At 73.1% G+C, this 55,785-nt stretch carries 50 protein-coding genes, 1 tRNA gene and 1 riboswitch (2 of these 52 running past the window's edge); of the genes, 34 read left to right on the top strand and 17 right to left on the bottom strand.

The window, feature by feature from the left end; genetic code table 11:
• From ACH4TG_RS20060 to ACH4TG_RS20100, 9 genes are all read left to right on the top strand, one after another.
• Positions 1–610 carry the 3' portion of a transglycosylase family protein gene (locus ACH4TG_RS20060; RefSeq protein WP_398243700.1) on the top strand. Its footprint begins 488 nt before the window's first position, so 610 of the gene's 1,098 nt are visible here — the last part of the coding sequence; the start codon falls outside the window, past its left edge; the stop codon is at positions 608–610.
• Positions 611–963: 353 nt separating this feature from the next.
• Positions 964–1,117, top strand: a riboswitch (cyclic di-AMP (ydaO/yuaA leader).
• Positions 1,118–1,119: 2 nt separating this feature from the next.
• Entirely contained in the window at positions 1,120–1,824 is a 705-nt protein-coding gene (locus ACH4TG_RS20065; RefSeq protein WP_398243701.1) for a transglycosylase family protein, read from the top strand.
• Between the two features lie 213 nt (positions 1,825–2,037).
• Positions 2,038–3,318, top strand: a complete 1,281-nt coding sequence (gene eno, locus ACH4TG_RS20070; protein WP_398243702.1) for a phosphopyruvate hydratase — start codon at positions 2,038–2,040, stop codon at positions 3,316–3,318.
• Between the two features lie 135 nt (positions 3,319–3,453).
• Positions 3,454–3,951 carry a septum formation initiator family protein gene (locus ACH4TG_RS20075; RefSeq protein ID WP_398243703.1) on the top strand — a complete coding sequence of 166 codons (498 nt, stop codon included), beginning with the start codon at positions 3,454–3,456 and terminating at the stop codon, positions 3,949–3,951.
• Between the two features lie 100 nt (positions 3,952–4,051).
• Entirely contained in the window at positions 4,052–4,654 is a 603-nt protein-coding gene (locus ACH4TG_RS20080; protein WP_398243704.1) for a DUF501 domain-containing protein, read from the top strand.
• Positions 4,651–5,604: an exopolyphosphatase gene (locus ACH4TG_RS20085; protein WP_398243705.1), complete on the top strand. Its 954-nt coding sequence runs from the start codon at positions 4,651–4,653 to the stop codon at positions 5,602–5,604. The genes ACH4TG_RS20080 and ACH4TG_RS20085 overlap by 4 nt, the downstream gene beginning before the upstream one ends.
• 361 nt (positions 5,605–5,965) lie before the next feature.
• Positions 5,966–7,360, top strand: coding sequence for an NAD(P)/FAD-dependent oxidoreductase (locus ACH4TG_RS20090; RefSeq protein ID WP_398243706.1), 1,395 nt, complete (start codon positions 5,966–5,968; stop codon positions 7,358–7,360).
• Between the two features lie 281 nt (positions 7,361–7,641).
• Positions 7,642–9,039 carry a class I SAM-dependent methyltransferase gene (locus ACH4TG_RS20095; protein ID WP_398243707.1) on the top strand — a complete coding sequence of 466 codons (1,398 nt, stop codon included), beginning with the start codon at positions 7,642–7,644 and terminating at the stop codon, positions 9,037–9,039.
• 254 nt (positions 9,040–9,293) lie between these two features.
• Positions 9,294–9,377, top strand: a tRNA-Leu gene (locus tag ACH4TG_RS20100).
• 14 nt (positions 9,378–9,391) lie between these two features.
• On the opposite strand, the gene ACH4TG_RS20105 is transcribed toward ACH4TG_RS20100, so the two are convergent.
• On the bottom strand, positions 9,392–10,261 hold the full coding sequence (locus tag ACH4TG_RS20105) for a bifunctional DNA primase/polymerase (protein WP_398243708.1): 870 nt from the start codon (positions 10,259–10,261) through the stop codon (positions 9,392–9,394).
• 216 nt (positions 10,262–10,477) lie between these two features.
• On the opposite strand from ACH4TG_RS20105, the gene ACH4TG_RS20110 reads away from it, so the two are divergent.
• On the top strand, positions 10,478–11,377 hold the full coding sequence (locus tag ACH4TG_RS20110; protein WP_398243709.1) for a Bax inhibitor-1/YccA family protein: 900 nt from the start codon (positions 10,478–10,480) through the stop codon (positions 11,375–11,377).
• A 129-nt stretch (positions 11,378–11,506) separates the two neighbouring features.
• Here ACH4TG_RS20110 and ACH4TG_RS20115 read toward each other — a convergent pair whose 3' ends face one another.
• On the bottom strand, positions 11,507–11,740 hold the full coding sequence (locus ACH4TG_RS20115) for a DUF4287 domain-containing protein (protein WP_398243710.1): 234 nt from the start codon (positions 11,738–11,740) through the stop codon (positions 11,507–11,509).
• Positions 11,741–11,861: 121 nt separating this feature from the next.
• Here ACH4TG_RS20115 and ACH4TG_RS20120 point away from each other — a divergent pair, with 121 nt between their 5' ends.
• Positions 11,862–12,251 carry a hypothetical protein gene (locus ACH4TG_RS20120; RefSeq protein WP_398243711.1) on the top strand — a complete coding sequence of 130 codons (390 nt, stop codon included), beginning with the start codon at positions 11,862–11,864 and terminating at the stop codon, positions 12,249–12,251.
• A gap of 94 nt (positions 12,252–12,345) precedes the next feature.
• Here the strand turns inward: ACH4TG_RS20120 and ACH4TG_RS20125 are convergent, their stop codons facing one another.
• The 3 genes from ACH4TG_RS20125 to ACH4TG_RS20135 all read right to left on the bottom strand — a co-directional run bounded on the left by ACH4TG_RS20125 (position 12,346) and on the right by ACH4TG_RS20135 (position 16,072).
• Positions 12,346–13,170 (bottom strand): hypothetical protein, encoded by an 825-nt coding sequence (locus ACH4TG_RS20125; protein ID WP_398243712.1) that lies wholly within the window; start codon positions 13,168–13,170, stop codon positions 12,346–12,348.
• Between the two features lie 438 nt (positions 13,171–13,608).
• Entirely contained in the window at positions 13,609–14,829 is a 1,221-nt protein-coding gene (locus tag ACH4TG_RS20130; protein ID WP_398243713.1) for an acetyl-CoA C-acetyltransferase, read from the bottom strand.
• A 133-nt stretch (positions 14,830–14,962) separates the two neighbouring features.
• Positions 14,963–16,072, bottom strand: a complete 1,110-nt coding sequence (locus ACH4TG_RS20135; RefSeq protein WP_398243715.1) for an SGNH/GDSL hydrolase family protein — start codon at positions 16,070–16,072, stop codon at positions 14,963–14,965.
• A gap of 180 nt (positions 16,073–16,252) precedes the next feature.
• On the opposite strand from ACH4TG_RS20135, the gene ACH4TG_RS20140 reads away from it, so the two are divergent.
• Complete coding sequence (locus tag ACH4TG_RS20140) at positions 16,253–17,641, top strand: cystathionine beta-synthase (protein ID WP_398243716.1); 1,389 nt, start codon at positions 16,253–16,255, stop codon at positions 17,639–17,641.
• Positions 17,642–18,042: 401 nt separating this feature from the next.
• Here ACH4TG_RS20140 and ACH4TG_RS20145 read toward each other — a convergent pair whose 3' ends face one another.
• Entirely contained in the window at positions 18,043–18,462 is a 420-nt protein-coding gene (locus ACH4TG_RS20145) for a hypothetical protein (RefSeq protein ID WP_398243717.1), read from the bottom strand.
• 90 nt (positions 18,463–18,552) lie between these two features.
• Here ACH4TG_RS20145 and ACH4TG_RS20150 point away from each other — a divergent pair, with 90 nt between their 5' ends.
• The 5 genes from ACH4TG_RS20150 (at position 18,553) to ACH4TG_RS20170 (ending at position 24,911) form a co-directional block, all read left to right on the top strand.
• Positions 18,553–19,893, top strand: coding sequence for an AMP-binding protein (locus ACH4TG_RS20150; protein ID WP_398243718.1), 1,341 nt, complete (start codon positions 18,553–18,555; stop codon positions 19,891–19,893).
• Positions 19,894–20,064: 171 nt separating this feature from the next.
• Positions 20,065–22,248, top strand: coding sequence for an MMPL family transporter (locus ACH4TG_RS20155; RefSeq protein WP_398243719.1), 2,184 nt, complete (start codon positions 20,065–20,067; stop codon positions 22,246–22,248).
• A 242-nt stretch (positions 22,249–22,490) separates the two neighbouring features.
• Complete coding sequence (locus tag ACH4TG_RS20160) at positions 22,491–23,054, top strand: hypothetical protein (protein WP_398243720.1); 564 nt, start codon at positions 22,491–22,493, stop codon at positions 23,052–23,054.
• Positions 23,055–23,299: 245 nt separating this feature from the next.
• Positions 23,300–24,229: a MurR/RpiR family transcriptional regulator gene (locus ACH4TG_RS20165; protein WP_398243721.1), complete on the top strand. Its 930-nt coding sequence runs from the start codon at positions 23,300–23,302 to the stop codon at positions 24,227–24,229.
• 139 nt (positions 24,230–24,368) lie between these two features.
• Positions 24,369–24,911 carry a hypothetical protein gene (locus ACH4TG_RS20170; protein ID WP_398243722.1) on the top strand — a complete coding sequence of 181 codons (543 nt, stop codon included), beginning with the start codon at positions 24,369–24,371 and terminating at the stop codon, positions 24,909–24,911.
• A gap of 28 nt (positions 24,912–24,939) precedes the next feature.
• Here the strand turns inward: ACH4TG_RS20170 and ACH4TG_RS20175 are convergent, their stop codons facing one another.
• Positions 24,940–26,265: a diaminopimelate decarboxylase gene (locus ACH4TG_RS20175; protein ID WP_398243724.1), complete on the bottom strand. Its 1,326-nt coding sequence runs from the start codon at positions 26,263–26,265 to the stop codon at positions 24,940–24,942.
• Positions 26,266–26,390: 125 nt separating this feature from the next.
• Here ACH4TG_RS20175 and hutU point away from each other — a divergent pair, with 125 nt between their 5' ends.
• From hutU to hutI, 4 genes are all read left to right on the top strand, one after another.
• Positions 26,391–28,055: a urocanate hydratase gene (gene hutU / locus ACH4TG_RS20180; protein ID WP_398243725.1), complete on the top strand. Its 1,665-nt coding sequence runs from the start codon at positions 26,391–26,393 to the stop codon at positions 28,053–28,055.
• Positions 28,056–28,117: 62 nt separating this feature from the next.
• The gene (locus ACH4TG_RS20185; protein WP_398243793.1) at positions 28,118–29,314 is read left to right on the top strand and encodes an allantoate amidohydrolase; all 1,197 of its coding nucleotides are present in this window, start codon (positions 28,118–28,120) and stop codon (positions 29,312–29,314) included.
• Entirely contained in the window at positions 29,305–30,663 is a 1,359-nt protein-coding gene (locus tag ACH4TG_RS20190; protein WP_398243726.1) for a formimidoylglutamate deiminase, read from the top strand. The genes ACH4TG_RS20185 and ACH4TG_RS20190 overlap by 10 nt, the downstream gene beginning before the upstream one ends.
• A 25-nt stretch (positions 30,664–30,688) precedes the next feature.
• On the top strand, positions 30,689–31,888 hold the full coding sequence (hutI, locus tag ACH4TG_RS20195; protein WP_398243727.1) for an imidazolonepropionase: 1,200 nt from the start codon (positions 30,689–30,691) through the stop codon (positions 31,886–31,888).
• A gap of 161 nt (positions 31,889–32,049) precedes the next feature.
• On the opposite strand, the gene ACH4TG_RS20200 is transcribed toward hutI, so the two are convergent.
• Positions 32,050–33,027, bottom strand: a complete 978-nt coding sequence (locus ACH4TG_RS20200; protein WP_398243728.1) for an RNA polymerase sigma factor SigF — start codon at positions 33,025–33,027, stop codon at positions 32,050–32,052.
• 186 nt (positions 33,028–33,213) lie between these two features.
• On the opposite strand from ACH4TG_RS20200, the gene ACH4TG_RS20205 reads away from it, so the two are divergent.
• Entirely contained in the window at positions 33,214–33,582 is a 369-nt protein-coding gene (locus ACH4TG_RS20205; RefSeq protein ID WP_398243729.1) for an STAS domain-containing protein, read from the top strand.
• A gap of 143 nt (positions 33,583–33,725) precedes the next feature.
• Positions 33,726–34,235, top strand: a complete 510-nt coding sequence (locus ACH4TG_RS20210; RefSeq protein ID WP_398243731.1) for an ATP-binding protein — start codon at positions 33,726–33,728, stop codon at positions 34,233–34,235.
• Between the two features lie 109 nt (positions 34,236–34,344).
• Here ACH4TG_RS20210 and ACH4TG_RS20215 read toward each other — a convergent pair whose 3' ends face one another.
• Complete coding sequence (locus tag ACH4TG_RS20215; protein ID WP_398243732.1) at positions 34,345–35,904, bottom strand: PLP-dependent aminotransferase family protein; 1,560 nt, start codon at positions 35,902–35,904, stop codon at positions 34,345–34,347.
• 47 nt (positions 35,905–35,951) lie between these two features.
• Here ACH4TG_RS20215 and ACH4TG_RS20220 point away from each other — a divergent pair, with 47 nt between their 5' ends.
• A complete protein-coding gene (locus ACH4TG_RS20220; protein ID WP_398243733.1) occupies positions 35,952–36,446 on the top strand; it encodes a carboxymuconolactone decarboxylase family protein in 495 nt (164 codons plus the stop codon).
• Between the two features lie 125 nt (positions 36,447–36,571).
• Here the strand turns inward: ACH4TG_RS20220 and ACH4TG_RS20225 are convergent, their stop codons facing one another.
• Positions 36,572–38,104, bottom strand: coding sequence for a peptide MFS transporter (locus ACH4TG_RS20225; protein WP_398243734.1), 1,533 nt, complete (start codon positions 38,102–38,104; stop codon positions 36,572–36,574).
• A 300-nt stretch (positions 38,105–38,404) separates the two neighbouring features.
• Between ACH4TG_RS20225 and ACH4TG_RS20230 the strand changes: the two genes are divergently transcribed.
• Together ACH4TG_RS20230 and ACH4TG_RS20235 are read left to right on the top strand one after the other, a co-directional pair.
• Positions 38,405–39,079 carry a response regulator transcription factor gene (locus tag ACH4TG_RS20230; protein WP_398243735.1) on the top strand — a complete coding sequence of 225 codons (675 nt, stop codon included), beginning with the start codon at positions 38,405–38,407 and terminating at the stop codon, positions 39,077–39,079.
• 12 nt (positions 39,080–39,091) lie between these two features.
• Complete coding sequence (locus tag ACH4TG_RS20235; protein ID WP_398243736.1) at positions 39,092–40,357, top strand: ATP-binding protein; 1,266 nt, start codon at positions 39,092–39,094, stop codon at positions 40,355–40,357.
• 80 nt (positions 40,358–40,437) lie between these two features.
• Here the strand turns inward: ACH4TG_RS20235 and ACH4TG_RS20240 are convergent, their stop codons facing one another.
• Positions 40,438–40,965 (bottom strand): GtrA family protein, encoded by a 528-nt coding sequence (locus ACH4TG_RS20240; RefSeq protein WP_398243737.1) that lies wholly within the window; start codon positions 40,963–40,965, stop codon positions 40,438–40,440.
• Between the two features lie 256 nt (positions 40,966–41,221).
• Between ACH4TG_RS20240 and ACH4TG_RS20245 the strand changes: the two genes are divergently transcribed.
• From ACH4TG_RS20245 to ACH4TG_RS20255, 3 genes are read left to right on the top strand one after another with little or no spacing between them, the layout of a single operon-like run.
• On the top strand, positions 41,222–42,352 hold the full coding sequence (locus ACH4TG_RS20245) for a 5-(carboxyamino)imidazole ribonucleotide synthase (RefSeq protein ID WP_398243794.1): 1,131 nt from the start codon (positions 41,222–41,224) through the stop codon (positions 42,350–42,352).
• Positions 42,345–42,899: a 5-(carboxyamino)imidazole ribonucleotide mutase gene (gene purE, locus ACH4TG_RS20250; protein ID WP_398243738.1), complete on the top strand. Its 555-nt coding sequence runs from the start codon at positions 42,345–42,347 to the stop codon at positions 42,897–42,899. Before ACH4TG_RS20245 ends, purE begins: the two co-directional genes overlap by 8 nt.
• 10 nt (positions 42,900–42,909) lie before the next feature.
• The gene (locus tag ACH4TG_RS20255) at positions 42,910–44,106 is read left to right on the top strand and encodes a dipeptidase (protein WP_398243739.1); all 1,197 of its coding nucleotides are present in this window, start codon (positions 42,910–42,912) and stop codon (positions 44,104–44,106) included.
• A 42-nt stretch (positions 44,107–44,148) separates the two neighbouring features.
• On the opposite strand, the gene ACH4TG_RS20260 is transcribed toward ACH4TG_RS20255, so the two are convergent.
• On the bottom strand, positions 44,149–45,075 hold the full coding sequence (locus ACH4TG_RS20260; protein WP_398243740.1) for a YbhN family protein: 927 nt from the start codon (positions 45,073–45,075) through the stop codon (positions 44,149–44,151).
• 221 nt (positions 45,076–45,296) lie between these two features.
• Positions 45,297–45,668 carry a VOC family protein gene (locus ACH4TG_RS20265; protein ID WP_398243741.1) on the bottom strand — a complete coding sequence of 124 codons (372 nt, stop codon included), beginning with the start codon at positions 45,666–45,668 and terminating at the stop codon, positions 45,297–45,299.
• 93 nt (positions 45,669–45,761) lie between these two features.
• Here ACH4TG_RS20265 and ACH4TG_RS20270 point away from each other — a divergent pair, with 93 nt between their 5' ends.
• Positions 45,762–46,322 (top strand): CGNR zinc finger domain-containing protein, encoded by a 561-nt coding sequence (locus tag ACH4TG_RS20270; RefSeq protein WP_398243742.1) that lies wholly within the window; start codon positions 45,762–45,764, stop codon positions 46,320–46,322.
• Between the two features lie 155 nt (positions 46,323–46,477).
• Here ACH4TG_RS20270 and ACH4TG_RS20275 read toward each other — a convergent pair whose 3' ends face one another.
• Positions 46,478–47,332 (bottom strand): hypothetical protein, encoded by an 855-nt coding sequence (locus ACH4TG_RS20275; protein ID WP_398243744.1) that lies wholly within the window; start codon positions 47,330–47,332, stop codon positions 46,478–46,480.
• A gap of 156 nt (positions 47,333–47,488) precedes the next feature.
• Positions 47,489–48,829, bottom strand: a complete 1,341-nt coding sequence (locus tag ACH4TG_RS20280; protein ID WP_398243745.1) for a UDP-glucose dehydrogenase family protein — start codon at positions 48,827–48,829, stop codon at positions 47,489–47,491.
• 121 nt (positions 48,830–48,950) lie between these two features.
• On the opposite strand from ACH4TG_RS20280, the gene ACH4TG_RS20285 reads away from it, so the two are divergent.
• Positions 48,951–50,258 carry an LCP family protein gene (locus tag ACH4TG_RS20285; RefSeq protein WP_398243746.1) on the top strand — a complete coding sequence of 436 codons (1,308 nt, stop codon included), beginning with the start codon at positions 48,951–48,953 and terminating at the stop codon, positions 50,256–50,258.
• Positions 50,259–50,528: 270 nt separating this feature from the next.
• A complete protein-coding gene (locus ACH4TG_RS20290; protein WP_398243747.1) occupies positions 50,529–51,206 on the top strand; it encodes an LAETG motif-containing sortase-dependent surface protein in 678 nt (225 codons plus the stop codon).
• A 71-nt stretch (positions 51,207–51,277) separates the two neighbouring features.
• On the opposite strand, the gene ACH4TG_RS20295 is transcribed toward ACH4TG_RS20290, so the two are convergent.
• Positions 51,278–52,462, bottom strand: a complete 1,185-nt coding sequence (locus tag ACH4TG_RS20295) for an LCP family protein (RefSeq protein ID WP_398243748.1) — start codon at positions 52,460–52,462, stop codon at positions 51,278–51,280.
• Between the two features lie 147 nt (positions 52,463–52,609).
• Between ACH4TG_RS20295 and ACH4TG_RS20300 the strand changes: the two genes are divergently transcribed.
• Positions 52,610–53,161, top strand: a complete 552-nt coding sequence (locus ACH4TG_RS20300) for an acyl-CoA thioesterase (RefSeq protein WP_398243795.1) — start codon at positions 52,610–52,612, stop codon at positions 53,159–53,161.
• Between the two features lie 26 nt (positions 53,162–53,187).
• Here ACH4TG_RS20300 and ACH4TG_RS20305 read toward each other — a convergent pair whose 3' ends face one another.
• The gene (locus ACH4TG_RS20305; protein WP_398243749.1) at positions 53,188–54,714 is read right to left on the bottom strand and encodes an LCP family protein; all 1,527 of its coding nucleotides are present in this window, start codon (positions 54,712–54,714) and stop codon (positions 53,188–53,190) included.
• A 354-nt stretch (positions 54,715–55,068) separates the two neighbouring features.
• Here ACH4TG_RS20305 and ACH4TG_RS20310 point away from each other — a divergent pair, with 354 nt between their 5' ends.
• On the top strand, positions 55,069–55,785 hold the 5' portion of the coding sequence (locus ACH4TG_RS20310) for a glycosyltransferase family 2 protein (RefSeq protein ID WP_398243750.1). Its footprint extends 354 nt past the window's final position; only the first 717 of its 1,071 coding nucleotides appear in the window; its start codon is at positions 55,069–55,071; its stop codon lies beyond the right edge, outside the window.

A 55,785-nucleotide genomic window follows, 5' to 3' on the forward strand; every position in this document is an offset into this window, starting at 1 on the left:
CCTGCCCGGCATCTCCGGCACGCCGTCCGCGAGCGCGACCACGCCGTCGACCGGCTCGGACGAGTCGGGCAATTCGGATGATCAGGGCGGATCGGACGGATCATCAGATTCCCACGGCTGGGTGACCGGCGGCTCGAACACCGACCCCGGGGGGCCGCTGGCGACCTCGCCCGGTGAGGACCCGTCGACCGGCGCCCCGGGCGACTCGGGTGCCCCGAGCGGCTCCGGTACGCCGTCCGACGGCGCCACCACGCCCTCGGCTCCGAGCACCGGCGGCGGGCGCCACGCCAAGCCGTACAGCCCGACCGACGAGCAGCTGGCGGCCGCGGACCAGGCGAGCCGGACCGAGCTGTACTCGATCACCGGCAAGGACGATTCGGGCACTTCCGGCAGGACGGACTCGACTACCCCGGGTAACGCCAACAAGGGCGACAAGTCGGGCACTTCAGATGTGAGCAGGTACACGGTCGATCTCGGGGACACGCTCTCCTCGATCGCCCGGGACCATCAGGTCGACGGCGGCTGGCACGCGCTCTACGACACCAACCACCAGGTGATCGGCGTCGACCCGAACCTCATCAAACCCGGACAGATCCTCAACATCGGCTGAAATCAAGGGTCATGGCGGCCGGTCGACAAAACGGACGAACCGCTTTCCGGCGGGCGTCTCGGATGTGACAAGGGTCTCGCCGGTCGCTGTGACCGCCCGCTCGCAGAGCGCTGAGATCCACCCTCGTGACCTGCGGTTTACCCCACTCGCCGGGTATGCGCCCGCAGTTGGTGTCCGAAATCGGAATGTTTGAACTCCTCACGGGGGTGTGCTTACCGTCTTCTCGCTCGCCACAGCGAGCCCCGCCGGAACGGAACGCCGAGTCCTGCCGCCGGCCGACGGGAACAGTCGACGCGAGAGCGCCGTAGGCAGGAGCGGGGGACCCAAAGTCTTCCGCCGGACCGGCAGACGTACGCCGCGCAGCACCGGACAGCAACCCGCTGCGAGGGCGTACGACACCGCGTCCGGCTCGGGGTGAAGCCGATCTCCACGCCGCCGACGCGGCCCGGCCGGGCAACTCACGTCCGAACCCGACAGCTGACCTCGCAGGCGTCGGTGAGGAATTCTCCATGGGTAAGCACCGTCGTCCCTCCGCCAAGACGCTCGTGCGTCTCGCCTCCGTCGCCGGCGTCGCCGGCACCGCGATCGCCGTTCCGCTGATCGGCGCCACCTCCTCCTCGGCCGCTTCGGTCGCCACCTGGGACGCGGTCGCCCAGTGCGAGTCCGGCGGCAACTGGGCCATCAACACCGGCAACGGCTACTACGGCGGCCTGCAGTTCTCGCAGTCCAGCTGGGCGGCGGCCGGCGGTCTGCAGTACGCGCAGCGCGCCGACCTGGCCACCAAGGACCAGCAGATAGCCGTGGCCGAGAAGCTCCTCGCCCTGCAGGGCCCGTCCGCGTGGTCCTGCGCCTCCGCGGGCGGCCTGACCGCGGGCGGCCCGTCCCCCGACATCAACCCCGGCGGCTCGTCCAGCTCCTCGAGCTCGACCTCCACTCCGGCCAGCTCCAGCAGCAGCTCGTCGAGCAGCTCCAGCAGCTCCTCCAGCTCCTACAGCTCTTCGAGCAGCCACACCGCCTCGTCCCACTCGGCCACGTCGTGGAAGCACTACGCCAAGGGCCACGGCAGCTACGTGGTCCGCCACGGCGACACCCTGTCGAAGATCGCCGAGGCGCACCACGTGGCCGGCGGCTGGCACAAGCTGTTCGAGCTGAACAAGGACACCGTCAAGGACGCGAACCTGATCTACCCGGGTCAGCACCTGACGCTGCGCTGACGCGACGACGGCGCCGCAACCCATCCGCGACCCCGCCCCGGCACGCACTCCCCCCAGACGTGCCCGGGCGGGGTCCGCCGCGTCGCGGCGTGTCGCCCGGGCGGCCGACACCCGTCTCAGGGGACGGGCCGACCGCCGGTCCACGGCCCCCGGGCGGTTAGGCTCGTCCCGAAAAAAGGCGAGAAGACATCTCAGCTCTCTGAAGGAGACAACGTGCCGTCCATCGACGTCGTCGTAGCCCGGGAAATCCTCGACTCGCGAGGCAACCCCACCGTCGAGGTCGAGGTCGGCCTCGACGACGGCAGCACCGGGCGTGCGGCCGTCCCGTCCGGCGCCTCCACCGGCGCCTTCGAGGCCCTCGAACTCCGTGACGGCGACAAGAACCGGTACCAGGGCAAGGGCGTCGAGAAGGCCGTCCTCGCCGTGATCGAGCAGATCGGCCCGGAGCTGGTCGGCTACGACGCCACCGAGCAGCGGCTGATCGACCAGGCGATGTTCGACCTGGACGCCACCCCGGACAAGTCGTCGCTGGGCGCCAACGCCATCCTGGGCGTCTCGCTGGCCGTCGCGCACGCCGCCTCCGAGGCGTCCGACCTGCCGCTCTTCCGCTACCTGGGCGGCCCGAACGCGCACGTCCTGCCGGTCCCGATGATGAACATCCTCAACGGCGGCTCGCACGCGGACTCCAACGTCGACATCCAGGAGTTCATGATCGCGCCGATCGGCGCGGAGTCCTTCTCCGAGGCCGTGCGCTGGGGCGCCGAGGTCTACCACACCCTCAAGGGCGTGCTGAAGTCCCGCGGCCTGTCCACCGGCCTGGGCGACGAGGGCGGCTTCGCGCCGAACCTCGGCTCCAACCGCGAGGCCCTGGACCTCATCCTGGAGGCCATCAAGCTCGCCGGCTACACCCCGGGCCAGGACGTCGCGCTCGCGCTGGACGTGGCCGCCTCCGAGTTCTACAAGGACGGCGCCTACGCGTTCGAGGGCAAGCAGCGCACCGCCGCCGAGATGACCGAGTACTACGCGGAGCTGGTGGACGCGTACCCGCTGGTCTCCATCGAGGACCCGCTGTTCGAGGACGACTGGGACGGCTGGAAGACCATCACCGACAAGCTCGGCGCGAAGGTGCAGCTCGTCGGCGACGACCTGTTCGTCACCAACCCCGAGCGCCTGCAGAAGGGCATCGACAACAACACCGCCAACGCGCTGCTGGTGAAGGTCAACCAGATCGGCTCGCTCACCGAGACGCTGGACGCCGTCGAGCTGGCCCAGCGCAACGGCTACAAGTGCATGATGTCGCACCGCTCCGGCGAGACCGAGGACGTCACCATCGCCGACCTGGCCGTCGCCGTGAACTGCGGCCAGATCAAGACCGGCGCCCCGGCCCGCTCCGAGCGCGTCGCCAAGTACAACCAGCTGCTGCGCATCGAGGAGATCCTGGACGACGCCGCGGTCTACGCCGGCCGCAGCGCGTTCCCGCGCTTCAAGGGCTGACCCACCGCGGGAGCCGGGCCGGTCCCGCCCGGGGAGGCGCGGTCCGTGCCGTCCCCCGCCGCTCCGTACGTCCCCGCACCCGGTCCCGTACCGTGGGCGGGGACGTACGCGTGACGGTGACGAGGGGAGTGACTCGTGGGGGCGGACCGGTTCTCCACCGCGGCCCGGCTGAAGGCCATCGGCCAGGAGGCGCAGGCCCGGGTGTACCGGGCCGCGGCCAGGCGCCCGGTGCGGCGCAGCAGGCTCACCGGCCGGGCCGCTCTGCTCGCCCTGGTGCTGTGCGCCCTGGTGGTGGCCCTGGCCTACCCCATGCGGCAGTACGTCTCCCAGCGCTCCGACATCGCCGACCAGCGCCGCCAGGCGCAGGAGGCGCAGAAGAAGGTCGAGCAGCTGCGCCAGGAGAAGGCCCGCTGGCAGGACCCGGACTACGTCCGCGCCCAGGCCCGCGAGCACCTCCACTACGTGATGCCCGGTGAGACCGGCTACCAGGTCGCGGGCGGGCCGCCGGCCGCCGGCGACCCGGCCGCCGAGCACCGCGCCACGAGCGAGGCCGCCGCGCACCGCCCGTGGTACGACAACCTGTGGAACGGTGTGGACCGGGCCGACGCGTCCGCCGCCTCCCGCCCCCACTGACCTGCACCCGCCCGGGGCGCGGAGCCGCCGGCACGCCGGCGCCGACGCGTCCGCGCATCCGACATGCCTCGCGCCGAGGCAGAAGGCTCCAGAACCTCTCATGAACAGCTCCGAGGACCACACCCCGACCCCGCCCCCGGCCACGCAACCGCCCCTGCCGCCGGCCGAGACGCCGCCCACCGAGGCCGACGTCGCGGCCGTCCACGCGCAGTTGGGGCGCCCGCCGCGCGGGCTGCGGGCGATCGCGCACCGCTGCCCGTGCGGCAACCCCGACGTGGTGGAGACCCAGCCGCGGCTGGAGGACGGCACGCCCTTCCCGACGCTGTACTACCTGACGTGCCCGCGCGCGGCCTCCGCGATCGGCACGCTGGAGGCGGACGGCGTGATGAAGCGGATGACCGCCCGGCTCGCCGAGGACGAGGACCTGGCCGCCGCCTACCGGGCCGCGCACGAGGACTACATCGCGCGCCGGGACGCCATCGAGGTGCTGCAGGGCTTCCCCAGCGCCGGCGGCATGCCCGACCGGGTCAAGTGCCTGCACGTGCTGGCCGGCCACGCGCTGGCCGTGGGCCGCGGCGTCAACCCGCTCGGTGACGAGACCCTCGACCTGCTGCCCGACTGGTGGGCCAAGGGCCCCTGCGTGACCCCGCCGGCCGCCCCCGGAACGGCCGCCACCGACACGACCTCCGAGGAGCCCGAGTGACCACGCGTGTGGCCGCCGTCGACTGCGGCACCAACTCCATCCGCCTGCTCGTCGCCGACCTCGACCCCGCGACCGGCGAGCTGAAGGACCTCGACCGCAGGATGCGGATCGTCCGGCTGGGACAGGGCGTGGACCGCACCGGGCGCCTCGCGCCGGAGGCGCTGGAGCGGACGTTCGCGGCGTGCCGGGAGTACGCCGAGGTGATCCGCGAGCACGGCGTGCCGGCCGACCGCATCCGCTTCGTGGCCACGTCCGCGTCCCGCGACGCGGAGAACCGCGACGCGTTCGTGCGCGGTGTCGTCGGCATCCTCGGGGTCGAGCCCGAGGTGATCTCCGGCGCCCAGGAGGCGGAGTTCTCCTTCACCGGCGCCACCCGCGAACTGACCGGCGAGCACGGCCTCCAGACGCCGTATCTGGTGGTCGACATCGGCGGCGGCTCGACCGAGTTCGTGCTCGGCGACGGCGAGGTGCGCGCGGCCCGCTCGGTGGACGTCGGCTGCGTGCGGATGACCGAGCGGCACCTGGTGCACGACGGGGCGATCACCGACCCGCCGGCGCCCGCGCAGATCGCCGCGATGACCGCCGACGTCGACGCGGCGCTGGACGAGGCGGGCGCCGCGGTGCCGCTGGAGCAGGCGCGCACCCTCGTCGGGCTGGCCGGCTCGGTGACCACCGTCGCCGCCCTCGCGCTCGGCCTCGACGTCTACGACTCCGCGGTGATCCACCACGCCCGGGTGTCGCTGGAGCAGGTCCGGCGGATCAGCGCGGACCTGCTGACGGCCACCCACGCCGAGCGCGCCGCCCACCGCGTCATCCACGAGGGCCGGGTCGACGTGATCGCCGCCGGCGCCCTGGTGCTGCTGCGGATCATGGAGCGCACGGGGGCGAAGGAGGTCGTGGTCAGCGAGCACGACATCCTGGACGGAATCGCCTGGAGTGTGCTCAGCTGAGGGTGCGCCGCACCTGGTGAGCGGGCCGCGGGGTGTCCGGATCGTGGGCGCCGGAAAACCTTTGTGAAACTCTTCACATGAAGTTCCCGTGCGGTGGCCCAAGTTTCCAAGGCTCACAGTGCCAACCCCCCTGGAATCCCTGGCGCGTCGGTGTTTCCGGGGGGTTACGCGCCACACGGTCCCGGCCACCGGGGGCCCGATCCACGCTGCTCAGCGCCATGTATAAACGGCGGGGGACCGGTGCGACCCGGCCGGCGCCTCCCGGCCCAGGTCATGAAGTCGCGCAGTGTAGCAGAGGGTGTCCAGCACCTTGTGAAGGGGCTCACGAGGACCCCCCTCTCCCGTGCTGGATACTCGAGGCATGAGCACCACGGAGCGTCCACGGATCCTCGTAGTAGGCGGCGGTTACGTCGGCCTGTACGCGGCGCGCCGCATCCTGAAGAAGATGCGGTACGGCGAGGCGACCGTCACGGTCGTCGACCCCCGCTCGTACATGACGTACCAGCCCTTCCTTCCCGAAACCGCAGCCGGCAGCATCTCCCCGCGGCATGTCGTCGTCCCGCTGCGACGCGTGCTTCCCGGGGCGGAGGTGCTCACCGGGCGGGTCACCACCATCGACCAGGACCGCAAGGTCGCCACGGTCGAGCCGCTCGTCGGCGAGTCCTACGAGCTGCCCTTCGACTACCTGGTGATCGCGCTCGGCGCGGTCTCCCGCACCTTCCCGATCCCCGGCCTGGCCGAGAACGGCATCGGTATGAAGGGCGTCGAGGAGGCCATCGGCCTGCGCAACCACGTGCTGGAGCAGCTGGACAAGGCCGACTCCACCACCGACGAGGAGATCCGCCGCAAGGCGCTCACCTTCGTCTTCGTGGGAGGCGGGTTCGCCGGTGCGGAGACCATCGGCGAGGTCGAGGACATGGCCCGCGACGCCGCCAAGTACTACCCGAACGTCAAGCGCGAGGACATGCGCTTCATCCTCGTCGACGCCGCGGACAAGATCCTCCCCGAGGTCGGCCCGCAGCTCGGCAAGTGGGGGCTGGAGCACCTGCAGGAGCGCGGCATCGAGGTCTACCTCAGCACGTCGATGAAGTCGTGCGTCGACAAGCACGTGGTGCTCGCCAACGGGCTCGAGGTCGACGCCTCCACCATCGTGTGGACCGCCGGCGTGAAGCCCAACCCGGCGCTGGCCCGCTTCGGCCTGCCGCTCGGCCCGCGCGGCCACGTGGACACCGCGGCCACCCTCCAGGTGCAGGGCTCGGACTACATCTGGGCCGCCGGCGACAACGCCCAGATCCCCGACCTCGCCGCCGGCGAGGGCGCCTGGTGCCCGCCGAACGCCCAGCACGCGCTGCGCCAGGCCAAGGTCCTCGGCGACAACGTGGTGTCCGGCATGCGCGGCTTCCCGCAGGCCGACTACAAGCACGCCAACAAGGGTGCGGTCGCCGGCCTGGGGCTCCACAAGGGCGTCGCGATGATCGTCCTCGGCAAGACGAAGATCAAGCTCAAGGGCCGGCTGGCCTGGTACATGCACCGTGGCTACCACGGCATGGCCGTGCCGACCTGGAACCGCAAGATCCGGGTCTTCGCCGACTGGACGCTCGGCATGTTCCTCAAGCGCGAGGTCGTCTCCCTCGGCGCGATCGAGAACCCCCGCGAGGAGTTCTACGAGGCCGCGCGGCCGATCCCGGCCCAGGCGACCGGGGCCCCGGCCCCGGCGGCCAAGCCGGCTCCGGCCGAGAAGGCCGCCGCGTCCTGACGAAGGACCCCGGCACGCACGTATGAGCCGAAGGGCGCCCGCCAATCCGTGGTGCGGGCGCCCTTCGGCGTGCCGGGGGCCGGCCGCGGGACGGCGCGGCGCCGCGCCGCCGGACCGCCGACCGGAAGCCCCCCGCGCGACCGCCTTCACCCTCCGCACGAACCGCCGGAAACCGCCCGCCGGCCCCCGGAGACTCCTGGTGGCAGCCTTCCGGGTCAACTACGTGTATCTACAAGGTAGATATCCGGGTCACCGGCGATTTCCGGTCGTACGCTCAAGTCATGGCTGACGCGGCTCCTCGCATCCTTGAACTCGCCGAACACGCTCTCTCGACTCCGTTCCCCCTGCGCGTGCGCGCCTGGGACGGCAGCGAGGCCGGGCCGTCCGGCGCACCCGTCCTCGTCTTCGCGCGGCGCAAAGCCCTGCGCCGCCTGCTCTGGCGGCCGGGAGAACTCGGCCTCGCCCGCGCCTGGGTGGCCGGCGACCTCGACATCGAGGGCGACCTCTACCAGGCCCTCGACCTGCTCGCCGAACTCCTGTGGGAGCGGCCGGAACCCGGCCCCGCCCACGGCACAGCCGAATCCGTCCGCAAGGCCGCGGCCGCCCTGCGCGACCCGGTGACCTACCGGCTGGCCCGCAGCGCGCTGGCCCTGTCCGGCCCCGGACTGCCGCCCGCCCCGCCGCCGGAGGAGGTCCGCAGGAGGGCCGGCTCCGCGCACACCAGGCGCCGCGACAAGGTGGCCGTCTCCCACCACTACGACGTGGGCAACGACTTCTACGAGATGGTCCTCGGGCCGTCCATGGTCTACTCCTGCGCGGTCTGGCCGGACTTCACCGGCGACCCGCTCGACGGCACGGGCGCCGCGGCGGTCCCCGGCGGCGGTGCGGACGCCGGCCCCGGCGCCGTCCCCACCTCCCTGGGCGACGCGCAGTACGCCAAGCTCGACCTGGTGTGCCGCAAGCTGCAGCTCCAGCCGGGCCACCGGCTGCTGGACGTCGGCTGCGGCTGGGGATCGATGGTGCTGCACGCCGCGGAGCACTACGGGGTGCGGGCCACCGGCATCACGCTCTCCGGCGAGCAGGCCTCCTACGCCCGCAAGCGGATCGCCGACGCGGGGTTCACCGGGCAGATCGAGATCCGGGTGCAGGACTACCGCGACGTCAGGGACGGCCCGTACGACGCGATCTCCTCGATCGGCATGGCCGAGCACGTCGGCAGCGAGCGCTATCTGGAGTACGCCCGCACGCTGCACGCCCTGGTACGGCCCGGCGGCCGGCTGCTGAACCACCAGATCGCCCGGCGGCCGATGGCCGACGAGGAGGGCTACCGCGTCGACGAGTTCATCGACCGGTACGTCTTCCCCGACGGGGAGCTGTCGCCGGTCGGCACCACCGTGGCGCGGCTGGAAGAGGCCGGTTTCGAGGTGCGCGACGTGGAGGCGCTGCGCGAGCACTACGCCCGCACGCTGCGCGCCTGGGTGGCCAACCTGGACGACGCCTGGCCCGCGGCGGTCGCCGCGACCTCCGAGGGCCGGGCCCGGGTGTGGCGGCTGTACATGGCGGCGTGCGCGGTGTCGTTCCAGCGCAACCGGATCGGCGTGAACCAGGTCCTCGCCGTGCGCACCCCGGACGACGGCGCCTCGGGCATGCCCGCCACCCGCACCGCGTGGCTCTCGTAGCCCGTGTCCGCCCTCGCAGGCCGCGCGCCCTGGGGAAACGTTGCCCCCACGGTGGGTCGGCGCCCGGTCGCGGAGAGCGAAATCACGTCACTTGTGTGTAAGGGCTGTTACTGCTGTGAACTGCCCTGTGGTGCGGCGGGACCGGCCTCTTGCACCTGATGGGCCATCAGTAACGCCTAAAATAAGACAACATGGCAAGTTGGGCGTCCTGTTCGCGACGCCCGACACGGATACGCTTTCACTGCGCCCCGCCGGCCCGGATGGTGGAACGCAGACACGGCGAGCTTAAACCTCGCTGCCCCTGAGTGGGCGTGCCGGTTCAAGTCCGGCTCCGGGCACTCGCAGAGCCCTTTCAGGGCTCTGCGGACGCCCGGAGGCGGCCCGCGGACGCGACCGTCGCGGCCGCCTCCTGCTCGCTCAGCCCGGTGTGGACCGCCGCCGTCACCAGGGCGGGCGCCAGCGCCTCGCCGAATCCCGCGTCGTACGCCCGGCAGGCCGCCCAGAACAGCCGTCCGTTGCGCTCTCCTTCGCGTGAATCCAGCACGAACCGCACCAGCGCGGCGGCACGTTTCTCCGCCGGATGGCGCGGGTGGTCGGGCTCCGGCGCGCGGGGCGGCGGCGGGGGCGGATCGGCCAGCCGCAGCAGGGCCGGCGGGGCCTCGGCCAGTGGATGGCCCGCGGTGCCCGGGGCCACCAGGTAGTGGCCGGCCACGGTGCGCGAGCCGGGGCCGACGACGTACCCGCCGGCGCCGCGTATGTCGATCCCGGGAGCCAGCCGGCCCACCGAGTTGGGCACCGGCCGCGGCGCGCTGAACCACAGATGGCGGCCCCCGCTGGGGGTCAGCACGGTAACCGTTTGCGGGACGGCGAAACCGCGGGATTCGGCCAAAGCCCGCAGCGCTGTGATCCCGTTCGCGCCGTGCTTGACGTCGAGGTCGACGCCGACGAGGTGGACGGGTGCCAGACCGCACGCGATGCCGTAGCCGGTGGCCCAGGGGGCGACCGCGAACAGCGCGCGGATTGCGGCCGGATCGGTCGTCGCGTCGTGCACGCCGTGGCCGGGGCGGCCGCACTCGCCGCGGCAGGCACTGGCCCGCGCCTCGTCGCGGTGCGGGGAGCGAACGGCGGGGAGCTTGCTGCGGGACAGGGGGATGACCGGCAGGCCGCGCTCCGCGGCGATCAGCGCCGCGTGCAGCGCGCGGGTGTGGTCGGGGCGTGGCATGGCCTGCTCCCTGATGTTCGAACGCGTGTTCGTCTCCACTCCTCAGTGATACCGCGCGCGAGGCGCGGCGTCCACCGGATAGGCCCGCGATCCACGGAAAGGGGTGACTGAGGGGCGAGTCGGGGGGAAGATCCTCCTCCAGGCGTACGCATGGCATTTTGCCAAGCCATTACTCTTGAGGCGCAGAGTCGCAACACGCGGCCATGGAGGAGTGAGATGAGGAGCAGCAACCCGGTCTTCTCCCGGCGGGGCTTCACCCGCGGGAACGAGTACGCCGGATTCGGCACGGGTGCCCAGCAGAGCGGCAACCCCTACGCGCAGTACGGCGCGAACCCCTACGGCCAGCAGGGCGGCCCCGCGCAGCAGGGCGCACCGCACCACCCGTACGAGCAGCCGCAGCCCCTGACTCCCCAGCAGATGGAGGAGATGTACTCCGCCCCGGCCGCGGGACCCGCGCAGACCGGCCGGATGACGATCGACGACGTCGTCATGCGGACCGCGATGACGCTGGGCACCGTCGTGGTGGGCGTCGTCATCGGCTGGTTCGCGCTCGGCGACCAGATGGGCATCGCCTTCGGCGCGGCCATGGTGGCGTTCGTGCTGGCCATCGTCCAGTCGTTCAAGCGCACCCCGTCGCCGGCCCTGATCCTCGGCTACGCCATCTTCGAGGGCCTGTTCCTGGGCGTGCTCAGCCGCGCGTACAACGACGCCTGGCAGGGCGCCCCGGTGCAGGCGGTGCTCGGCACCATGGCGGTCTTCGCCGGCATGCTCATCGCCTACCGGGCCCGGATCATCCGGGTCACCGCGCGCTACCAGCGCATCGGCATGGCGATCGCCATCGGCTTCGTGCTCGCGATGGTGGTCAACCTGCTGTTCGCGGCGTTCGGCAGCGGTGACGGCCTGGGCCTGGCCACCGGCGGCCTGGGCATCGTCTTCTGCCTGCTCGGCATCGGCCTCGGCGCGTTCTTCCTGTCGCTGGACTTCAAGCAGGTCGAGGACGGCATCCGCTACGGCGCCCCGCGCAACGAGTCGTGGCTGGCCGCGTTCGGCCTGACGCTGTCGCTGGTGTGGATCTACCTGGAGCTGCTGCGGCTGATCGCGATCCTGCGCGACTGACCGCGGCCGCCAGGGCCGCATGAGGGGCGAACGGGCCGCAGGGAAGCGCGAGCTTCCCTGCGGCCCGTTGCGGCGTCGGGTGAGGGTAGGACGGGGATGAGGGGGAACGGGGGCCGAACAGGCCCGGCATTACAGGAGGTTGCGGGCAGCCCGGCGCAGGTCGTACTCATGGACCAGGGCCTTGGCGTGACCGTAGGAGAGGTCGTGCTCGCTGCGCAGCCAGCTGACCTTGTCGTCGAAGCGGAGGAATGACGGGCCGTCGTCGAGGGCGCGCAGCCACTCGTTGATCTCGCGGCCGGTGCAATGGGGGATGCGGTCGAGCAGGTTCCGGTGGGTTTCCTCGGAGAAGTGCGTTTGGGACATCGGCGCCTCCGGTATGTGGTCCGGTCACCCCACGGTGCCCGAATGGTCGGTTGTTGGCAACCATCCCGCGCCACCGGAAAGGAGTGGGAGGCACTTCGCGCGCCCCGGTAGGGTCCCCGGTATGCCCGAAACCGCCGCCCTGCACACCGCCGTGGAACGCCTCGCCGGACGGCTGCGCTCGCTTCCGCAACGCCGGTTGCAGGCGGGTGCCGCGGCCGAGGGCCTCGAACTCGCCCGCTGGCTGGCCCGGCAGGCGCAGCTGCTGGAGTTCCCCGGGCGTGAGCCGCGCGAGGTCCCGGACGACGGCATCTTCGTGGTCGGTGACCAACTGGCGGTCGCGGGAAACGAGTTGGTCAGGGCGCTGGGGACGGGCCAGGGCGCCGGAGCCGGTGCCGGAGCCGAGGGCGATGACGCCGTGCCGGCAGGCGAAGTGTCCGGCTCCGGGCAGGCAGCGGCGGTGCTGGCCGAGGCGCTGGAGCGGGTGGCGCGCGCCGCCAAGGCGGTCGGCTGACCGGGGTTGGGCGAGGTGCCGCCCGAACACGGCGGACAGGGGCCGCGCAGGCCCGTGTCGGGGCCGTGGCGGCCCGTGCGGGCCGCGGCGGCGGTCAGAGCGAGGCCACGACCCGGTCGGCCAGGACGTACACGCTCTCGTCGCCGTAGGCGAAGGTGAGCGCGTACGCGCCGGCTATCGCGGATCCGCCGCGCAGCACCGGCACTTCGCCGCGGTCCAGTGCCTTGGACAGCTGCAGCGCGGTCTCCCGGTGGCCTGGGGTCATGCACAGCGTGGTGCCGTCGGCGAAGACGTACACGTCCAGGGTGCCGAGCGGTCCCGGGCGCACGTCGGCGAGCGGGATGCGCGCGTCGGCGAGGTCGGAGAGCCGCTCCGAGGTCTGGTCGCGGGAGGCGACGACCGGGGACGGCACGAAGTCCGGACCGGAGGGGTGCGGGATCATGCCCGGCGCCGGCAGGGTGACCTCGGTCGCCTCCGGCTCGGTCCCCGCGTCGGCCGCGGCCTCAGCGGCCGGCTCCAGGCCGGCGAAGTCCGCCTGGCGCGGCAGGTAGGGGAGGACCGGCGGGACCTCGTAGTCCGGGGTCTCGGAGGCGCCGGACGCGCTGCCCGCGTCCCCGGACACCCCGTACAGGCCGCCGCGGAAGAACCCGGTGTCGCCGGCCGCCTCGCGGGCCTCCTGCTCGGCCCAGAAGGCCCGTGCCTCGGCGAGTTCCCGCTCGCGCTCGTCGGCCAGGGCGCCGGCGACCGCGGCGCGGATGTCGACGTCGGCCTCGCGCGGGGCGGGCACGTGAAGAGCGGCGAGGTCACGGCGCAGGGCGGACAGCTCGCGGCGGACGCCACGGGCGGAGAGCAGGGCGGCGGAACCCGCGGCCACGGCGAGACCCGCGGCCACCAGCAGGACGGTGAAGTTGGCACTCACTGACGTACTCCCGACTGATGCGACCCGAGCAATGCCCACCACAGTGGCGGGCGAAACTTCCCCCACACATCACTTTGCCGGTAAACCCCTGGCCTTCGCAGTGCGGAACGTCATGAAAGCGGCATGAAAAGGACAGCTCCACCCCTGTGTGGTGCCACCTTGCCCGCCATCTGACCTGCGCAAACGGGGCGCCCCCGGGGAAAAATCAGATCCCGGGGGCGATTTCGTTGCGACTTATGTCACACCGCGTGCTCCTTGCATTCGTGCAATTACCCTGAGTGGAACTCCGCCCGAATTCCGTTCTCGTGCCTCGGGCGGCCCCTACCGTCCGCCGCGGCTCAGCTCAGCCGTGCGTGCTGGTGGTCGCGCTGAGTTTCGCCTTCGCTGCCGGCAGGTGCCGCCCTCGTGCCTCGGGCGGCCCCTACCGTCCGCTGCGGCTCAGCTCAGCCGCTCCAGGACCATTGCCATGCCCTGACCGCCGCCGACGCACATCGTCTCCAGGCCGAACTGCTTGTCGTGGAACTGGAGGCTGTTGATGAGGGTGCCGGTGATGCGGGCGCCGGTCATGCCGAAGGGGTGGCCGACCGCGATGGCGCCGCCGTTGACGTTCAGGCGGTCCAGGTCGATGCCGAGGTCGCGGTAGGACGGGATCACCTGGGCCGCGAAGGCCTCGTTGATCTCGACCAGGTCGATGTCGCCGATGGACATACCGGCCCGCCGCAGGGCCTGCTTCGACGCCTCGACCGGGCCGTAGCCCATGATCTCCGGGGAGAGCCCGGAGACGCCGGTGGACACCACGCGGGCCAGCGGCGTGATGCCCAGCTCGCGGGCCTTGGTGTCGGACATGACGACCAGGGCGGCGGCGCCGTCGTTGAGGGGGCAGCAGTTGCCCGCGGTGACCGTCCCGTCGGGGCGGAACACCGGCTTCAGGCCCGCCACGCCGTCCAGGGTGACGCCCGCGCGCGGCCCGTCGTCCTTCGCCACCACCGAGCCGTCCGGGAGCGTCACAGGGGTGATCTCGCGCTCCCAGAAGCCGTTGGCGAGCGCGGCCTCGGCCAGGTTCTGCGAGCGGACGCCGAACTCGTCCTGTTCCTGCCGGGTGATGCCCTTGAGCGCCGCCAGGTTCTCCGCGGTCTGGCCCATCGCGACGTAGGCGTCCGGTACCAGCCCGTCCTCGCGCGGGTCGTGCCACTCCCCGCCGCCCTGCTCGGCGCGCTTGAGGGTGCGCGCCTGGGCGTCGGCGAAGAGCGGGTTCATCGTGTCGGGCAGGCTGTCGGAGTTGCCCTTGGTGAAGCGGGAGACCATCTCGACGCCGGCCGAGATGAAGACGTCACCCTCACCCGCCTTGATCGCGTGCATGGCCATGCGCGTGGTCTGCAGCGACGAGGAGCAGTAGCGGGTGACGGTGCAGCCCGGCAGGTGGTCCATGCCCATCTGCACGGCCACGATCCGGCCCATGTTGAAGCCCTGCTCGCCGCCGGGCAGCCCGCAGCCCAGCATCAGGTCGTCGATGTCCCGCGGGTCCAGCTGCGGCACCTTGGCCAGCGCCGTCCCGATGATGGTGGCGGCCAGGTCGTCCGGGCGCAGCTCCTTGAGCGACCCCTTGAAGGCGCGTCCGATGGGTGAACGGGCGGCAGAGACGATGACGGCTTCGGGCATCGCGGCACTCCTCGGCGGCGCAGGGGGCGGACTCGGTTGCGGGCTCCCAGGGAAGTTACCCGCAGGTATCGCGGCGAGTCATCAGACCGCTGCTGTGATGCGGGCTACTTTCTGAGCGCTTGCTTACCCGATGCTACGCCGAGCGGGAGGACGCGCCGTCCCCCGTGCCGCCCGCCGCGTCGCCTGTCGTGCCGCCCGCCGCGGCGGAGGCGGCGCCGTCAGTGCCGTCTGTGCCCTCCTGCTGCGGCTGCTCCTCATCCTCAAGCGGACGGCGGCGGCGCCGCTTGAGCAGCGCCCAGCGTCCGCGCGGTCCCGTGCCGGCCTGGGCCGCCGTGACCTCGGTGCCGCCCTCGGACGCCGCCTCGACGGCCGCCTCGGCGACCGGCAGGAAGCCCTCGCCGCGCCGGGCGTCCGGCTGCTCGTCGGCCTCCGGCCACAGCCCCAGGCAGGCGCACAGGGTCGGCAGCAGTGCCATCGCGGCGGTGGCGTAGCCCTCGGCCGACGGGTGGTAGTTGTCCGGGCCGAACAGCTCCCGCGGCCGCGCCTCGAACTCCGGGCCCAGCAGGTCGCCGAGCGACACGGTGCGGCCGCCCAGGCCGACCACCGCGATGGTCTGCGCCGCCGCCAGCTGCCGGCTCGCCCGGCGGGCCAGCCAGCGCAGCGGCTGGTAGACCGGCTCGACGGAGCCCAGATCAGGGCAGGTGCCGACCACCACCTCCGTGCCGGCCGCGCGCAGCCGCCGCACCGCGTCCGACAGCAGCCGCACCGAGGTGGCCAGCGGCATCCGCCGGGTCACGTCGTTGGCGCCGATCATGATGACCGCCACGTCCGGCGGCGGCACCGAGGAGTCCAGCAGCAGCGACACCTGCCGGTCCAGGTCGTCGGACTTGGCGCCGGGCAGGGCCACGTTCACCAGCCGCACGGGCCGTTCCGCGACCGCGGCCAGGCCCGAGGCGAGCAGCGCCCCCGGGGTCTCCCGGGCCCGGCGCACGCCCTGCCCGGCGGCCGTGGAGTCGCCGAGGAAGCCCAGCCGCAGCGCGGGCTCGTCGGTGTGGTGCGCGAACGCCGAACCGTAGCGGCCGTCCGCCCGCGGCGGCACGTCCCCCGAGCCGCCGACCAGCCGCTTGGCCAGCCGGACCTCGGTCAGCAGCAGCCCGACGGCCGCGCCGCCGACCAGGCCGATCCCGCCACCGCCGTACGCAGCGGCGGTCGCGATCCGCCGTGCCACCCTCGCCCTCGACATCGAGCAGGCCACCTTCCTGTGCTTGGGCCCGTACACCGACGTGGTGCCCCACGCGGCTCCCGGACCAACGTCGCAGCCGTCACACCCACGTCAACGCCCACCGGGCCGCCGACGTTTCGTGCGGGGCGCGGACGGCACCAATAGGCTGGCCGCACCATCACGGAGAACCCGGAGACAACGGTGCAGTTTCACGACTCGATGATCAGCCTCGTCGGCAACACCCCGCTGGTGAGACTCCACAGCGTGACCGAGGGCATCCAGGCGACCGTCCTGGCCAAGGTCGAGTACTTCAACCCCGGCGGTTCGGTGAAGGACCGCATCGCGCTGCGCATGATCGAGGCCGCGGAACGCAGCGGCGAGCTCAAGCCCGGCGGCACCATCGTCGAGCCGACCTCGGGCAACACCGGCGTGGGCCTGGCGATGGTCGCCCAGACCAAGGGCTACCACTGCATCTTCGTCTGCCCCGACAAGGTGTCCATGGACAAGATCAACGTCCTGCGGGCGTACGGCGCCGAGGTCGTGGTCTGCCCGACCGCCGTCGACCCCGAGCACCCCGACTCGTACTACAACGTGTCCGACCGGCTGGTGCGCGAGACGCCCAACGCCTGGAAGCCCGACCAGTACAGCAACCCCAACAACCCGCTGTCGCACTACCACTCCACCGGCCCGGAGCTGTGGGAGCAGACCGACGGGCGGATCACCCACTTCGTGGCCGGCGTCGGCACCGGCGGCACCATCTCCGGTACCGGCCGCTACCTCAAGGACGTCAGCGAGGGCCGGGTGCAGGTGGTCGGCGCGGACCCCGAGGGCTCGGTGTACAGCGGCGGTTCCGGCCGTCCCTACCTGGTCGAGGGCGTCGGCGAGGACTTCTGGCCGACCGCCTACGACCGCGACGTCGCCGACGAGATCGTGGCGGTCTCCGACAAGGACTCCTTCCAGATGACCCGCCGGCTGGCCCGCGAGGAGGGCCTGCTGGTCGGCGGCTCCTGCGGCATGGCCGTGGTGGCCGCGCTCAAGGTCGCCGAGCGGCTCGGACCGGACGACGTGGTGGTCGTGCTGCTGCCGGACAGCGGCCGCGGGTACCTGTCGAAGATCTTCAGCGACGAGTGGATGAGCTCGCACGGCTTCCTCGACGAGGGCGAGGGCGAGGCGCGGGTCGCCGACGTGCTCGCCAACAAGCAGGGCACCATCCCCAACCTGGTCCACATGCACCCGGACGAGACGGTCGGGCAGGCGATCGAGGTGCTGCGCGAGTACGGCGTGTCGCAGATGCCGGTCGTCAAGCCCGGCGCCGGGCACCCGGACGTGATGGCCGCCGAGGTGGTCGGCTCGGTCGTCGAGCGCGAACTGCTGCACGCGCTGTTCGGCAAGAAGGCGACGCTGGAGGACCCGCTGGAGAAGCACATGTGCCCGCCGCTGCCGCAGGTCGGCTCCGGCGAGCCGGTCGGCGACCTGATGGGCGTCCTGGAGAACGCCGACGCGGCGATCGTGCTGGTCGAGGGCAAGCCCACCGGGGTGGTCAGCCGCCAGGACCTGCTGGCCTTCCTGGCCGGTCACGGCGCCGCCTGAGCCGGACCAGGGTTCGCGGAAGTGGTACACCCGCGACACGTCGACGCAGCACGGGCTTAACACGCCTCCGGCACATTGGGTGATGTCGCACCGGGCGGCCAACGGGAACCCACCGAACACCACGGGGGTCCCGCAGGAGCCGGCCGGCGCGGCACACCGACGGCACCAGGGCTTCCGGAGCGGCTCCCGGATCCATGGTGGCCAGGACGCGCACGGCCAGGCCCTGACCCGGCCCGCGTCCCGCGGGAACCGCCGTCGTCCCGCCCTCCGAGCTCGCCTCGGGGGTGCGGCGGTTCCCGCCTCACTTCTCCTCCCGGCGCCCTTCGCCGGGCGCGGTCGGGCGCCGGGCACGCAGCCTGGCGCCCGGCGCCTTCCACGAGGCCCGCGGGCCCCCGCGGCGGCTACGACCAGTCGTCCTTGTCCTGCTTGGAGCGCGGCCCGAAGATCGAGCCCATGCTCTGGGCGACGTTCACCCCGACGATGCCCGCCCAGCTGATGAACAGTCCGGTCGCGCCGGCGTTGGCCGCGCCGATGGCCGACAGCGGGATGGCCAGCACCAGGGTGATCCCGGCGAACCCGTAGCGTGCGAAGCGCGGGTTCGGCTCCGGCGGCCCGATGGGGCGGCGGTCGGCGCGGGCGAACGAGGTCTGCTGCTGGGCCAGTTCACGGCGCACCCGCTGCTCGACATGGCTGTCGACGCGCTGTGTCACCTTCTCCATGAAGGAGTCGACCAGCTCCGACTCGTACTCCGGTCCGAGATCCTTGCGCGCCTGCAAGGTGGCGGAGAGTTCCTTGGTGAGTTCCGGGTCGCGGGCGTCCATAGCCCTACCGTAGACAGGAGCGGGGGTGGGCGACACTGGGGTTAGCCCCCGATTTCCTCGGGGGTCTGCCGTCCTTGAGGAGGATCCGCGATGCCCCATGCGCCTGTGCTCACCGCGCTCTGCGCCGGCACGGACGGGCGGGACCGGAAGGACGCCGTCACGGTCGACGGGCGGTCCTGCGGGTACGAGGAGCTGCTGGGGGCGGCGGGCGCGGTCGCCCGCCGCGCCGCCGGGACCAAGGCGTTCGCCATCGAGGCGACCGCGTCGCTGGAGACGGTGGCCGCCGCGGTGGGCGCGCTGCTGGCCGGCGTCCCCCTGGTGCCGGTCCCGCCGGACGCGGGACCGCAGGAGCGGGAGCACATCCTGCACGACTCCGGCGCCGAGGTGGTGCCGGTGGACTTCCGCGAGCGCGCCGACTTCACCGGAACGCCGGCCGGGCAGGCCGCGATGGTGCTCTACACCTCCGGCACCACCGGCCCGCCCAAGGGCGTGGTGATCGGGCGGGACGCGATCGCGGCCGACCTCGACGGCCTGGCCGCGGCCTGGGAGTGGACGGCCGAGGACACCCTGGTGCACGGGCTGCCGCTGTTCCACGTGCACGGCCTGGTGCTGGGCGTCCTCGGCGCCCTGCGTGTCGGCAGTCGCGTGGTGCACACCGGACGGCCCACACCCGCGGCCTACGCGGCGGCCGGCGGCAGCCTGTACTTCGGCGTCCCCACGGTGTGGCACCGGGTGGTGCGCGACGAGCCCGCGGCGCGGGCGCTGTCCGCGGCACGGCTGCTGGTGTCGGGCAGCGCGGCGCTGCCCGCGCCGGTCTTCCACGACCTGAAGGCGCTCAGCGGCCACGAGCCGGTGGAGCGCTACGGCATGACGGAGTCGCTGATCACGCTCAGCGCGCGGGCGTCGGGTCCGCGGCAGCCCGGCGCCGTCGGCACCCCGCTGCCCGGGATCACCACCCGGATCGCCGAGTCCGCCGACGGCATCGGCGAACTCCAGCTGCAGGGGCCGACGCTGTTCGACGGCTACCTGGGCCGCCCGGACGCCACCGCGGCCGCCTACACCGCCGACGGCTGGTTCCGCACCGGCGACATCGCCTCGATCGACGAGGACGGCACGCACCGGATCGTCGGCCGGGCCTCCACGGACCTGATCAAGTCCGGCGGCTACCGGATCGGCGCGGGCGAGGTCGAGAACGCCCTGCTGGCCCACCCCGCGGTCCGCGAGGCGGCGGTGGTCGGCGTCCCGCACGACGACCTCGGGCAGGAGATCGTCGCCTATGTGGTGGCCGACGGCGTCGCCGAGCGGGAGCTGACCGACTTCGTGGCGGCCCTGCTGTCGGTGCACAAACGGCCCCGCAGGGTGCGGTTCCTCGCTGAGCTGCCGCGAAACGCGATGGGCAAGCCACAAAAGCGCTTGCTTCCACCCCTGTGAGCGGGATAGGCGTAGATGGCCCCGAAGTTGTCCCTTGCCGGTCGGCAAGTAGGCTCGTGGCGCAACAACCGAACCCCATTACCGGACGGCGACCGCCCGTCCGGGTCGCCGATACCCGGGAACCGCTCCAAAGGGTGGCGGTGATACGTCCTGCCATGGAGGCAGCACCGCATGTTCCACCGCATCGGACGCACCGTCGTCCGCCATCCCGTATGGACGATCGTGGCGTGGGTGATCGCCGCCGTCGCGATCGTCGCCACCGCCCCCAGCCTGCCGTCCAACAGTGACGAGAGCAGCTTCCTGCCCAGCAGCTACGAGTCGATCAAGGCGATGAACGTCCAGGAGAAGGCGTTCCCGCAGGCCTTCACCCCGGCCGCGATCGTGCTCTACCAGCGCACCGACGGCAAGCCGCTGACGACCGCCGACAAGGCGGACATCACGCGGATCACCACAGGGCTGGGCGACAAGAAGATCGACCAGGTCCAGAAGATCGTCGACGGCAGCGAGTCCAAGGACCACAAGTACAAGACCGCGCTGGTCCAGATGGACAAGAAGTCCGCGGGCCAGCCCAAGCAGGCCGACGCCGCCAAGGCGCTGCGCGACGACTCGACCGCACTCGCCAAGGGCACCGCGCTGAAGGTCCAGGTCGGCGGTCAGGCCGCGCAGGGCCTCGACCAGCAGGACGCCGGCAAGACCTCGGACGCCGTGGCGCTGTTCGGTTCGCTGCTGATCATCATCGTGACCCTGTCGATCATCTTCCGATCGCCGCTGGTGGCGATCATGCCCCTTGTGCTGCTGGTCGGCGTGGTCTTCACCGTCGCCAACGCGCTGATCGCCGACGCCACCAAGATCTTCGGACTCCAGGCGAACAGCTCGATCTCGGCACTGCTGATCGTGGTGGTGCTCGGCGTCGGCACCGACTACTTCCTGTTCCTGATGTTCCGTTACCGCGAACGCCTGCGCGCCGGTGACGAACCCAAGCAGGCGATGATCAACGCGGTCGCCCGGGTCGGCGAGGCCATCGCCTCGGCGGCCGGCGCGGTCATCATCGCCTTCTGCGCGCTGGCCCTGTCGACCCTGGGCTTCCTCACCCAGCTCGGCCCGGCCCTGGCGATCCTGGTCGCGGTGACCCTGCTGGCGGGCCTCACGCTGTTCCCGGCGATCTGCTCGCTGATCCCGCCGCGGGCGCTGTTCTGGCCCGGCAAGAAGTGGCGCGAGGAGCCGCGCGGCACCCGGTACGCGGCCGTCGGCCGGCTGATGGCCCGCAAGCCCGCGATGGTCGCGGTCGTCTCCGGCGCGGTCATGCTGGTGCTGGCCATCGGCACCTTCGGCTACAAGGCGTCCTACGACCTGGCCTCCGGCTCCATCCCCAAGACCAAGGAGTCGATGGTCGTCCAGGACACGCTCAGCACGGCGTACTCCGCGGGCGCGGCCGCACCGACCAACGTCTACGTCACCAGCAAGGACGGCAAGGCGCTCAGCGGCGACCTGACCGGGTTCGCAGCCAAGCTGCGCGGAGTGGACGGCGTGGCCGGCGTCACCTTCGACCAGGCCAAGGACGTCAACAAGGCCGGCACCACCGCCAACTACACGGTGACGCTGAAGTACGAGGCCGCCACCGACCAGGCGATCGCCGCGGTCGGCGACGTCCGCACCGTCGCCCACGAGAACGCGCCGCCCGGAACCGAGGCGCTCGTCGGCGGCACGTCCTCGATCTACAAGGACATCAACGCGGCGGTGAACCACGACTACCGCACGGTCTTCCCGGTCGCCGCGGTGCTCATCATGGTGATCCTCGGCCTGCTGCTGCGGAGCGTGGTCGCGCCGTGGTACCTCATCGCGTCCGTGGGCCTCGGCTTCGGCGCGACGCTCGGCACCACGGTGTGGATCTTCGGCCGCGGCGACGGCCTGATCTTCATGCTGCCGATCATCATGTACCTGTTCGTGGTGGCGATCGGCACGGACTACAACATCCTGATGATCGCCCGGCTCAGGGAAGAGGCCCAGGAGGGCCGGGAGCCCCGCGAGGCGGCCAGCGAGGCCCTCAAGCACGCGGGCCCGACGATCGGCGCGGCCGGCTTCATCCTCGCCGCGACCTTCGCGACGCTGATGCTGTCCGGCAACGACTTCCTGATGGAGATGGGCTTCACCGTCGCGTTCGGCATCGTGATCGCCGCGTTCGTGATGGCGATGTTCTTCACGCCGAGCCTCACCGCCCTGATCGGGCACGCGGCCTGGTGGCCGGGCCACGCGGACCGGGCCCAGAGCCTGCCGTCCGGCACGGGCCAGGACGGTCCGGGCGACGGCGGCGGTCCGCGCGACCCGCGTGACCTGGAGGAGTCCCGCCGGGGCTGATCCCCGGGGAGCGGTCCAGGAGTTGTCCACAGGGGCCGGGCAGGTGTCGGACACCTGCCCGGCCCCTTGGGCTACGCTGACCGGAACGTGAGCGGTTGCACAGAGTGACGGGCCGTCGAGTGAGGGTCCGTCACGGGCAGCTGCCGGTACTGCCGCCGCGGACTGCCGTGCGGGCCGGCCGGGGAGGCCGGCGTCCGGCGGGGTCCGGGGCTTTCCGGGGACGGGCACGAGGTACGGGGGCCGTGATGGGGGATGTGGGCGAGCGGGCGGCGAACGGGTCGCCCGGCCGGTCGGAGGACCGGGCCGCGGGGGACGCGGCGGGATCGGTGGATACGGAGCAGCCGGTGGCGGCGGCCGGACCGGCGCGGGGCGCCGGAGACGGCGAGGTGCTGCTGCCGGGGCCGCGCTGGCGGCGGGGGGTGCTGCTGGCGCCCGGGCTCGCGGTGCTGGGGTTCCTGCTGCTGATCGGCACGGCGGTGGAGGACGACCAGCACGGCAAGCACGCCGCGGCGCTGTGCCACCGGCTGGCGGTGCCCTGGACGCTCGTCGCGATGGCCTGGGCGTCGCTGCTGTGCGGGGCGGCGGCGGCCGTGGTGTGCGTGCTGTTCTTCCGTGCGGCGCGGCGCGCGGGGCAGCAGGGTGCGGAGTGCTGGCAGGGCACGCTGGCGGTCTGCATATGCGTGGCCGACGTGCTGGCGCTGATCTTCCAGGTGGTCGCGGTCTACGGCGTGCACGCCGAGTCCGGCGAGGCGTACTGGAACTGCGCGGGGGTGCGGGAGTTGACCGCGGTGCTGGGCGGCTGGTGAGGCCGCGCGGGCGGAGCTGGTGACGTGCCGAAGTGCCGAAGTGCCGGCGGGCTGACCGGCCGACGTGCCGATGTGCTGACGTGCCGACGGGCGCGGATGGGCGGGCGCGCGGGTGCGCCGGGGGTGCGCGGCGGCTCGTCCGGGGCGCCGCCGGGGTTGCCGGACTGCATATCCTCATGCAGAGTCAGGGGCGAGTGAATAACGGCCGGTGGTGACCGGGCGGACGAGGCCAGGGACGGACGACGATGGGCAGCGGGGACGGCGCCGCGCGCGGTGCGGACGGCGTGCACCGGACGGGCGGCGCGCAGGGCGCGGGCACAGCCGGTGCGGGAGACGCGGGCGCGGGGCACGCGTCGGCGCGGCTGCTGCGGCTGTTCGAGGCGCACCGGCTCACCCCGACGCAGCGGCGCATCGCGCACTGCCTGGTCCGCAAGGCCGACGAGGCGCCGTTCCTGTCCAGCGTGGAGGTCGCCGAACTCGCGGGCGTCAGTCAGCCGTCCGTGACCCGGTTCGCGGTCGCCCTCGGCTTCGACGGCTACCCGGCGCTGCGCCGGCATCTGCGGGAGGTCGCCCCGGCGGCCGCCGCACCGGACAGCGCCGCGCTCAACGAGTACCAGCAGGCGGTGCAGGCCGAGATCGAGAACCTCCAGCACCTGGCGACGCTGCTCGCCGACACCGGTCCGGTCGCCAGGGCGGGGGCGGTGCTCGCCGCCTCGCGGCCGCTGCCGGTGCTGGGGCTGCGGGCGGCCGGCGCCCAGGCCCGCGGCTTCGCGTACTTCGCGGCCAAGGTCCACCCGGACGTGCGGCTGCTGGACGAGGGCGGCACGATGCTCGCCGACCGGCTGGACGCCGCGGTGCGCGCCGGCGCGAGCGCGCTGCTGTGCTTCGCCCTGCCGCGGCATCCGCGGGAGACCGTCGACACGCTGGCGTACGCGAAGGAGGCCGGGCTGACCGTGGTCACCGTCGCCGACAGCGCGTTCGCGCCGGTCGCCGCGCACAGCGACCTGCTGCTGCCCGCGGCCGTCGGCACCGGGCTGGCCTTCGACACCGCGTGCGCGCCGATGCTGCTGGGCCGGGTCCTGCTGGAGTCGATGTGCGACGACCTGCCGGACGCGCAGGCGCGGCTGGAGGAGTTCGACGCGCACGCCGCCGCCCGCGGGGTGTTCGTCGACTGAGCGGGGGCAGCGCCACACCCCGCCGGACGCCGCGCGGGGCGGTTTCCTCATGGACCGGGCCGGTTTCCTCACGAGAATCTGAGAAACGCGACGTACTCTCCGCAGCACACATGACGGCTGACGAAGGAGGGAGCGCAGCGTGGTGCGCGGGGCCTACACATTGGCGCGGGTTGCGGTGACGGTGCGCGCGGCGGCGAGCTGGCTGTGGTGGCTGGGCGTGGTCGCGGCGGTGCCGGGCACGGCGGTGACGTTCAGTCCCATGGGCCGGCGGATCGGGGTGATGGCGGGCGCGGCCCTGTTCCTCGTGGCCGCGGTGGCGGCGTTCGCGATCCGCGGCGGGCGGTACGAGGTGCGGGCCCGCGCGGCGTCGCGGGCCGCGAAGTCGGTGTACCTCCAGGACCGCAGGGTGACCGTGCGCACGTGGCTGCGGCGGCGCCGGTGGTGGCTGGCGCTGGCGTTCGTGCTGGCCCTCGCGTCCAACGCGGGCCTGCCCTGCGCGGGCGGCATGCTGCTGGGCGGCATCGGCGCGGGCCTGTGGGCCAGGTCGCTGCGCCTGGGCGGGATGGAGCGCGCCAAGGACGCGCTGCTGTGGGTGCGGCCCGACGGCGACCCGGCCGCCTACCAGCTGACCGGGATCGCCGCGGGCGACGCCGCACCCGGAGGGGGCCGGCGCCGCCGCTGAGCGGCGGCCCGGCGCCCCGGCCGGTCGCTCAGAGCCCGCGGCGCAGCGGCGGCAGGCCGCCGCCGCTCTCCGCGATCAGCTCGGCCTCGGACTGCGCGGTCCGCACCGGCACGAACTCCACGGTGCCGTCCGTGCGGGCGGTGTAGCCGTGCACGGCGGGCCGGGGCAGCGAGTTGTAGGCGAAGTGGTTGGAGAAGTAGTACGCGCCGGTGTCCAGCAGGGCGACGTGGTCGCCGGCCTCCAGCAGCGGCAGCGGGCGCCCCTTGGCGACCAGGTCGCCGGCGAAGCAGCAGGGCCCGGCGACGTCCTGGACGACCGGCTCGCCGGCCTTCTCCCGGCCCTTGGCGTCCAGCGCCTGCACCCGGATCGGCCAGGCGTCCGGCACGAACACCGTGCGGGTGGCGACCTGCGCGCCCGCGTGCGTCACCGCGATCGCCCGCCCGCCCGCGGACTTGGCGTACTCGACCCGGGCCAGCACGGTGCCGTTCTTGGCCAGCAGCGACCGGCCGAACTCGGTGACCAGGCCGTAGCGCCCGTCGAACAGGCCGGGGACCTCGGCCCGCAGCAGGCCGGCGTAGTCGGCGTAGCTTGGGGTCGTCTCGTCGGAGTCGAAGTTGACGGGCAGGCCGCCGCCGATGTCCAGGACGGTCACCTGCTGCCGGCCGGCGGCGGCGTTGATCCGCTCGGCCAGCTCGTAGGCCGCCCTGACGCCCGCGGCCATCAGCTCCAGGGGAACACCCTGCGAGCCGGTGTGGGTGTGCAGCCGGTTGAGCCACGGGCGTTCGGCGTAGGCGCGCAGCACCCATTCCTCGGCGCCCGGGTCGCGCAGCGCCACACCGAACTTGGAGGTGGACGTCGCGGTGCTCATCGCGCCGATGCTGCCCGCGCCGATCTGCGGGTTGACCCGCAGCCCGACGGGCGAGGCGGAGCCGCTCTCCTGGCGCAGGGCGTCGATACGGGCCAGCTCCTGCGGGTTGTCGGCGTTGACGGCGATGCCGAGGGCGAGGGCCTCGCGCAGTTCGGCGACGGTCTTGGCGGGGGAGTCCAGCACCGTGCGCGCGGCCGGGATGCCGGCCGCGCGGGCCAGCGCCAGCTCGCCGGGGCTGGCGACCTCGGCGCCCAGGCCGCACTCGCCGAGCAGCGCGAGCACCGGGACCAGGGACGCGGCCTTGACGGCGAAGGTGTGCGTGATCTCGACGCCGGGCGTGGCGAAAGCGGCGTGCAGGGCCGTCGCCGACTGTTCGATGCCGGTGATGTCCAGCAGGCCCACCACCGGCTCCTGCTCGCCGACCAGCCCGTGCTCCACCGCCGCACGCAGGGCGTGCCCTCGCCGTATCCCCAGCTCATCCGTCATGACAGCCATCCCATCACCTCGTCTCGCGGCGCCGCCACCCGGTCCACTGGGCGGACCTTGTTGACTAGAGCTATTCAGCCAATCAGGATGTGAATGGACGACATCACGACGAGGAGGCCGGACCGATGACGGGACCGAGGCCGGTGCGCGCACCGCGCGGCACGGAGCTGAGCGCTCAGGGATGGCAGCAGGAAGCCGCGCTGCGGATGCTGCAGAACAACCTCGACCCGGAGGTGGCCGAGCACCCCGACAAGCTGGTGGTCTACGGCGGGACCGGCAAGGCCGCCCGGGACTGGAACTCCTTCGACGCGATGGTGCGCACCCTGCGCGGCCTGAAGCAGGACGAGACGATGCTCGTCCAGTCCGGCCGGCCGGTGGGCGTGATGCAGACCCACGAGTGGGCGCCGCGCGTGCTCATCGCCAACTCCAACCTGGTCGGCGACTGGGCGACCTGGGAGGAGTTCCGCCGCCTGGAGGCGCTCGGCCTGACCATGTACGGGCAGATGACCGCCGGCTCGTGGATCTACATCGGCACCCAGGGCATCCTGCAGGGCACCTACGAGACCTTCGCCGCCGTCGCCGAGAAGAAGTTCGGCGGCAGCCTCGCCGGGACGATCACGCTCACCGCCGGCCTCGGCGGCATGGGCGGCGCGCAGCCGCTCGCCGTCACCATGAACGGCGGCGTGGTGCTGTGCATCGACTGCGACCCGCGGGCCATCACCCGCCGCATCGAGCACCGCTACCTCGACGTGCGGGCCGACTCCCTGGAGCACGCCCTGCGGCTGGCCACACAGGCCCGCGACGAGCGCCGGCCGCTGTCGATCGGCGTGCTGGGCAACGCCGCCGAACTCGTCCCGCAACTGCTCGCCATGGGCGCCCCGATCGACATCGTCACCGACCAGACCTCCGCCCACGACCCGCTGGCGTACCTGCCGCTGGGCGTCGACTTCGCCGACATGGCCGCGCTGGCGGCGGACAAGCCCGCCGAGTTCACCCAGCGGGCGCGGGAGTCCATGGCCCGGCACGTGGAGGCCATGGTCGGCTTCCAGGACGCCGGCGCCGAGGTCTTCGACTACGGCAACTCCATCCGCGGAGAGGCCCAACTCGCGGGTTACGAGCGAGCGTTCGCCTTCCCCGGCTTCGTCCCCGCCTACATCAGGCCGCTGTTCTGCGAGGGCAAGGGCCCATTCCGCTGGGCGGCGCTGTCCGGCGACCCCGCCGACATCGCGGCCACCGACCGCGCGATCCTCGACCTGTTCCCGGAGAACGACTCGCTGGCCCGCTGGATCCGGATGGCCGGCGAGCGGGTCCACTTCCAGGGCCTGCCGGCCCGGATCTGCTGGCTGGGCTACGGCGAGCGGGACCGAGCGGGCGAGCGGTTCAACGAGATGGTCGCCGACGGCACCCTCAAGGCCCCGATCGTGATCGGCCGCGACCACCTGGACTGCGGCTCGGTGGCCTCCCCGTACCGGGAGACCGAGGCGATGCTGGACGGCTCGGACGCCATCGCGGACTGGCCGCTGCTCAACGCGATGGTCAACGTGGCCTCCGGCGCCTCGTGGGTGTCGATCCACCACGGCGGCGGCGTCGGCATCGGCCGCTCGATCCACGCCGGGCAGGTCACCGTCGCCGACGGCACCGTGCTGGCCGGCGAGAAGATCCGCCGCGTGCTGACCAACGACCCCGGCATGGGCGTCATCCGCCACGTCGACGCCGGCTACGACCGCGCCGACGAGGTCGCCGCCGACCGCGGGGTGCGCGTCCCCATGCGGGAGGGCGGCGACCGGTGACCGGCGGCGCACCCGGCACGACCGCCCCCGGCACCACCGGCGGCGGCAGCGGCTTCCACGGCATGTGGCGCGACCTGCTCCCGATCGGCCGGCACCCGGGGTCCGGCGGCTACCGCCGCTACGCCTGGACCGCGGCCGACACGGACTGCCGGGCCTGGTTCCGGCAGGAGGCCACCGCCCGCGGCCTGGCCTACGAGGTCGACCGGAACGGCAACCAGTGGGCCTGGCTCGGCGATCCGTCCCAGGGCGGCGCCGTCGTCACCGGCTCCCATCTGGACTCGGTGCCCGACGGCGGCGCGTTCGACGGGCCGCTCGGCGTGGTCGCCGCGTTCGCCGCCCTCGACGAGCTGCGGGCCCGCGGCGCCCGGCCGGCCGCGCCGCTGGCGGTGGTGAACTTCGGCGACGAGGAGGGCGCCCGCTTCGGACTCGCCTGCGTCGGCTCCCGCCTGACCGCGGGCCAGCTCACCCCGCGCCAGGCGCACGAGCTGCGCGACGCCGACGGGGTGAGCCTGCCGCAGGCCATGGAGGCGGCCGGCCACGACCCGGACGCCATCGGCCCCGACCCCGAACGCCTCGCCCGCATCGGCGCGTTCGTCGAGCTGCACATCGAGCAGGGCCGCGCCCTCGACCTCGGCGGCAACCCGGTCGGCGTGGCGTCGGCGATCTGGCCGCACGGCCGCTGGCGGTTCGACTTCCACGGCCAGGCCAACCACGCCGGCACCACCCGGCTCGAGGACCGCCGCGACCCGATGCTCACCTACGCCACCACCGTGCTCACGGCCCGCAAGAAGGCCCGGCTGGCCGGCGCGCTGGCCACCTTCGGCAAGGTGGCCGTCGAACCCAACGGCGTCAACGCCATCCCGTCCCTGGTCAGGGGCTGGCTGGACTCGCGGGCCGCCGACGAGGACACCCTGGCCGCCGTGGTCGCCGCGATCGAGCAGGCGGCGCACGAACGCGGCGCCCGCGACGGGGTGGACGTGCGGGTCACCCGGGAGTCCTTCACCCCGGTGGTGGAGTTCGCCCACCAGCTGCGCGACACGCTCGCCGGCCTGGTCAGCCCGGACGCCCCGGCACCCGTTCTGCCCACCGGCGCGGGACACGACGCCGGAATCCTCTCGGCCGCGGTGCCGACCGCCATGCTGTTCGTACGGAACCCCACGGGCGTCTCGCACTCCCCGGCGGAATCGGCGGCCGAGGACGACTGCACGGCCGGGGTGACGGCACTGGCCGACGTACTGGAGGGTCTCGCGTGCAGGTGACGTATTGGCTGGAACACGCCTGGCTCGGCAGCCGGGTGGAACCGGGCGTCGCGCTGACCGCGACCGACGGCCGGATCACCGAGCTGCGCACCGAGGCGCCCGCGCCGCCGCCGGGGGCCACCGTGCTGCGCGGGCTGACCCTGCCCGGCCTGGCCAACGCCCACAGCCACGCCTTCCACCGCGCCCTGCGCGGCACCGTGCAGGTCGGCACCGGCACCTTCTGGACCTGGCGCGACATCATGTACTCGGTCGCCTTCCACCTCACCCCCGACTCGTACTTCGCGCTGGCCCGCGCGGTGTACGGCGAGATGGCGCTGGCCGGGATCACCTGCGTCGGCGAGTTCCACTACCTGCACCACCAGCCGGGCGGCGTCCCCTACTCCGACCCCAACGCGATGGGGCAGGCGCTGATCGCGGCCGCCGCCGAGGCCGGCATCCGGATCACCCTGCTGGACACCGCCTACCTGCACGGCGGCCTGTCCCGCGGCGGCTACCGCCCGCTGGAGGGGACGCAGGCCCGGTTCGGCGACGGCACGGCCGAGCGCTGGCACGCGCGCTGGTCGCAGCTCGAGGGCGGAGAGCACGCCAGGATCGGCGCGGCCCTGCACTCGGTGCGGGCGTTCTCCGACCGCGACGGCTACAAGGCGTTCGCCGAGTGGACCCGCGACGTGCCCACCCACATCCACCTGTCCGAGCAGCCGGCCGAGAACGAGGCGTGCGTCGCCGCCCACGGCCGCACCCCCGCCCGCCTGCTCGCCGACTCCGGCTTCTGGGGCCCGCTCACCACCGCCGTGCACGCCACCCACCTCACCGGCGAGGACATCTCCCTGCTCGGCCGGGCCGGCAGCACCGTGTGCATGTGCCCCACCACCGAGCGGGACCTGGCGGACGGCATCGGCCCGGCGCCCCAACTGCGGCGCGCAGGAAGCCCGTTGAGCCTGGGTAGCGACAGCCACGCGGTGATCGACCTGCTGGAGGAGGCGCGGGCGCTGGAACTCGACGAGCGGCTGCGCAGCCGCACCCGCGGCCACTGGACCGCCGCCCAGCTGCTGCGCGCCGCCACCGAGGACGGCCACGCCTGCCTCGGCTGGCCGGACGCCGGCCGGCTGGAGGCGGGTGCCCTCGCCGACTTCACCACGGTCGCGCTGGACTCGGTGCGCACCGCGGGACCGCCGCCCCGGCTCGGCGCCGAGACCGCGGTGTTCGCCGCGACCGCGGCCGACGTGCGGCACACCGTAGTCGGTGGCCGGCACGTCGTCCGCGACGGGCAGCACCAGCTGATCGACGACGTGCCGGCGGCGCTGGCCGCCGCGATCACCACCGCCACCCACGGCGCGACCACCGGCTGACCCGAGGAAACGGAGAACGACGGCCATGACGGCCAGCACGCTCATCACCCACATCGGCAGCCTGGTCACCAACGATCCGTCGCTCCCCGGCGCCGACCCCGCCTCCGGCCCGCTGGGACTGCTCCGCGACGCCGCGGTGGTCGTCCAGGGTGACCGCGTCGCCTGGGCCGGCCCGGCCGCCGGCGCACCCGCCACGGACAACGCGGTCGACGTGGGCGGCCGCGCGCTGCTGCCGGGGTTCGTCGACTCCCACTCCCACCTGGTGTTCGCCGGCGACCGCACCGCCGAGTTCGCCGCCCGGATGTCCGGCCGCCCCTACAGCGCCGGCGGGATCCGCACCACCGTCGCCGCGACCCGCGCCGCGTCCGACGACGAGCTGTCGGCGGCTGTCGGCCGTTATGTGGCCGAGGCGCTGCGGCAGGGCACCACCACCGTCGAGACCAAGTCCGGCTACGGCCTCACCACCCACGACGAGGCCCGCGCCCTGCGGATCGCCCGCGAGCACACCCCGGAGACCACGTATCTGGGCGCGCACATCGTCGCCCCGGAGTTCGCCGGCGACCCGGCCGGGTATGTCGCGCTGGTCACCGGAGAGATGCTCGACGCCTGCGCCCCGCACGCCCGCTGGGTCGACGTCTTCTGCGAGCAGGGGGCCTTCGACGGCGACCAGGCCCGTGCGGTCCTCCAGGCCGGCCTGGCCCGCGGCCTGACCCCCCGGGTGCACGCCAACCAGCTCACCCACGGCCCCGGCGTGCAGCTCGCGGTGGAACTCGGCGCCGCCTCGGCCGACCACTGCACCCACCTGACGGACGCCGACGTCGACGCGCTGGCCGGCAGCGGCGGCGCCACCGTGGCGACCCTGCTGCCCGGCGCGGAGTTCTCCACCCGGGCGGTCTACCCGGACGCGCGCCGGCTGCTCGACGCGGGCGTCACCGTCGCGCTGTCCACCGACTGCAACCCCGGCTCGTCCTTCACCAGCTCGATGCCGTTCTGCATCGCCGTCGCGGTCCGCGACATGGGGATGACGCCCGACGAGGCGGTGCACGCCGCGACGTACGGCGGCGCCCGCGCGCTGCGGCGCGACGACGTCGGCACCATCACCGCCGGTGCGCGGGCCGATCTGCAGCTGCTGGACGCGCCCAGCCACGTCCACCTCGCCTACCGCCCGGGGGTGCCGCTGACGAGCGCGGTCTGGCGCGGCGGGAAGCTGGCCTACCGGCGCTGAGCGCGCCCCACCGGGCGCGGTTCCCCGGCGCTCACCGGGCGGGGGCGCACGCACACCAGGGCACACACACCACGGCGCACGCACATCAGGGCGCACACACACCACCGCCCGGCGGTATCACCGCCGGGCGGACAACGTCCCGGATGCCGAGCGGCCGGGTCTCACTCCTCGACCAGCAGCCCGCGGCGCAGCCGCAGCAGCGTGCGGCTCAGCAGCCGGGAGACGTGCATCTGCGAGATGCCCAGCTCCTCGCCGATCTCGGACTGCGTCAGGTTGCCGACGAACCGCAGGCTCAGGATGGTCCGGTCGCGCTGCGGCAGCTGCGCGATCAGGGGCTTGAGGGACTCGACGAACTCCACGCCCTCCAGGTCGTGGTCCTCGTAGCCGATCCGGTCGGCCAGCGCGCCCTCCGGGTCGTCCTCGGCGGGCTGGGCGTCCAGCGAGCTGGCCGTGTAGGCGTTGCTGGCGGACATGCCCTCGATGACCTCGTGCTCGGGCAGGCCGAGGCGGTCGGCCAGCTCCGCGACGGTCGGGGTGCGGTCCAGCTGCTGCGCCAGCTCGTCACCGGCCTTGGCCAGGTCGAGCCGCAGCTCCTGCAGCCGCCGCGGGACCCGCACCGACCAGCTGGTGTCGCGGAAGAAGCGCTTGATCTCGCCGACGATCGTCGGCATCGCGAAGGTCGGGAACTCCACCTCGCGGCTCAGCTCGAACCGGTCGATCGCCTTGATCAACCCGATCGTGCCGACCTGGATGATGTCCTCCATCGGCTCGCTGCGGGTGCGGAACCGCGACGCGGCGAACTTCACCAGCGCCAGGTTCAGCTCGACCAGCGTGTTGCGCACGTAGGAGTACTCGTGCGTGCCCTCGTCGAGCCCCTGCAGCCGGGCGAAGAGCGTCTTGGACAGGGCCCGTGCGTCCACCGGGCCGATCTCGTCGTACGGCGGGATCTCCGGCAGGCCGTCGGGTACCGCCTGCGCGTCCCTCTCCGTCCCGCTCTCCGCGCTCTCGGCGCTTCCTGCGATCGCCGTGACCGCGGTGTTCTCGGTGTTGTCAGCGTTGTCGGTGTTGTCGGTGTTATCGCGGACGGGCGCTGCCCCTTGCTGTTCCTGCTCGTGATCCAGGCCGAGCCGGGGTGTCATGTGCTCATCCCTCTCTTGCGGCGGGCGGATGGCTGTGCCGTGGCCGTGGGCCTCCTTAGCCGTATTCCACCCCTACCGCTTTTCCCTCTGATGGCGCAAGTTCAGGACCCGAAAGAGGCCGACTACCGTCGGGTGCGGCGAACGCGTAGGGTCAAAGCGCTTCACCGGGATCACGAAGGAGCGCACATGGACCGCGAGGCCGTCGGAACGGCCGACCTCGGCAGGCTGCATGTCGAGGTGGGGCATCACGGCAGGTCGGCGGTCCTCACCCCGTCGGGTGAGCTGGACCACCACACCGCTGAACTGCTGTCGGGCCCGCTGGCCGAAGCCATGGACGCCGGGGTCTCCCGGCTCGTGGTGGACTGCGCGAACCTGGTGTTCTGCGACTCCACGGGTCTCAACGTGCTGCTCGGCGCCCGGCTGCGGGCGGAGCAGATGGGCGGCGGAGTGCACCTCGCCGCGATGCAGCCGACGGTGGCCAGGGTGTTCGAGATCACTGGCGCGGAAGCCGTCTTCACCGTGCACGACACGCTTGACCAGGCACTTCAGGAGTAGGCCGGGGTGCGGGTGGGGGCGCTGCGCGCAGCTGAGGTGACCCGCGGGGCACGGGCTTTTGTCTCCCCGCGGACGTGTTCCCGGAGATCGACCGGGCAGGAGACAGACGGACCCACGCCGGACATCCGTGAGGTGAGGCTGAGATGAGCACCACCCGGCCCTACGCCGCGGACGACCGCGGTCCGGACACGGGCGACTCCGGTGCGGGTCCCGGGGTGGACGGGCACGCGGTGGCGCACGACCAGCAGCAGGTGCTGAGTCTGGCGCTCACCGGTGAGAGCGGCATCGTGCCGCGGGCCCGCGACTTCACCCGCCAGGCCCTGCACGAGTGGGGCTGGCTGCCCGCGTCCACCGCCGACCGCAGGGCCGCCGCCGAGGACGTGCTGCTGGTCGTCTCCGAGCTGGTGACCAACGCCTGCCTGCACGCCGGCGGCCCCGAGGAGCTGCGGCTGTGGCGCCACCCGAAGGCGCTGCGCATGGAGGTCGTGGACGGCGGCACCGGCGATCCGGCGCCCCGCACCCCGCACCGCTCCGGCCGTCCCGGCGGCCACGGCATGTTCATCGTCCAGCGGCTGTGCCTGGACTGGGGCGTGGTGCGCAACGGCGACCGCCCCGGCAAGACCGTCTGGGCGGAGCTCGCCGCACCGTCCTGAGCGAGCCCGGCACCTCCCCGTCGGCGGATGCCCCGCCGGCGCTCTCATGCCCGCGCCGGTCCCGCAGCACCAGCCGGTCCTGGACCACCACCTGGTCCGGCAGCGCCGGCTAGTCCCGCAGCACCCGCACCAGCGCGTCCAGCGCGGCCGGATAGCCGCCCTCGCCCGGCGTGCCGTACCCGATGATCAGGCCCTGCGGCCGGTCCGGCGCGGATTCCGCGGTGCCGTCCAGGGCGGCGTCCTGCGGCCCGTCCTGGACGCCGCCCCCGGCCGGTGTGTGCCAGTGGTCACCGAGCGTGCCCAGCGCCAGCCCGGCCCGCGCGGCCCGCCGCCGCACCTCGGCCTCGTCCGGGCCCCGCGGATCGAGCCGTACCAGCGCGTGCAGCCCCGCGGCGATCCCGCTCGGCGCGTACCGGCCGGCCAGCCGGGACACCAGCAGGTCGCGGCGCCTGCGGTAGCGCAGCCGGACGGCGCGCACATGCCGGTCGTAGCCGTGGTCCCCGATCAGCTCGGCCAGGGCCAGCTGCCCGATCGCCCCGGTGTGGAAGTCGCCGTACAGCTTCGCCTCGGCGACCGGTCCGACCAGCCGCGGCGGCAGCACCATCCAGCCGAGCCGCAGCGCGGGACCCAGCGTCTTGGAGGCGGTGCCGAGGTAGACCACGTGGTCGGGCGCCATGCCCTGCAGCGCGCCGACCGGCTGGCGGTCGTAGCGGAACTCCCCGTCGTAGTCGTCCTCGATCACCAGCCCGCCCCCGCTGCGGGCCCAGGCGGCCAGCGCGTGCCGCCGGGACGGGTGCAGGGTCACGCCGGTCGGGTACTGGTGCGCCGGGGTGACCACGACCGCGCCGGCGTCCACCGCGCCGCCCAGCAGGCCGGTGCGGGCGCCGCGGCCGTCGGTGGGCAAAGCCACCACCTGCCCGCCGTTCCTGCGCACCACCTCGCGGTGGAACGGCAGCCCGGGGTCCTCCATCGCCACCACCCGGGCCGCGACGGCCACCAGCAGCGCGAGCCCCTGGACGTAGCCGGAGGTCACCACGATCCGCTCGGGGTCGGCGACCACCCCGCGGGCCCGGCCGAGGTACCCGGCGAGCGCGGTACGCAGCTGGAGGGTGCCGCGCGGGTCGCCGTAGTCGAACGTGGCGGAGGGCGCGGCGGCCAGCGCCCGCCGGGTGGCGCGCAGCCAGGCCGCGGCCGGGAACGAGGTGACGTCGGGGCTGCCGGGCCGCAGGTCGTGGCGCGGCGGCGGCTGAGCGCCGGACGCCGGCGGCCGCGCCGGGGACGGGGCGCCCGGGCGCTCGGCGACGACCGTGCCCGAGCCCTGCCGCGCCGTGAGGTAGCCCTCGGCGATCAGCTGGTCGTAGGCGGCCTTCACCGTGCCGCGGGACAGGCCGAGCTGCTCGGCGAGCCGCCGGGTGGACGGCAGCCGGGCGGCCGGGGCGAGCCGCCCGCCCTGGACGGCGTCCCGCAGCGCCCGCTCCAGCGCGGCCCGGCGGCCGCCGGAGCCCGGCGCCGCCGCCAGGTCCAGATGCAGGTCGACGCCCGGCGACGCGGGCCCGGAAGCCTCGGGCCCGGAATCCGTGGGCCCGGAATCCGCGGACCCGGACGACGCAGCCCCGGACGACGCGGGCAGCGGACCGGACGGGTCGGAAGTGGGCCAGGAATCAGCCATGGAACTGGACCTTATCGTGGGTCCACTCGCGCCGTAGCGTCGAGGCCATGAGCACACAGAGCATCGAGAACGCCGCCGCTTCCCCGTCCACGATCGTCGTCCCGCCCGTCCGCCTCGCCGTCGACACCCTCGCGCCGCACATCAACCGGGCCATGAACGCCCTCGACGCCGCCTCGCGCGAGGTGGGGCTCGAAGGCTCGCTGCTGGAGCTGGTCCGGGCGCGCGCCTCGCAGCTCAACGGCTGCGCGTACTGCGTGGACACCCACTCCAAGGACGCCCGGGAGGCGGGGGAGAGCGAGCGGCGGCTGTACGCGCTGCCGGTGTGGCGCGAGACGCCCTTCTTCACCGCGCGGGAGCGGGCCGCCCTGGAGCTGACCGAGGCGGCCACCCGCCTGACCGACGGGCACGTCGGCGACGAGGTGTTCGCCCGCGCCGCCGCCCAGTTCGACGAGACCGAGCTGGCCGAGCTGATCTGGACGATCACCGTCATCAACGCCTGGAACCGGCTGGGCGCCGTCGCCCGCCCCTGGCCGCTGGGCTGAGCCGTGCCGGGCCGGTGCCGGACGGGGACGGCGAACGCGCGCGGACGGCGAACGGGCGGGCACCGGAATTCCGGTGCCCGCCCGCGGCGGTCTGCGGCAGGTCCGCGGACGGCCCGCGCCGGCGGTCAGCGCACGTTGCCCATCAGGGACGTGACGCGCCCGCGGAACATCCACACGGCGTAGCCGGCGATGCAGGCCAGCGCCGCCTCCAGCGCCACCGTGCCGCTGCCGTTGAGGTTCACGCCCGCCAGGGACAGCAGGCTGGTGGTGCAGTCGCCCGCGGTGACCGCGAGGAACCACACGCCCATCATCTGGCTGCCGTACTTGGCCGGCGCCATCTTGGTCGTCACCGACAGGCCCACCGGCGACAGGCACAGCTCGCCGACGGTCTGGACCAGGTAGACGCCGACCAGCCACATCGGGCTGACCTTGGTGTCGCCGGTGGCGAGCGCCATCGGCACCACGAAGACGAAGAAGGACACGCCGATCAGGACCAGGCCCAGGGCGAACTTCACCGTGGTGCTCGGCTCCTGGTTGCGCCGGGCCAGCCACATCCAGCCCCACGCGATGACCGGGGCCAGCGCCATGATCCACAGCGGGTTCACCGACTGGTACCAGGACGACGGGAAGCCGATGCCGAACAGCTCGCCGGACGCCTTGGTGTCGCCGAAGATCGACATCGTCGATCCGCCCTGGTCGTAGATCATCCAGAACACGGCGGCGGCCACGAAGAACCAGATGTAGCCGGTCATCTTCGACTGGTCGGACTGCGACAGCTCCCGGTCCCGCTTGATCCGCACCAGCACCGCGACCGGGATGACCAGGCCGACGACGGTGATCGGCACCAGCGCCCAGTTCAGCGTGTACGTGCCGGTCAGCACGACCACCGAGTAGAACGCGGTGGCGGCGATCAGCCAGCCCAGGCCCTTGCGCAGCACCGACGTGCGCTCGGCGCGGCTCAGCGGCTTCGGGACGACGCTGCTGCGCGGGTTCAGGTGCCGGGTGCCGATCAGGAACTGCAGCAGGCCCAGAGCCATGCCGGCCGCGGCCAGCGCGAAGCCCAGGTGCCAGCTGTAGTTCTGGCCGACCGTGCCGATCACCAGCGGCGCGGCGAAGGCACCGATGTTGATGCCCATGTAGAAGACGGTGAAGCCGCCGTCGCGGCGCGGGTCGTCGGGGCCGTCGTAGAGGTGGCCGACCATCGTGGAGATGTTGGCCTTCAGCAGGCCCGAGCCGAGCGCGACCAGCGCCAGGCCGGCGAAGAACGGGCCCTCGCCGGGCAGCGCCAGGGTGAGGTGGCCGGCCATGATGATCCCCGCCGAGACGGCCACCGTCTTGCGCGGCCCCCACACGCGGTCGCCGAACCAGCCGCCGGGCATGGCGAGCAGGTAGACCATCGCCATGTAGATGGAGTAGATGGCCGTCGCGGTCGCCGCGTTCATGGCCAGGCCGCCGGCCTGGGAGCCCTTGCCCGCGGCAGGGCCGCCCGCGATGAGGTAGAGCGGCAGCAGCGCGCGCATACCGTAGAAGCTGAAGCGCTCCCACATCTCGGTCATGAAGAGGGTGGCCAGACCGCGGGGGTGGCCGAAGAAGGTGCGGCCGGAGGGCGCGCCGGTGGCGTGCTCGCGGGCGTCCTTCGTCGTCAGGCTGGTCGCCATGTGCTGAGTCCTCGTGGGGAAGGCCCCGCGGAAACGGGACCGGGATGCCGCGGCACCGGGCGGCACGGCGTCGTCGCCAGGCCGGGCTCCGCGGCAGGACTGCTCCGTTTCCGGACGGCTGCATGACTATCCATGAACGGGCGTTTAATACTGTATGACACCCAGATGTGTGGTATGGGCGATTATGCGACGTGCGTCACGTTGTGTGACCAAGCTCACGAGGAGCAGGGTCCGGGCCGAGGTCCACGGCTCTCGGCACCTCCCGGTCGCGGCTGCTCCGTGCGGACTACCATCAAGCCCATGACCCGCGTACTTCTGGCCGAGGACGACGCATCCATCTCGGAGCCGCTCGCACGCGCACTACGCCGTGAGGGCTACGAGGTCGAGGTGCGCGAGGACGGACCCACCGCACTGGAGACCGCGCTGCTGGGCGCCGTCGACCTGGTGGTGCTCGATCTGGGCCTGCCCGGCATGGACGGCCTCGACGTCTGCCGGCGCATCCGCACCGAGGGCCACTCCTTCCCGGTCCTGGTGCTCACCGCCCGCGCCGACGAGGTCGACACGGTCGTCGGGCTGGACGCCGGCGCCGACGACTACGTCACCAAGCCGTTCCGCCTCGCCGAACTGCTCGCCCGGGTCCGGGCCCTGCTGCGGCGCGGCACCACCGAGCCGTCCCAGCCCTCCACCCACGGCGTGCGGATCGACGTGGAGTCGCACCGCGCCTGGATGGGCGACGACGAACTGCAGCTCACCGCCAAGGAGTTCGACCTGCTGCGGGTCCTGGTGCGGGACGCCGGCCGGGTGGTCACCCGCGAGCAGCTGATGCGCGAGGTGTGGGACACCACCTGGTGGTCGTCCACCAAGACCCTCGACATGCACATCTCCTGGCTGCGCAAGAAGCTCGGCGACGACGCGGGCAACCCCCGCTTCATCTCCACCGTCCGCGGTGTGGGCTTCCGCTTCGAGAAGAACTGATCCCGCGCCCCGATGCGACGCCGGCTGATCGCCTCCACGCTTGCCGTGGTGCTCGTCGTCATCGGCGTCTTCGGCCTGTCCCTGGTGCTGGTGGAGAGCCACGCCATCGAGAGCACCGCCAGGGACGGCGTGGAGTCCGAGGCGGTACGGCTGACCGGGATCGTGGAGAACCGCATCCTGGCCGGCGAGTCCATCGACGCCAAGGGCCTGGACCGGCAGATCGCCGACGACCGGTTCGCCGTCGTCCGGGTCCCCGGCCATGCCGAGGTGCGGCTGGGCACCCGGCCCAAGGGCGCGGTGCTGACCTCCACCCAGCGCGGCGACCACGGCGAGTCGGTCACCGTCGAGGAGTCCCGCTCCACCGTCAGCCAGGAGATCGGCCGCACCCTGCTGGTGATCCTGGCGGTGGCGCTGCTGGCCGTGCTGGCCGCCGTCGTGCTGGCCGTGCTGCAGGCCCGGCGGCTGACCAGCCCGCTCACCGACCTCGCCGAGACCGCAGAGCGGCTGGGCTCCGGCGATCCGCGGCCGCGGCACCGCCGCTACGGCGTGCCCGAGCTGGACCGGATCGCCGACGTGCTGGACGCCAGCGCCGAGCGCATCGGGCGGATGCTCACCGCCGAACGCCGGCTGGCCGCCGACGCCTCGCACCAGCTGCGCACCCCGCTGACCGCGCTGTCGATGCGGCTGGAGGAGATCGTCGCCACCGACGACCACGAGACGGTCAAGGAGGAGGCGACCATCGCGCTCGGCCAGGTCGAGCGGCTCACCGACGTCGTGCAGCGGCTGCTGACCAACTCCCGCGACCCGCGCAGCGGTTCCGCGGTGGACTTCGACCTGGACGAGGTGATCCGGCAGCAGGTGGAGGAGTGGCGCCCGGCCTACCAGGGCGAAGGCCGCTCGATGGTGCTGTCCGGGGCCCGCGGGCTGAGGGCGGTCGGCACGCCGGGCGCGGTCGCCCAGGTGCTGGCCACCCTGATCGAGAACGCGCTGATGCACGGCGCGGGCAGGGTCACCCTGCACACCCGGGTCACCGGCACCCAGGCCGTGGTGGAGGTGAGCGACGACGGTCCCGGGGTGCCCCCGGACCTCGGCACGCGGGTCTTCGAGCGGTCGGTCAGCGGCCGCAACTCCACCGGGCTGGGCCTGGCCGTCGCCCGCGACCTGGCCGAGGCGGACGGCGGGCGGCTGGAGCTGCTCCAGCACCGGCCGCCGGTCTTCGCGCTGTTCCTGGCGCAGGAGAGCGCCCCGGAGCCGCCGCACGGCGAGGTCATCGGCTGACGGGAGCCCCGTCCCCCGCGCGGCCCCGGCGGCGGGCGTTCACCGCCCGCGGACCACCGCGGCCCGTGCCGGCCGCCCGGTCACAGCCGCTTCTTCGCCGGGGCGTTCGCGCCGCCGTCGGGCTGCTCCTTCGCGCGGGACTCGGCCAGTATGGCCTCGGCCTGCTGGACCGCGCCGGGCATCGCCCGGAACACCCAGGTGCGGTACGACCAGAAGCGGAACAGGGTCGCGACCCCGATGCCGAGGAACTTGAAGATGTTGGCCTGCAGCGCGCTGTCCCAGCCGAAGCCGTACGTCGCCAGGTAGAGGATGCCGTTCTCGATCACCAGGCCGATCGCGCTGAACAGCAGGAACAGGCCCATCTCGCGGGTGCGCCCGGCCTTGTCGCGGTCCCGGTAGGTGAAGTAGCGGAAGCCCAGGTAGTTGAAGACGATCGAGACGACCGTGGCGATGATCGAGGAGCGCACCGTCTGGAGCCCGGTGTTGTGCATGATCAGGTTGAACACGCCGATGTTCACCGCGACGCCGGCGCCGCCCACCACGCCGAACTTGGCGATCTCCCGGCGCAGCAGCATCACGTTCGAACGCAGCGCGCGCAGTCCGCTCATGGTGATCGTTCGGCCCTGTCTGTGGGGAGCGGGCACCTGGCCTCGAACTGCTCGCGGTCCCGGTGCGGGGACGGGTACAACCCCCTCATGCTAACCACGTGGTGCGATCCTACGGCGATCACGGCTCGTTGTTCGTGCGGTCGTACGGCGGATACCCTGGTAAATGCCATCCGGCGGGGCTAGGACGCGCACTGGTCCCCTCGTGCCATCCGCGTACCCCTCGGCAGGAAGAACCGTGACATTCCCCGTAGTCGGCATGGTCGGCGGCGGCCAGCTCGCCCGTATGACCCACGAGGCGGGCATCCCCCTCGGTATCCGCTTCAGGATCCTCAGCGACACGCCGCAGGACTCCGCCGCCCAGGTTGTGGCCGACGTCACTGTCGGCGACTACCGCGACCTGGAGACGCTGCGGGCCTTCGCCGCCGGCTGCGACGTCCTCACCTTCGACCACGAGCACGTGCCCGGTGAGCACCTGCGCGTCCTGGAGGCCGACGGCGTCGTGGTGCGGCCCGGCCCCGAGGCACTGGCGCACGCCCAGGACAAGGGCGTCATGCGGGCCAGGCTCGACGCGATCGGCGTGCCCTGCCCGCGGCACCGGATCGTCGCCGACCCGGCGGACGTCTCGCGGTTCGCCGCGGAGGGCGACGGCTACCCGGTGGTGCTGAAGACCGTCCGCGGCGGCTACGACGGCAAGGGCGTGTGGGTCGTCCGCTCCGAGGCGGAGGCCGCCGAGCCGTTCCGCGCCGGGGTGCCGGTGCTCGCCGAGGAGAAGGTCGACTTCGTCCGGGAGCTGGCCGCGAACGTGGTGCGGTCGCCGCACGGCCAGGCCGTCTCCTACCCCGTCGTGGAGTCCGTCCAGGTCGACGGCGTCTGCGACACCGTGATCGCGCCGGCGCCCGGCCTGTCCGACGAGCTGTCCGCGCACGCCCAGCAGCTCGCCCTGACCATCGCCCGCGAGCTCGGCGTCGTCGGGCACCTGGCCGTCGAGCTGTTCGAGGTCCGGCGCCCGGACGGCAGCCCCGCGGTGCTCGTCAACGAGCTGGCCATGCGCCCGCACAACAGCGGCCACTGGACCATGGACGGCGCGGTCACCTCCCAGTTCGCCAACCACCTGCGGGCCGTCCTCGACCTCCCGCTCGGCGACCCGCGCCCGCGGGCCCGCTGGACGGTCATGGCCAACGTGCTCGGCGGCGACTTCCCCGACATGTACCCGGCCTACCTGCACTGCATGGCCCGCGACCCGGGGCTGAAGATCCACATGTACGGCAAGGACGTGAAGCCCGGCCGCAAGGTCGGCCACGTCAACACCTACGGCGACGACCTGGCCGACGTGCGCGAGCGCGCCGCCCACGCGGCCGGATACCTGCGAGGGACGATCGATGAGTGAAGAGCCGGAGCAGACCGGTGCGGGCCGCACCCCGCTGGTCGGCATCGCGATGGGCTCCGACTCCGACTGGCCGGTGATGGAGGCCGCGGCCCAGGCGCTCGAGGAGTTCGCCGTCCCCTACGAGGTCAACGTGCTGTCCGCGCACCGCATGGTGCACGAGATGGTGGAGTACGGCGAGCAGGCCGCCGACCGCGGGTTGAAGGCGGTCATCGCGGGCGCCGGCGGCGCCGCGCACCTGCCGGGCATGCTCGCGTCCGTCACGCCGCTGCCGGTCATCGGCGTCCCGGTGCCGCTGAAGTACCTCGACGGCATGGACTCGCTGCTGTCCATCGTGCAGATGCCGGCCGGGGTGCCGGTCGCCACCGTCTCCATCGGCGGCGCCCGCAACGCCGGACTGCTCGCGGTGCGCATCATCGCCGCCCACGACCCCGAACTGCTCGGCCGGATGCGGGAGTTCCAGGAGTCGCTGACCGAGCAGGCGACCGAGAAGGGCCGGCGGCTGCGCGCGAAGGTGTCGGGTGCGCCGGCCTTCGGGTTCGGCCAATAGGCTCTCCTGCATGGACCTCCTCGCACGCGCCCGTGACCTGCTCGCCGCCCATCCCGTCGTGGACGGGCACAACGACCTTCCGTGGGCGCTGCGCAAGCAGGTCTCGTACGACCTGGACCGGCTCGACATCGCGGCCGACCAGAGCGCCCGCACCCACACCGACATCCCGCGGCTGCGGGCCGGCGGGGTGGGCGCGCAGTTCTGGTCGGTGTACGTCTCCACCGAGCTGACCGGGGCGGACGCGGTCACCGCGACCCTGGAACAGATCGACGTGGTGCGGCGGATGACCGAGCGCCACGCCGGCGACCTGCAGCTCGCCCTGACCGCCGACGACATGGAGGCGGCCCGGGCGGGCGGCCGGATCGCCTCGCTGATGGGCGCCGAGGGCGGGCACAGCATCGACGACTCGATGGGCGTGCTGCGCAGCCTGTACGAGCTGGGCGTGCGCTACATGACGCTCACCCACAACGACAACACCGCCTGGGCCGGCTCGGCGACCGACGCGCCGGTGCCCGGCGGCCTCACCGCCTTCGGCGAGGAGGTCGTCCGGGAGATGAACCGCCTGGGCATGCTGGTGGACCTCTCGCACGTCTCCCCGGACACCATGCGCGCCGCGCTGCGGGTGGCGGAGGCCCCGGTGCTCTTCTCGCACTCCTCGGCCCGCGCGGTCTGCGACCACGTCCGCAACATCCCCGACGACGTGCTCGCCGCCCTGCCCGGCAACGGCGGTGTCGCGATGGCGACGTTCGTGCCGAAGTTCATCCTGCCCGCGGCCATCGAGTGGACGCTGCGGGCCGACGCCAACATGCGCGACCACGGGTTCCACGCCCTGGACACCACGCCCGAGGGCATCGCGGTGCAGCGCGCGTTCGAGGAGGCGCACCCGCGGCCGATGGCGACCGCCGCGACCGTCGCCGACCACCTGGACCACATGCGCGAGGTGGCGGGCGTCGACCACATCGGCCTGGGCGGCGACTACGACGGCACCGCGTTCACACCCGGCGACCTGCCGGACGTCGCCTCCTACCCGCAGCTGATCGCCGAACTCCTGCGGCGCGGCTGGTCCGACGACGACCTGGCGCGGCTCACCTGGCGCAACGCCGTCCGCGTGCTGCGGGACGCGGAGTCCGCGGCGCGCACCCTGCAGGGCAAGCGCGGGCCGTCGGTGGCGACGCTCGCCGACCTGGATGGCGGCACTCCGAACTAGTCTCTGCCGCCGGGCCGCGCGACGCGCCCGCCCGTGGGCGCGTCACAGCACCTTGCGCCGGATCAGCGCGGACAGCGCCACCGCGGCCGGGACCAGCGGCAGCCACACGGTGACGATGCGGAAGCCCAGCACCGCGGAGGCCGCGGTCGCGGTCGGCGAACCGGCCGCGACCAGCGCCAGCGCCAGGGCGGCGTCGACCGACCCTATGCCGCCGGGGCTGGGGACCAGCGCCGCCAGGCAGGTGGCCGCGAGGTAGGCGATCGCCACGTGCACGGCCGGCACCGGCATGTCGAGCGCCAGCGCCACCGCCGACATCGACGCCGCCTGCAGCACCGGGAAGGCCAGCGACCCGCCCCACAGCGCCAGCGCCCGGGACGGGCGGCCGTGCAGCGACCGCAGGTCGGCCAGCGCGGCGACCAGGAAGATCCGGACCGCGGCACGCACCCGCCGCATCGAGGCCAGCACCGCGACAGCGGCCAGCAGCACGACCGCCGCGATCACCGCCACCAGCAGCAGGCCCGAGCGGCCGGGCAGCAGGCCCGCGGTGTGCAGCGCGTGCGGGAACGCCACCAGCAGCGCCAGCAGCAGGGTGACCCGGCTGATCGACTCGGCCAGCGAGTACAGCGCGAGGGCGGCCGAGGTCCGCATCAGCGGCAGGCCGTGCGCGCGGAGGAACCGCAGGTTGACCGCGCTCGCACCGATCCCCGCCGGGGCGAGCTGGCCCGCGGCGGTCGACGCGAACTGGGTGACCACCAGCAGCAGGACCGGCAGGCGCTCGTGCACGGTGCCCTGCCGGGCGCAGGCGTTGGCGACCCAGCCCAGGGCGGTGGCGGCCAGCGCCGCCAGCAGCCAGCCGAGATGCGCGGCCATCAGGTCGCGGCCGCCGTCGGCCATCACCGACCAGTGCCCGGCCATCCAGGCCCCGACCAGCAGCGCCGGCAGCAGTCCGGCGAGCGTGCGCCACGGCACGCTTCGGCGCCGCCGCTGCGGCGGCGGAGTTGTCGTTACGGCCACCGCTGTCGGAGGTCCCCTCGTCGGCTCTGCTGAAGGCAGCAGCAGCTTCCACCCATCGGGCTACGGTACGGCGTCCGGGTGACGACGGGTGGTAGTGGGGGCGGTGACCGCGCGGGGGCGCGCCCGGCTCGACGGCCGGGACGCGCCCCCTTCTCACGAGCGGGAAGGCACTGCGCTCAGCAGGCGCAGAGACAGAACGGGTGCCCCTCCGGGTCCGCGTAGACCCGCCAGTTGCGGGCGCCGTCGCCGTCGCCCTCCAGCAGCTTCGCGCCCAGGTCGAGCACCCGCTTCTCCGCGGCGTCCATCTGCGCGCGCTCCACGGCGATGTCGAGGTGGAACTGCTGCGGGCGTGCGGGGTCCGGCCAGGCGGGTGGGATGAGGTCCGGTGCGAGCTGGAACGACAGGTTCTGCCGCCCCTCGTTCTCCAGGTCCACCCAACTGCCGTCGTCCTCGGCCGTGATGGTGCCGCCGAGCACCTCGGCGTAGAAGGCGGCCAGGGCCTTGGGGTCGCGGCTGTCCAGGACCACCGAGCCCAGGGTGCCGATCATGGGAGCTCCTTTCGCGGCATGGCGTTACCGGTGTATGGGTGTCAGCCGGTAACCGTTACTCCATCATGGCCGTACGGAGGTAACGTCGCAAGGGTGGAGCAGCCTGGAGTACGCGATCCCGCGCCCGCCCCCCTCGATCTGGTGCAGGACCTGGTCAACACGGTCGACCTGGAGGGCGGGGCGGAGGAGTGGCGGGCGCCCGCCGACCTGACGGCGTGGGTGCGGGCGCGCGGCATCGCCGCCGGGCCGCTGGACGCGGAGGCGCTGGCAGGGGCGCTGGTACTGCGCGAGGCGCTGCGCGACGTGTGCTCGTCGCACGCCGGGGTGGACGTTCCGCCCGACGTGCTCGGCGTGCTGAACACGCTGCTGGCGGCGGGGCAGCTGCGGCTGGTGGCCGACGCGGAGGGCGGCGCCGCGGTGCGGCCGGCGGACGGGCTCTCCGGGCTGGCGGCGCTCACCGCCGCGGTGGCCGCCGCGGTCGCCGGGGCCGTCGCGGCCGGCACCTGGCAGCGGCTGAAGGCCTGCGCGTCCGAGGAGTGCCGCTGGGCCTACTACGACCGCAGCCCGGCCGGGCGCAGCCGCTGGTGCACGATGGCGATCTGCGGCAGCCGGGCGAAGATGCGCAGCTACCGCCGGCGCCGCGCGGGCACGTGAGCATCGCCGGGCGGCCGGGTCCCGCGGCGCCCGCGCTCTTCCGATGCCCACGCTTGGCCCGCGCCCGCGCCCGCGCCCGTGCTCTGCCGGGCGCCCGTGCCGTGACGGCGCCTGAGTGGCGCGGGCGCCGGCGGGGGAGGTGCGGGGCGGCCGGGTCAGCCGAGCGGCGAGGTCTCCGCCGCGGCGTCCGACCTGCGGTGCTCGACCGCCAGGTAGCCGACGGCCACCACGATGAGGGCGGCCAGTGCGAGCGAGACCGGGCCGGTGCCCCAGCCCAGGCCGCCGCGGTGGGTCGGCACGCCCATCCAGTCGGCGAAGGACGCGCCCAGCGGCCGGGTCAGCACGTAGGCCCACCAGAAGGCGGCCACCGCGTTGAGGCCCATCACCCGGGCGAGGGCGGGGACCGCGATCGCCACGGTGAACAGCACGCCGGAGGAGAAGTAGCCCAGGTGCAGGGTGCCCGCGGTCAGGTCGCCGCAGGCCGTGCCCAGCGCGAACGTGGTGAGCACGGTCGCCCAGTAGAAGCGCTCCCGGCGCGGGGTGGTGATGCTGTGGATCGACAGCGTGCCCTCGCTGCGGTGCCAGGCGACCAGCACCACGGCCAGCAGCACCGCGAACGCGACCGTCGACACCGCGTACGGCACGCCGGCGATGACGTGGACGACGTCGGCGGCCATCGTGCCGAACACGCTGACCATGACGACCGCGAACCAGTAGATCCACGGCGAGTAGCGCGGCGTCCTGAACTGCAGCAGCAGCGCGCCCACCAGGCCCAGCAGGCCGATCGCGCCGGCGACCGCCGGGTTGAGCGCGCGCCCCAGGAAGTCCGAGGTGGTCTCGCCCATGCCGGTGGTCAGCACCTTGGTCAGCCAGAACCAGGCGGTGATCTGCACCGGCACCTTGCCCCACGCCCGCGCCGGGGCGGCGGCCGGGGTGCGCCGATGGCGGGCCGGACCCGCGGTGTCCGCGGCCACCGCGTTGCCGTAACCGGGCTGTCCTGACTGCTCCATGGGGCGACCCCCGCCTCTCCGGCGCGGGTGCGCCACAGCTGATCGTCTACAGGACTGTAGACGATCAGCGAGGGGGGTCAGCGCCGCAGCCGGGCGGCTTTACCGCTTCTATGCCGGGCCACTACGGAATCTGTGCCGAAGGCGCGGTGCCCGCCGCTACGCCTCGGGCCGGCCCATGGCGCGGAAGGTCCAGCCGGCCTTGCGCCACAGCTCCGGGTCCAGCGCGTTGCGGCCGTCGAGCACGATGCGCCGGCCGGCGACCTCCGCCAGCGCGGCCGGGTCCAGCTCGCGGAACTCCCGCCATTCGGTGAGGTGCAGCACCGCGTCGGCGCCGCGCACCGCGTCCAGCGCGGTGGGCGCGTAGCCGAGCGTCGGGAAGAGCAGCCGGGCGTTGTCCATGCCCTTGGGGTCGTAGACGGTGACCTGGCCGCCCTGAAGATGGATCTGCCCGGCGACGTTGAGGGCGGGGGAGTCCCGCACGTCGTCGGAGTCCGGCTTGAAGGTCGCGCCGAGCACCGCGATCCGGCGGCCCAGGAAGCCGCCGCCGACCGCGTCCCTGGCCATGTCCACCATGTGCGTGCGGCGCCGCATGTTGACCGAGTCGACCTCGCGCAGGAACGTCAGCGCCTGGTCGGCGCCCAGCTCGCCGGCCCGCGCCATGAACGCCCGGATGTCCTTGGGCAGGCAGCCGCCGCCGAAGCCGATACCGGCCCGCAGGAACTTGCGGCCGATCCGGTCGTCGTGGCCGATCGCCTCGGCCAGCTTGACGACGTCGCCGTCCGCGGCCTCGCACACCTCGGCCATCGCGTTGATGAAGGAGATCTTCGTGGCGAGGAACGCGTTCGCGGCGGTCTTCACCAGCTCGGACGTCGGGTAGTCCGCCACCACGAACGCGGTGCCCTCGGCGAGGGGCGTGGCGTACACCTCGCGCAGCAGCTCCTCGGCGCGCCCGCCGGCCACCCCGACGACGATCCGGTCCGGGTGCAGCGTGTCCTGCACGGCGAAGCCCTCGCGCAGGAACTCCGGGTTCCAGGCCAGCTCCACGTCCTCGCCCGCCGGCGCCTGCTCCCGCAGCGTGCGCGCGAGCCGGGCGGCGCTGCCCACCGGCACCGTCGACTTGCCGACCACCAGCGCGGGCTCCCGCAGGTGCGGGGCCAGCATGGCGAAGGCGCTGTCCACGTAGCTCATGTCGCAGGCGTACTCGCCGTGCTTCTGCGGGGTGTTCACGCAGACGAAGTGGACGTCGCCGAAGCCGGCCAGCTCCTCCCAGGAGTCGGTGAAGCGCAGCCGCCCGCTGGAGCCCTCGATCCCGGCGACGTGCCGGGCCAGCAGCTCCTCCAGACCGGGCTCGTACATCGGCGTCTTTCCGGCCGCCAGCAGTTCGGTCTTCGCAGGGTCGATGTCGAGGCCCAGGACCTCGAACCCGAGCTCGGCCATGGCGGCGGCATGGGTGGCGCCGAGGTAGCCGAGTCCGATCACGGTGAGCTTCAAAGACATGGGCCGAGCATAGTCGGCACCGGCTCGGCCAAATCAGGGGTGCGGGGGAAGGCGGAGGGCCACAATGCGTGCATAGGTCGCATGGCGGATCTACGGGGCGGGTCGGGTGGGGGTGCTCGGTATGGACGACGGCAGCGGTGACGGCGGCGGCAGAGACGCGGGGGCGGGCGGCAGCGGCGGGCCGGCCCCGGCCGGGGACGGCGCCGAGCGGGGGGAGGCGCTCGACACCCTCGTGCCGGACGGCCCCGCGGCCGACCCCGGCGCAGATCCCGAGGACGCATCCGGGAAGGGTCCGGCGGCCGCCCCGGAGGTTGATCCGGAGGCCGATCCGGAGTCGGACCCCGCGGCCGACCCGGCGGCCGACCCTTCGTCTCCCGATGCCCCGGACCGCAGGGCCAGGCGCCGGCGGCGGACCCGGCGCGTGCTGTACGCCGCACTCGGGCTGCTGGTCACCGGCGTCCTGCTGATCGCCGGGACGCTGTACTGGGCGTACGAGCACTACACCGGCCGCGTCCAGCGCATCCCCAACGCCTTCCCGACGAACGTCCCGCGGTCGGCGCTGCCCCCGCCGTCGAAGGACGGCAGCGAGACCTTCCTGCTCGTCGGCGTCGACGCCCGCTCCGACCTGCCCACCACCGGCAAGGACGCCAAGGCGCCGGAGTGGAAGCCGGGCGCCCAGCGCAGCGACACGATGATGCTGGTCCACCTGCCGGCCGACCACAAGCACGCCTACGTGGTCTCGCTGCCGCGCGACTCGTGGGTGCCGATCCCGGGCCACGGCCAGGCCAAGCTCAACGCCGCCTTCTCCTGGGGCGGGCCGCCGCTGCTCATCGACGCCGTGCAGCGGCTGACCAAGGTGAAGATCGACCACCTGGCCGTCATCGACTGGAGCGGCTTCAAGAACCTCACCAACGCCGTCGGCGGCGTCGACATCACGGTGGACAAGACCGTCAAGCGGTACAACGGCCCCGGCGGCTACTGGACCGCGGGCACGCACCACATGAACGGCGACGACGCACTGGACTACGTGCGCGAGCGGTACGGCCTGCCGCGCGGCGACCTGGACCGCACCCACCGCCAGCAGAACTTCCTGCGCGCGGTGCTGTCGAAGATGCTCTCCGGCGGGACCTTCACCAACCCCCTGAAGCTCAAGCACACCCTGGACCAGGTCACCTCCGTGGTCAGCGTCGACGACCGGCTCTCCGACGCCGGACTGCGCACCCTGGTGTGGAACATGCGCAACCTGCGCTCCTCGGACATGGTCTTCATGAACGCGCCCGTCGGCGGCTTCGACACCATCCAGAAGCAGTCCGTGGTCCTCCTCGACCCCAACGGCACCTCCGCCCTGTGGGAGGCCCTGCGCAACGACACGATGGCCGACTACGTCGCCACCAACACCCTCGACCGCCTGGGCGACCGCGTGTCGTGAGGCGTGCACGGTCAACTCCGGGGACGTACGGAGCCGATGGGGCGGAGGAGCGCTCCGTACGTCTCAACTCTGTAATAAACCCCTGTGAAGTTGTGAACTTCCTGGGCACGTTTGCGCGGGTCCCGTGGCCGGGTGGGCGATTTGGCGCCAATTGACAAGGTCGCGCGGGGACTTGTAGAGCTGAGGCACGTCATCACCAGCCGACGGGGGGCCGCACGGCTGCGCTGGATGGCAACCCCACAACGAGATCCGATCCCGTGAAGGGACAACGTGTCCACAAATCGCCGCACCGCCATAGCGGTGCGTTCCATCGGCGTTGCCTCCGCCGCAGCCGCGCTCGCACTGGGCGTCGCAGGCAACGCGTTCGCATGCTCCATCGGTGAGTTCACCCCGAGCGCAGGGTGTGACGACTCCGGCCACGGCTACATCCAGGTCGTGGACAAGGACTACTCGCAGACCCCGGTGAACATCACCGTCTCCACCGGCGGCCAGAGCGTCGGCGACAAGACCGGCGTCGTCGGCTCCAAGGAGGGCGTCACCGTGACGTTCCCCGTGGACTGGCAGCCGAGCACCACCTACACGGTCACCGTGGTGAAGACGAGCGGCGGCCAGGTCGGCACGAAGGACGTCACGACGCCGGACAAGGCGTGCTCCACGCCCACCACGCCGACCACCCCGCCGGCCTCGCCGTCCAGCCCGGCGACCCCGAGCACGCCCGCGACCACCGCGCCGAGCACCCCGGCCACCACGCCGAGCAGCACCACCTCCGCTCCGGCCGTCGCGGACACCAACGCGCCGTCCCCCGCGGCCGGCGGCAGCCAGAACCTGGCCGAGACCGGTGGCGGCAGCAACACGGGCCTGATCGCCGGTGTCGCGGCCGCGCTGGTGGCGGTCGGCGGTGGCGCGGTCTTCGCGCTGCGTCGCCGGAACCCCGCCGCGCGCCACTGACGCGACCCCGTACGACACACGGAGGCCCGGCCCCCCTGGGGGGAGCCGGGCCTCCGTGGTGCCGGGGCGGGTCAGTTCCCGCTGACCGTGACCTTCTGGTCGTTCTTCAGCTCGCCGAAGAGCTGGTTCGCCTTGGACATGTCCCACTTCACGGCGTCACCGTCGTTGGGGGTCATGTAGTTGGCGTTGGCGATCGGCACCGTCACCGAGTGGCCGCTGCCGCCCGTGATGCCCTTCATCGCCCAGAACATCGTCGTCAGGTCCCACAGGCTCATCTTCTTGTCCACGATGAGCGTGTCCAGGCCGGACCCGATCACCGGGTACAGCTTGAACGGGTTGAGGATGGTGGACGGCGAGGCGGCGGAGTGCGCCAGGGTCGACAGGAACTTCTGCTGGTTGCGCATGCGGCCCAGGTCCTGGTCGGCCTCCTGGTGCCGCTGCCGGACGAACGCCAGCGACTGCTGGCCGTTCATCTTCTGGCAGCCCGCCTTGAAGTCCGCGCCGGACGCCTTGTCGTGCACGGCCTTGTCCAGGCACATGTTCACGCCGCCGAGCGCGTTCACCAGGTTCACGAAGCCGGCGAAGCCGATCTCCGCGTAGTGGTCGATGTGGATGCCGGTGTTGTACTCGATGGTGCGGGTCAGCAGCTCCGGGCCGCCGTCGGCGTAGGCGCGGTTCAGCTTGTGGGTGGAGGCGCCGTACCGCTTGTGCGACTGCTGGCCGGTGAAGGCCGGGATCGTGACGTAGGAGTCACGCGGCAGGCTCATCATCGTGTTCCCGTTGCTGCCGGTGTGCAGGATCATCATCGAGTCCGTGCGCTGGCCCGCGGCGGCACCGGTGTGCAGGTTCTTCTCGTCCTGCTTGGTGAGCCCCTCGCGGCTGTCCGACCCGACTATGAGGTAGTTCGTGCCCTTGCCCGTCGGCGGCCGGTCCTCGACCTTGCTGAGGTCGACCTCGCGGCGCACCTTGGAGTCCGCCCAGAAGTAGGTGGACACGGACACGACCAGCAGCACCACGACCAGGCCCAGCGCGGTGTAGCCGATCTTCTTGCGGGTGCTCCAGCGGCGCCGCCCGGACGGGCCGCCGGGACCGCCGGTCGAGGGCGGGCCGTAGCCGCCGGAGGGGCCGTCGCCCGGCTGGGGGCGCCGGGCCTGCGGGACCCCGCCCGCGGCGGCGGCCCTGCGCGGCGACAGTTCGGGTGGCAGCGGCGGTTCTGAGAGCCGGCGCTGCTCGGTGTCATCGCTCCAACCGTTCATGTCGGCCAGTGTGCCCGCGCACGAGGGGTGACCAAGAATCTCCGGAGGTTCTGTAGCAGACCCGATGCATAGGACCACCGGCCGCACCGGTTGTGTAACGGACATAAGGTGGATGCCGTGATCGACTCATCCGCCGCACCGGAGGGCATGCCGGACCCGCTGCCCACCCCGGCCGTCCCGGTGATCCCGGGCAAGCCGACGTCCGCCTCCCGCATCACGCTCTCCCACATCATGAGCGCCCACGACACCAACCTGCTGGGCACCGTGCACGGCGGCGTGGTGATGAAGCTCGTGGACGACGCGGCGGGCGCGGTCGCCGGCCGCCACTCCGGGGGCCCGGCCGTCACCGGCGCGATGGACGAGATGGCGTTCCTGGAGCCGGTCCGCGTGGGCGACCTGCTGCATGTGAAGGCGCAGGTCAACTGGACCGGCACCACGTCCATGGAGATCGGCGTGCGGGTCGTCGCCGAGCGGTGGAACGAGTCCGGGCCGGCCAAGCAGGTCGCCAGCGCCTACCTGGTGTTCGTCGCCGTCGACGCCGAGGGCCACCCGCGCCGGGTGCCCGAGTTGATCCCCGAGACCGACCGGGACCGCAGGCGCTGGCAGGAGGCCCAGATCCGCCGCACGCACCGGCTCGCCCGGCGCCGTGCCATCGTCGAGCTGCGCCGCGAGCGGGCCGCCGAGGGCCTCGAGGACTGACCGATCTACCGGACCGGGCGGCGCCGCTAGGGGCAGACCTCCTGGTCGCCGGTGACGGCCGTGCCCGGGGGCTGCGGCCGGGCCTTCATCGCCACCGGGTCGACCTTGGTGAAGTCCGCGCCGACGGTGACCTTCATCACCGGCCCCTGCCCGGGCGCCGGCTGCAGCTGCGCGCCGGGCAGCGCGGCGGCCAGGGTCCGCGCCGAGCGGTCCCAGCGCGGGTCGTACTGGATCACCGTGCGCGCGCTGCGCTGGTGCGCGGTGGTGGCCGTGCCCGGCGTCGCGAACCCGGTCGCGTGCAGCGCCTGCTGGGTCGATCCGCCCAGCCCGTTCGTCGCGGTGCCGTTGGCGACCCGCACGCTGATCGTCGCCGGGTCCACGTCCACCGGGGTCGCGGCGGCATGGTGCGGCGCGCTGCCCTTCGGGCGCGGGGCGGTGAGCGGCTGGTCGGCGCGGACCGCCGCCCACAGCTTGCCGGCCTTCGCGGCGTCCCACTTCACCGTGGAGCCGATGCCGGGCACGTTGTAGTTCATGACGCTCAGCGGCACCGAGACGTACTCCGACGAGCTGGGCGAGAAGTCCTTCATGCCCTGCGCCAGCGAGATCAGGTCGGTCGAGCTCAGCCCCTGGTCGGCCCGGACCGAGCCCAGCACGGTGCTCGCCACCCGGCTCAGCTCCAGCGGGTTGCTCAGCACGTTCCCGCTGGTCATCTTGTGGATCACCTGCGCCAGGAAGCGCTGCTGGCGCTGCATGCGGCCCAGGTCCGACGTGCCGTCGACGTGCCGGGAGCGCACGTACTGCAGGGCCTGGCCGCCGTCCAGCCTGGTCGTGCCGACCGGCAGGTTCAGACCCGAGAAGGAGTCCTTCAGCGGGACCGCCGTGCACACCTGGACGCCGCCGATGACGTCGACGGTCTTCATGAAGCTGGTGAAGTCGACCTCCAGGTAGTGGTCGATGTGCACCCCGGTCAGCTGCTCGACGGTCCGCACGGTGAGCTTCGGGCCGCCGAGCGCGTACGCCTGGTTGATCTTCGCCGGGTGCGTGCCGGTGACCGCGGTGGGCGTGGCTCCGGGCGGCTCCGGTGAGCCGCCCGGAGCCGCGGACGCGGAGCGTCCGGCCCGGGAGCCGGCGGAGACCCGCAGGGTCGTGGCGTCCGGCAGCCGCAGATAGGTGTCGCGCGGGATGCTCACCACGGTCGCCCGCTGCCGGTCCTGCGACAGGTGCACCAGCATGATCGTGTCCGTGCAGTGGCAGGGCGCGCCGCCGAGGTGGAACTGCTTCTTCTCCCGGGGGTCGATCCCGTCCCTGCCGTCGGTGCCGACCAGCAGGAAGTTGGTGCCCTTGGAGCCGCTGGGGCGGCCCTGCATGCCGCCGAAGGCGTCGACCCGGCCGATGGAGCCGCTGATGCCGTCGACCAGGGCGTGCCCGAGACCGCTGGCGGTGATCACCAGCACCGCCAGCCCGCCGGCGATCCGCAGGCCCCAGCGGACCGGGCGGCGGCGGTTGCGGGCCGGCCGCGGCGCGGCCCGCTGCGGTCCGCGGGGATCGGCCATCCGGCGGCGCCGCGGATCGGCCGGACGGCGGTCGCGGGGATCCGCCGTCCGGCGGGCACGCGGGTCGCCCGGCTGGCGGCTCCGGGAGTCGGCCGACGGCCGCCCCCGCCCCTCGACCGCGGGACCGCCGCGCCCCTGGGCCGGCTGCCGTCCGCGCCCGTCGGCGGGCGGGCGCTCCCGGCGCGGAGCGGGCGGACGGCCGCGGGCGTCGAGCGGCGGGGGGCGGCGCCGGGTAGGCGGCACGGGCAGGACCTCCGGGGAGGGGGCTCGGAACCCGTTCAGGCTAGGGACAAATAGGACTGTCGGTCTTGACCCCACGCGCTGGGGTCCCCCATAAGCGGTAACGTGTCGCTGATGAACGCCGCCACGAACCCCGCGCCTCCGGCTGTCTCCGTGATCATGCCGGTGCTCAACGAAGAGCGTCACCTGCGCAACGCGGTCCGGCACATCCTGGAGCAGGACCACCCGGGCGAGCTCGAAGTGGTCATCGCGCTGGGGCCGTCCACGGACCGCACCGACGCCATCGCGGCGGAACTGGCGGCCGAGGACCCGCGGGTGCGCACCGTGCCCAATCCCACGGGCCGCACGCCGGCCGCGCTCAACGCGGCGATCAAGGCGTCCCGGCACCCCGTCGTGGTCCGCGTCGACGGCCACGGCATGCTCTCGCCGGACTACATCGCCACCGCGGTGCGGCTGCTCGACGAGACCGGCGCGGCCAACGTCGGCGGCATCATGCACGCCGAGGGCGAGAACGACTGGGAGCACGCGGTGGCCGCGGCCATGACCGCCAAGATCGGCGTCGGCAACGCGGCCTTCCACACCGGAGGCGCCGCCGCCCCGGCCGACACCGTCTACCTGGGCGTCTTCCGGCGCGAGGTGCTGGAGCAGCAGGGCGGCTACAACGAGGAGTTCATCCGCGCCCAGGACTGGGAGCTGAACTACCGCATCCGCGAAGCCGGCCACCTCATCTGGTTCTCGCCCGACCTGCGGGTCTCCTACCGGCCGCGGCCGAGCGTGCGCGCGCTGGCCAAGCAGTACAAGGACTACGGCCGCTGGCGCCGCGTGGTGACC

This window comes from Streptomyces sp. NPDC020917, from assembly GCF_044333795.1.
GTDB lineage: Bacteria > Actinomycetota > Actinomycetes > Streptomycetales > Streptomycetaceae > Actinacidiphila.

What these genes read in the sequence shown, in the direction of transcription:
- ACH4TG_RS20065 (WP_398243701.1), top strand. Translation starts at nt 1,120, where the DNA reads ATGGGTAAGCACCGTCGTCCCTCCGCCAAGACGCTCGTGCGTCTCGCC.
- ACH4TG_RS20080 (WP_398243704.1), top strand. Translation starts at nt 4,052, where the DNA reads ATGAACAGCTCCGAGGACCACACCCCGACCCCGCCCCCGGCCACGCAA.
- ACH4TG_RS20090 (WP_398243706.1), top strand. Translation starts at nt 5,966, where the DNA reads ATGAGCACCACGGAGCGTCCACGGATCCTCGTAGTAGGCGGCGGTTAC.
- ACH4TG_RS20095 (WP_398243707.1), top strand. Translation starts at nt 7,642, where the DNA reads ATGGCTGACGCGGCTCCTCGCATCCTTGAACTCGCCGAACACGCTCTC.
- ACH4TG_RS20105 (WP_398243708.1), bottom strand. Translation starts at nt 10,261, where the DNA reads ATGCCACGCCCCGACCACACCCGCGCGCTGCACGCGGCGCTGATCGCC.
- ACH4TG_RS20110 (WP_398243709.1), top strand. Translation starts at nt 10,478, where the DNA reads ATGAGGAGCAGCAACCCGGTCTTCTCCCGGCGGGGCTTCACCCGCGGG.
- ACH4TG_RS20115 (WP_398243710.1), bottom strand. Translation starts at nt 11,740, where the DNA reads ATGTCCCAAACGCACTTCTCCGAGGAAACCCACCGGAACCTGCTCGAC.
- ACH4TG_RS20120 (WP_398243711.1), top strand. Translation starts at nt 11,862, where the DNA reads ATGCCCGAAACCGCCGCCCTGCACACCGCCGTGGAACGCCTCGCCGGA.
- ACH4TG_RS20130 (WP_398243713.1), bottom strand. Translation starts at nt 14,829, where the DNA reads ATGCCCGAAGCCGTCATCGTCTCTGCCGCCCGTTCACCCATCGGACGC.
- ACH4TG_RS20135 (WP_398243715.1), bottom strand. Translation starts at nt 16,072, where the DNA reads ATGTCGAGGGCGAGGGTGGCACGGCGGATCGCGACCGCCGCTGCGTAC.
- ACH4TG_RS20145 (WP_398243717.1), bottom strand. Translation starts at nt 18,462, where the DNA reads ATGGACGCCCGCGACCCGGAACTCACCAAGGAACTCTCCGCCACCTTG.
- ACH4TG_RS20150 (WP_398243718.1), top strand. Translation starts at nt 18,553, where the DNA reads ATGCCCCATGCGCCTGTGCTCACCGCGCTCTGCGCCGGCACGGACGGG.
- ACH4TG_RS20155 (WP_398243719.1), top strand. Translation starts at nt 20,065, where the DNA reads ATGTTCCACCGCATCGGACGCACCGTCGTCCGCCATCCCGTATGGACG.
- ACH4TG_RS20165 (WP_398243721.1), top strand. Translation starts at nt 23,300, where the DNA reads ATGGGCAGCGGGGACGGCGCCGCGCGCGGTGCGGACGGCGTGCACCGG.
- ACH4TG_RS20175 (WP_398243724.1), bottom strand. Translation starts at nt 26,265, where the DNA reads ATGACGGATGAGCTGGGGATACGGCGAGGGCACGCCCTGCGTGCGGCG.
- hutU (WP_398243725.1), top strand. Translation starts at nt 26,391, where the DNA reads ATGACGGGACCGAGGCCGGTGCGCGCACCGCGCGGCACGGAGCTGAGC.
- ACH4TG_RS20185 (WP_398243793.1), top strand. Translation starts at nt 28,118, where the DNA reads ATGTGGCGCGACCTGCTCCCGATCGGCCGGCACCCGGGGTCCGGCGGC.
- hutI (WP_398243727.1), top strand. Translation starts at nt 30,689, where the DNA reads ATGACGGCCAGCACGCTCATCACCCACATCGGCAGCCTGGTCACCAAC.
- ACH4TG_RS20200 (WP_398243728.1), bottom strand. Translation starts at nt 33,027, where the DNA reads ATGACACCCCGGCTCGGCCTGGATCACGAGCAGGAACAGCAAGGGGCA.
- ACH4TG_RS20205 (WP_398243729.1), top strand. Translation starts at nt 33,214, where the DNA reads ATGGACCGCGAGGCCGTCGGAACGGCCGACCTCGGCAGGCTGCATGTC.
- ACH4TG_RS20210 (WP_398243731.1), top strand. Translation starts at nt 33,726, where the DNA reads ATGAGCACCACCCGGCCCTACGCCGCGGACGACCGCGGTCCGGACACG.
- ACH4TG_RS20215 (WP_398243732.1), bottom strand. Translation starts at nt 35,904, where the DNA reads ATGGCTGATTCCTGGCCCACTTCCGACCCGTCCGGTCCGCTGCCCGCG.
- ACH4TG_RS20220 (WP_398243733.1), top strand. Translation starts at nt 35,952, where the DNA reads ATGAGCACACAGAGCATCGAGAACGCCGCCGCTTCCCCGTCCACGATC.
- ACH4TG_RS20225 (WP_398243734.1), bottom strand. Translation starts at nt 38,104, where the DNA reads ATGGCGACCAGCCTGACGACGAAGGACGCCCGCGAGCACGCCACCGGC.
- ACH4TG_RS20230 (WP_398243735.1), top strand. Translation starts at nt 38,405, where the DNA reads ATGACCCGCGTACTTCTGGCCGAGGACGACGCATCCATCTCGGAGCCG.
- ACH4TG_RS20235 (WP_398243736.1), top strand. Translation starts at nt 39,092, where the DNA reads ATGCGACGCCGGCTGATCGCCTCCACGCTTGCCGTGGTGCTCGTCGTC.
- ACH4TG_RS20240 (WP_398243737.1), bottom strand. Translation starts at nt 40,965, where the DNA reads ATGAGCGGACTGCGCGCGCTGCGTTCGAACGTGATGCTGCTGCGCCGG.
- ACH4TG_RS20245 (WP_398243794.1), top strand. Translation starts at nt 41,222, where the DNA reads ATGGTCGGCGGCGGCCAGCTCGCCCGTATGACCCACGAGGCGGGCATC.
- purE (WP_398243738.1), top strand. Translation starts at nt 42,345, where the DNA reads ATGAGTGAAGAGCCGGAGCAGACCGGTGCGGGCCGCACCCCGCTGGTC.
- ACH4TG_RS20255 (WP_398243739.1), top strand. Translation starts at nt 42,910, where the DNA reads ATGGACCTCCTCGCACGCGCCCGTGACCTGCTCGCCGCCCATCCCGTC.
- ACH4TG_RS20265 (WP_398243741.1), bottom strand. Translation starts at nt 45,668, where the DNA reads ATGATCGGCACCCTGGGCTCGGTGGTCCTGGACAGCCGCGACCCCAAG.
- ACH4TG_RS20275 (WP_398243744.1), bottom strand. Translation starts at nt 47,332, where the DNA reads ATGGAGCAGTCAGGACAGCCCGGTTACGGCAACGCGGTGGCCGCGGAC.
- ACH4TG_RS20280 (WP_398243745.1), bottom strand. Translation starts at nt 48,829, where the DNA reads ATGTCTTTGAAGCTCACCGTGATCGGACTCGGCTACCTCGGCGCCACC.
- ACH4TG_RS20285 (WP_398243746.1), top strand. Translation starts at nt 48,951, where the DNA reads ATGGACGACGGCAGCGGTGACGGCGGCGGCAGAGACGCGGGGGCGGGC.
- ACH4TG_RS20295 (WP_398243748.1), bottom strand. Translation starts at nt 52,462, where the DNA reads ATGAACGGTTGGAGCGATGACACCGAGCAGCGCCGGCTCTCAGAACCG.
- ACH4TG_RS20300 (WP_398243795.1), top strand. Translation starts at nt 52,610, where the DNA reads ATGCCGGACCCGCTGCCCACCCCGGCCGTCCCGGTGATCCCGGGCAAG.
- ACH4TG_RS20305 (WP_398243749.1), bottom strand. Translation starts at nt 54,714, where the DNA reads ATGGCCGATCCCCGCGGACCGCAGCGGGCCGCGCCGCGGCCGGCCCGC.